At 54.1% G+C, this 57,671-nt stretch carries 46 protein-coding genes and 1 pseudogene (2 of these 47 cut by a window edge); 28 read left to right on the top strand and 19 right to left on the bottom strand.

From position 1 onward, the window contains the following. A protein-coding gene (gene xylF / locus HB631_RS06220) for a D-xylose ABC transporter substrate-binding protein (RefSeq protein WP_213990291.1) crosses the window boundary here: on the bottom strand, positions 1–44 show its start. 952 nt of this gene lie to the left of the window's left edge; the window shows 44 of its 996 coding nt (coding positions 1–44); its start codon is at positions 42–44; the stop codon falls past the left edge of the window. A 489-nt stretch (positions 45–533) separates the two neighbouring features. Between xylF and xylA the strand changes: the two genes are divergently transcribed. The 3 genes from xylA (at position 534) to HB631_RS06205 (ending at position 5,216) form a co-directional block, all read left to right on the top strand. Next, a complete protein-coding gene (xylA, locus tag HB631_RS06215) occupies positions 534–1,853 on the top strand; it encodes a xylose isomerase (protein WP_213990290.1) in 1,320 nt (439 codons plus the stop codon). Positions 1,854–2,317: 464 nt separating this feature from the next. Then, positions 2,318–3,775, top strand: coding sequence for a xylulokinase (gene xylB, locus HB631_RS06210; RefSeq protein WP_213990289.1), 1,458 nt, complete (start codon positions 2,318–2,320; stop codon positions 3,773–3,775). A gap of 1,243 nt (positions 3,776–5,018) precedes the next feature. Then, entirely contained in the window at positions 5,019–5,216 is a 198-nt protein-coding gene (locus HB631_RS06205; protein WP_213990281.1) for a hypothetical protein, read from the top strand. 233 nt (positions 5,217–5,449) lie between these two features. Here HB631_RS06205 and HB631_RS06200 read toward each other — a convergent pair whose 3' ends face one another. The 4 genes from HB631_RS06200 to HB631_RS06185 form a co-directional block, all read right to left on the bottom strand. Beyond that, a complete protein-coding gene (locus tag HB631_RS06200) occupies positions 5,450–6,877 on the bottom strand; it encodes a carbohydrate porin (RefSeq protein WP_213990288.1) in 1,428 nt (475 codons plus the stop codon). An 82-nt stretch (positions 6,878–6,959) separates the two neighbouring features. After that, positions 6,960–8,261, bottom strand: a complete 1,302-nt coding sequence (gene dctA, locus HB631_RS06195; protein ID WP_213990287.1) for a C4-dicarboxylate transporter DctA — start codon at positions 8,259–8,261, stop codon at positions 6,960–6,962. Between the two features lie 39 nt (positions 8,262–8,300). Next, positions 8,301–9,212, bottom strand: a complete 912-nt coding sequence (locus tag HB631_RS06190; protein WP_213990286.1) for a hypothetical protein — start codon at positions 9,210–9,212, stop codon at positions 8,301–8,303. Then, the gene (locus tag HB631_RS06185; RefSeq protein ID WP_213990285.1) at positions 9,212–10,069 is read right to left on the bottom strand and encodes an amidohydrolase family protein; all 858 of its coding nucleotides are present in this window, start codon (positions 10,067–10,069) and stop codon (positions 9,212–9,214) included. Before HB631_RS06185 ends, HB631_RS06190 begins: the two co-directional genes overlap by 1 nt. Positions 10,070–10,231: 162 nt before the next feature. On the opposite strand from HB631_RS06185, the gene HB631_RS06180 reads away from it, so the two are divergent. The 6 genes and pseudogenes from HB631_RS06180 to HB631_RS06150 all read left to right on the top strand — a co-directional run bounded on the left by HB631_RS06180 (position 10,232) and on the right by HB631_RS06150 (position 16,167). Beyond that, the gene (locus HB631_RS06180; protein ID WP_213990284.1) at positions 10,232–11,449 is read left to right on the top strand and encodes a LysR family transcriptional regulator; all 1,218 of its coding nucleotides are present in this window, start codon (positions 10,232–10,234) and stop codon (positions 11,447–11,449) included. Positions 11,450–12,169: 720 nt separating this feature from the next. Beyond that, positions 12,170–12,367, top strand: a complete 198-nt coding sequence (locus tag HB631_RS06170) for a hypothetical protein (RefSeq protein WP_213990281.1) — start codon at positions 12,170–12,172, stop codon at positions 12,365–12,367. Positions 12,368–12,694: 327 nt separating this feature from the next. After that, on the top strand, positions 12,695–13,384 hold the full coding sequence (locus tag HB631_RS06165; RefSeq protein WP_213990282.1) for a hypothetical protein: 690 nt from the start codon (positions 12,695–12,697) through the stop codon (positions 13,382–13,384). Positions 13,385–13,655: 271 nt separating this feature from the next. Then, positions 13,656–14,633 (top strand): annotated as a pseudogene (locus tag HB631_RS06160) (type I restriction endonuclease subunit R); the annotation flags it as partial. An 816-nt stretch (positions 14,634–15,449) separates the two neighbouring features. Continuing rightward, on the top strand, positions 15,450–15,647 hold the full coding sequence (locus tag HB631_RS06155; RefSeq protein WP_213990281.1) for a hypothetical protein: 198 nt from the start codon (positions 15,450–15,452) through the stop codon (positions 15,645–15,647). Between the two features lie 202 nt (positions 15,648–15,849). Further along, positions 15,850–16,167: a helix-turn-helix transcriptional regulator gene (locus tag HB631_RS06150; protein WP_213990280.1), complete on the top strand. Its 318-nt coding sequence runs from the start codon at positions 15,850–15,852 to the stop codon at positions 16,165–16,167. Between the two features lie 21 nt (positions 16,168–16,188). On the opposite strand, the gene HB631_RS06145 is transcribed toward HB631_RS06150, so the two are convergent. Both HB631_RS06145 and HB631_RS06140 read right to left on the bottom strand, forming a co-directional pair. Beyond that, positions 16,189–16,455 (bottom strand): type II toxin-antitoxin system YafQ family toxin, encoded by a 267-nt coding sequence (locus HB631_RS06145; RefSeq protein ID WP_213990279.1) that lies wholly within the window; start codon positions 16,453–16,455, stop codon positions 16,189–16,191. 7 nt (positions 16,456–16,462) lie between these two features. Continuing rightward, on the bottom strand, positions 16,463–16,720 hold the full coding sequence (locus HB631_RS06140) for a type II toxin-antitoxin system RelB/DinJ family antitoxin (protein WP_213990278.1): 258 nt from the start codon (positions 16,718–16,720) through the stop codon (positions 16,463–16,465). 344 nt (positions 16,721–17,064) lie between these two features. Between HB631_RS06140 and xylR the strand changes: the two genes are divergently transcribed. Then, a complete protein-coding gene (gene xylR / locus HB631_RS06135) occupies positions 17,065–18,243 on the top strand; it encodes a D-xylose utilization transcriptional activator XylR (RefSeq protein WP_213990277.1) in 1,179 nt (392 codons plus the stop codon). 134 nt (positions 18,244–18,377) lie between these two features. Here xylR and HB631_RS06130 read toward each other — a convergent pair whose 3' ends face one another. Continuing rightward, on the bottom strand, positions 18,378–18,755 hold the full coding sequence (locus HB631_RS06130; protein ID WP_255556858.1) for a helix-turn-helix domain-containing protein: 378 nt from the start codon (positions 18,753–18,755) through the stop codon (positions 18,378–18,380). A 125-nt stretch (positions 18,756–18,880) separates the two neighbouring features. On the opposite strand from HB631_RS06130, the gene HB631_RS06125 reads away from it, so the two are divergent. Beyond that, positions 18,881–19,750, top strand: coding sequence for an SDR family oxidoreductase (locus tag HB631_RS06125; RefSeq protein WP_213990275.1), 870 nt, complete (start codon positions 18,881–18,883; stop codon positions 19,748–19,750). A gap of 119 nt (positions 19,751–19,869) precedes the next feature. Here the strand turns inward: HB631_RS06125 and HB631_RS06120 are convergent, their stop codons facing one another. The 4 genes from HB631_RS06120 to HB631_RS06105 form a co-directional block, all read right to left on the bottom strand. Continuing rightward, positions 19,870–20,301 (bottom strand): CopD family protein, encoded by a 432-nt coding sequence (locus HB631_RS06120; RefSeq protein ID WP_203520839.1) that lies wholly within the window; start codon positions 20,299–20,301, stop codon positions 19,870–19,872. Beyond that, the gene (locus HB631_RS06115; protein ID WP_213990274.1) at positions 20,298–20,666 is read right to left on the bottom strand and encodes a DUF3817 domain-containing protein; all 369 of its coding nucleotides are present in this window, start codon (positions 20,664–20,666) and stop codon (positions 20,298–20,300) included. The genes HB631_RS06120 and HB631_RS06115 overlap by 4 nt, the downstream gene beginning before the upstream one ends. A 221-nt stretch (positions 20,667–20,887) precedes the next feature. Continuing rightward, complete coding sequence (locus HB631_RS06110) at positions 20,888–22,123, bottom strand: FAD-dependent monooxygenase (RefSeq protein ID WP_213990273.1); 1,236 nt, start codon at positions 22,121–22,123, stop codon at positions 20,888–20,890. Positions 22,124–22,355: 232 nt separating this feature from the next. Then, positions 22,356–23,003, bottom strand: a complete 648-nt coding sequence (locus HB631_RS06105) for an L-fuculose-phosphate aldolase (RefSeq protein ID WP_213990272.1) — start codon at positions 23,001–23,003, stop codon at positions 22,356–22,358. Positions 23,004–23,537: 534 nt separating this feature from the next. Between HB631_RS06105 and HB631_RS06100 the strand changes: the two genes are divergently transcribed. The 9 genes from HB631_RS06100 (at position 23,538) to yicI (ending at position 35,844) form a co-directional block, all read left to right on the top strand. Next, the gene (locus HB631_RS06100; protein WP_213990271.1) at positions 23,538–25,037 is read left to right on the top strand and encodes a sugar ABC transporter ATP-binding protein; all 1,500 of its coding nucleotides are present in this window, start codon (positions 23,538–23,540) and stop codon (positions 25,035–25,037) included. Between the two features lie 3 nt (positions 25,038–25,040). Continuing rightward, positions 25,041–26,021 (top strand): ABC transporter permease, encoded by a 981-nt coding sequence (locus HB631_RS06095; RefSeq protein WP_213990270.1) that lies wholly within the window; start codon positions 25,041–25,043, stop codon positions 26,019–26,021. Positions 26,022–26,109: 88 nt separating this feature from the next. Then, positions 26,110–27,033, top strand: coding sequence for an ABC transporter substrate-binding protein (locus tag HB631_RS06090; RefSeq protein WP_213990546.1), 924 nt, complete (start codon positions 26,110–26,112; stop codon positions 27,031–27,033). 89 nt (positions 27,034–27,122) lie between these two features. Continuing rightward, the gene (locus HB631_RS06085) at positions 27,123–28,922 is read left to right on the top strand and encodes an L-fucose isomerase (RefSeq protein WP_213990269.1); all 1,800 of its coding nucleotides are present in this window, start codon (positions 27,123–27,125) and stop codon (positions 28,920–28,922) included. Between the two features lie 260 nt (positions 28,923–29,182). Further along, positions 29,183–30,631 (top strand): L-fuculokinase, encoded by a 1,449-nt coding sequence (gene fucK, locus HB631_RS06080; RefSeq protein WP_213990268.1) that lies wholly within the window; start codon positions 29,183–29,185, stop codon positions 30,629–30,631. Positions 30,632–30,644: 13 nt separating this feature from the next. Next, the gene (fucU, locus tag HB631_RS06075) at positions 30,645–31,073 is read left to right on the top strand and encodes an L-fucose mutarotase (protein ID WP_213990266.1); all 429 of its coding nucleotides are present in this window, start codon (positions 30,645–30,647) and stop codon (positions 31,071–31,073) included. A 67-nt stretch (positions 31,074–31,140) separates the two neighbouring features. Continuing rightward, complete coding sequence (fucR, locus tag HB631_RS06070; RefSeq protein ID WP_213990265.1) at positions 31,141–31,890, top strand: L-fucose operon activator; 750 nt, start codon at positions 31,141–31,143, stop codon at positions 31,888–31,890. A 207-nt stretch (positions 31,891–32,097) separates the two neighbouring features. Next, positions 32,098–33,450: a glycoside-pentoside-hexuronide (GPH):cation symporter gene (locus HB631_RS06065; protein ID WP_213990545.1), complete on the top strand. Its 1,353-nt coding sequence runs from the start codon at positions 32,098–32,100 to the stop codon at positions 33,448–33,450. Positions 33,451–33,516: 66 nt separating this feature from the next. Continuing rightward, the gene (gene yicI / locus HB631_RS06060) at positions 33,517–35,844 is read left to right on the top strand and encodes an alpha-xylosidase (protein WP_213990264.1); all 2,328 of its coding nucleotides are present in this window, start codon (positions 33,517–33,519) and stop codon (positions 35,842–35,844) included. Between the two features lie 260 nt (positions 35,845–36,104). Here yicI and HB631_RS06055 read toward each other — a convergent pair whose 3' ends face one another. Beyond that, positions 36,105–36,938, bottom strand: a complete 834-nt coding sequence (locus tag HB631_RS06055; protein ID WP_213990263.1) for a sugar phosphate isomerase/epimerase family protein — start codon at positions 36,936–36,938, stop codon at positions 36,105–36,107. A gap of 83 nt (positions 36,939–37,021) precedes the next feature. After that, the gene (locus HB631_RS06050; RefSeq protein WP_213990261.1) at positions 37,022–37,810 is read right to left on the bottom strand and encodes a 3-ketoacyl-ACP reductase; all 789 of its coding nucleotides are present in this window, start codon (positions 37,808–37,810) and stop codon (positions 37,022–37,024) included. Positions 37,811–38,099: 289 nt separating this feature from the next. Here HB631_RS06050 and HB631_RS26935 point away from each other — a divergent pair, with 289 nt between their 5' ends. Continuing rightward, positions 38,100–38,234 (top strand): hypothetical protein, encoded by a 135-nt coding sequence (locus HB631_RS26935; protein WP_255556839.1) that lies wholly within the window; start codon positions 38,100–38,102, stop codon positions 38,232–38,234. Positions 38,235–38,318: 84 nt separating this feature from the next. After that, on the top strand, positions 38,319–38,975 hold the full coding sequence (locus HB631_RS06045; protein ID WP_213990260.1) for a TetR/AcrR family transcriptional regulator: 657 nt from the start codon (positions 38,319–38,321) through the stop codon (positions 38,973–38,975). A gap of 178 nt (positions 38,976–39,153) precedes the next feature. Here HB631_RS06045 and HB631_RS06040 read toward each other — a convergent pair whose 3' ends face one another. Beyond that, on the bottom strand, positions 39,154–39,858 hold the full coding sequence (locus HB631_RS06040) for a hypothetical protein (RefSeq protein ID WP_213990259.1): 705 nt from the start codon (positions 39,856–39,858) through the stop codon (positions 39,154–39,156). Between the two features lie 426 nt (positions 39,859–40,284). Between HB631_RS06040 and HB631_RS06035 the strand changes: the two genes are divergently transcribed. Genes HB631_RS06035 through HB631_RS06015 form a run of 5 tightly spaced genes read left to right on the top strand, consistent with a single transcriptional unit; the run spans position 40,285 to position 45,553 of the window. Further along, positions 40,285–40,776: a MarR family winged helix-turn-helix transcriptional regulator gene (locus HB631_RS06035; protein ID WP_213990258.1), complete on the top strand. Its 492-nt coding sequence runs from the start codon at positions 40,285–40,287 to the stop codon at positions 40,774–40,776. Next, positions 40,777–42,879, top strand: coding sequence for an FUSC family protein (locus HB631_RS06030; protein ID WP_213990257.1), 2,103 nt, complete (start codon positions 40,777–40,779; stop codon positions 42,877–42,879). It abuts the gene before it with no gap. Continuing rightward, positions 42,876–43,085, top strand: coding sequence for a DUF1656 domain-containing protein (locus tag HB631_RS06025; RefSeq protein ID WP_213990256.1), 210 nt, complete (start codon positions 42,876–42,878; stop codon positions 43,083–43,085). Before HB631_RS06030 ends, HB631_RS06025 begins: the two co-directional genes overlap by 4 nt. Before the next feature lie 6 nt (positions 43,086–43,091). After that, positions 43,092–44,021 (top strand): HlyD family secretion protein, encoded by a 930-nt coding sequence (locus HB631_RS06020; protein ID WP_213990255.1) that lies wholly within the window; start codon positions 43,092–43,094, stop codon positions 44,019–44,021. Between the two features lie 2 nt (positions 44,022–44,023). Beyond that, positions 44,024–45,553, top strand: coding sequence for a TolC family protein (locus HB631_RS06015; protein WP_213990254.1), 1,530 nt, complete (start codon positions 44,024–44,026; stop codon positions 45,551–45,553). Between the two features lie 18 nt (positions 45,554–45,571). Here HB631_RS06015 and HB631_RS06010 read toward each other — a convergent pair whose 3' ends face one another. The 3 genes from HB631_RS06010 to HB631_RS06000 form a co-directional block, all read right to left on the bottom strand. Next, positions 45,572–49,957, bottom strand: a complete 4,386-nt coding sequence (locus HB631_RS06010; RefSeq protein ID WP_213990252.1) for a hypothetical protein — start codon at positions 49,955–49,957, stop codon at positions 45,572–45,574. Between the two features lie 300 nt (positions 49,958–50,257). Next, complete coding sequence (locus HB631_RS06005; RefSeq protein ID WP_213990251.1) at positions 50,258–51,322, bottom strand: NAD(P)-dependent alcohol dehydrogenase; 1,065 nt, start codon at positions 51,320–51,322, stop codon at positions 50,258–50,260. A gap of 80 nt (positions 51,323–51,402) precedes the next feature. Then, entirely contained in the window at positions 51,403–55,776 is a 4,374-nt protein-coding gene (locus tag HB631_RS06000) for a hypothetical protein (RefSeq protein ID WP_213990250.1), read from the bottom strand. 551 nt (positions 55,777–56,327) lie between these two features. Here HB631_RS06000 and HB631_RS05995 point away from each other — a divergent pair. Continuing rightward, entirely contained in the window at positions 56,328–56,825 is a 498-nt protein-coding gene (locus HB631_RS05995; RefSeq protein WP_213990249.1) for a DCC1-like thiol-disulfide oxidoreductase family protein, read from the top strand. An 8-nt stretch (positions 56,826–56,833) separates the two neighbouring features. On the opposite strand, the gene HB631_RS05990 is transcribed toward HB631_RS05995, so the two are convergent. Further along, positions 56,834–57,671, bottom strand: the 3' portion of a protein-coding gene (locus tag HB631_RS05990; protein WP_213990248.1) for an MBL fold metallo-hydrolase. 131 nt of this gene lie beyond the right edge of the window; 838 of the gene's 969 nt are visible here — the last part of the coding sequence; its start codon lies beyond the right edge, outside the window; the stop codon is at positions 56,834–56,836.

Below are 57,671 nucleotides of genomic sequence, written 5' to 3'. Positions count from 1 at the left end.
ACCAGCGCCGCACAGGCAGAAAGCAAGAGGGTCTTCAGTTTCATCTTTCATTCCTTATGTTGCTTTTTTAAGAACATAACCAGCAAGGGGAACTCGCTGTTTTATAAGATAAGATTCAAATCCTTACCAAGTGACGGCAACGTATTGCCGCTAAAAATATCCGATAGTAAACCTGTTTAGTATTAGTGGGGAAAAAAGTATGCGGCAATTGCAAATTTTCACAACGCCATTACGATATTTAACTGAAATGTGGTTTCTGTGAGCTGTAGCTTATTTTCTACCGTTACGAACTCTATTCGTTTAATTTTTTAACATTATTACATTCGCACTCATTTTATCCGCCATTCTGTGTGATCCCACGCACAATAAATAATTTCATGAATCCATATGTGAAATAACGTAATTGATCGTACCCGACGTTATAACCAGAATCAATTGCACTGAGTCCCTTAACCCGTCGGCATTATTGCCGGTCGTTTGGTTAAATCCTGTCCGCTTCAGAACGGACCCTGTATTTTCTAGGAGCCATGATTATGTCTCAATTCTTTGACAAAATTGAAAAAATCCGTTTTGAAGGGCCTAAGAGCACGCAGCCTCTGGCTTTCCACCATTACAACCCGGATGAAATCGTATTAGGCAAACGCATGGAGGACCACTTGCGTTTCGCCGTGTGCTACTGGCACACCTTCTGTTGGCCCGGTGTGGATATGTTCGGCTCCAGCGCGTTCCAACGCCCGTGGCAACAGCCGGGAGACGCCCTGGGACAGGCGCGCTTGAAGGCGGACGTGGCCTTTGAATTTTTCAGCAAGCTGGGGGCACCTTATTACTGCTTTCACGATATGGATGTGATCCCGGAGAGCAATACGGTAAAAGCCTATGTCGATAACATGGCCGTCATGACCGAAGTATTGGCGCAGCACCAGCAGCAGACCGGCATAAAGCTGCTGTGGGGTACGGCAAACTGCTTCAGCCATCCCCGCTACGGCGCCGGCGCGGCCACCAGCCCGGACCCGGAAGTGTTCGCCTGGGCCGCCACGCAGGTTAACAGCGCTATGGCGGCCACCCAGACCCTTGGCGGCGAAAATTATGTTTTATGGGGCGGCCGTGAAGGCTATGAAACCCTGTTGAACACCGATCTGCGGCAGGAACGGGAACAAATCGGCCGTTTTATGCAGATGGTGGTGGAGCATAAACATAAAATCGGCTTCCAGGGCACGTTGCTCATAGAACCCAAACCCCAGGAACCCACCAAGCATCAGTATGATTATGATGTCGCCACGGTGTATGGATTCCTCAAGCAATTCGGCCTGGAAAAGGAGATCCGGGTCAATGTGGAGGCCAACCACGCCACCCTGGCGGGACATACTTTCCATCATGAAATCGCCACCGCCATCGCGCTGGGAATATTCGGTTCGGTGGACGCCAACCGCGGCGATCCGCAATCCGGCTGGGATACCGACCAATTCCCCAACAGCGTGGAAGAAAACGCATTGGTGATGTATGAGATCCTGAAAGCCGGCGGATTTACCACCGGCGGCCTGAACTTCGATGCCAAGGTCCGCCGGCAGAGCACCGATAAATACGACCTTTTCCACGGCCATATCGGCGGTATGGATACCATGGCGCTGGCGTTAAAAGTGGCGGCGAAACTCATTGAGGACGGGCGGCTGGATCAACTGGTGAAAGCGCGCTACGCCGGCTGGAACGGCGACCTTGGACAGCGCGTGCTGCAAGGCAACCTTTCCCTGGCCGACGTGGCGGCCTACGCCGAACAGCACGCCCTGGCGCCGGAACACCACAGCGGCCAGCAGGAACTGTTCGAAAATATCGTTAATCAGGTGCTATACAGTTAAAGGAGCACGGTCCGCAGGCCAGGCCCGCCGGACCGATCCTGCAACGAGCGTGTTAAAGGGAGACCGTGCCAATGGGGTCGAAGCGGGCGTGGTTTTTTCGCCCGCCGGAGCGCCCCATGGCACGGTAGGCCCGCTTTCACCCAGGCGCGAACCGAGCATGTTAAAGGGATTCCGTGCCGATGGGGTCGAAGCGGGCGTGGTTTTTCCGCCCGCCGGAGTGCCCCACAGCACGGTAGGCCCGCTTTCACCGAGGCGCGAACCGAGCATGTTAAAGGGATTCCGTGCCAATGGGGTCGAAGCGGGCGTGGTTTTTCCGCCCGCCGGAGCGCCCCATGGCACGGTAGGCCCGCGATCACCGAGCGTGCAACAGACGTGTTAAAGGCGTATCGCTGCGGGCAGGTTGCCGCGCCGGTTTTCCCAAGCGGCGACAGCCGCGCTACTTAATTATAATTAAGGGATACCTCATGTATATCGGCATTGATCTAGGTACCTCAGGCGTCAAAGCCATTCTCCTCGACGAACAGCAACACATCCTGGGCAGCCATACGGAAAGCCTGACGGTCTCCCGTCCTCACCCGTTATGGTCGGAGCAGGATCCGGAACACTGGTGGCAGGCCGCCGACCGGGCCATGCTGGCATTGGGGGCCAAACATGATCTCGGTTCGGTGCGCGCCCTGGGCCTGACCGGACAAATGCATGGCGCCACGCTACTGGATAATAAACAACAGGTGCTGCGTCCCGCCATTCTCTGGAACGACGGCCGCAGCTTTGCCCAATGCCGGACGCTGGAAACCGCGGTGCCCCACTCCCGGCAGATTACCGGCAACCTGATGATGCCCGGCTTCACCGCCCCCAAACTCCGCTGGGTGGCCGAGCATGAACCGGAGATATTTAGCCGGGTGGATAAAGTTCTGCTGCCAAAGGACTATCTGCGCTGGCGCATGACCGGCGATTTCGCCACCGACATGTCCGACGCGGCGGGCACAATGTGGCTGGACGTGGGCCGCCGCGACTGGAGCGACGCGCTGCTGGAAGCTTGTAACCTGAACCGGGGGCATATGCCGCAATTATATGAAGGCAACCAGGTCACCGGCGCCCTGCTGCCGGCCCTGGCATCCCGCTGGGGAGTGCCGCAGATACCGGTGGTTGCCGGCGGAGGCGATAATGCCGCCGGCGCCATCGGCGTCGGGCTGTATCGCCAGGGACAGGCCATGCTCTCACTCGGGACCTCCGGCGTCTATTTCGCCGTCAGCGACGGTTTTCTCAGCAATCCGGAAAAAGCGGTGCACAGCTTTTGCCACGCGCTGCCCAATACCTGGCATTTGATGTCGGTGATGCTCAGCGCCGCCTCCTGCCTGGACTGGGCGGCAAAAGCCACCGGTCTGGGCAGCGTCCCGGCTTTGCTCGACGCCGCCGCCGGCAGTCGCGCCGATATCTCGCCGGCGTTTTTCCTGCCCTATCTGTCCGGGGAAAGAACCCCCCATAACAACCCCAACGCCACCGGCGTCTTCTGGGGACTGACCCACGATCACGGCCCGGCGGAGCTGGCGCGGGCGGTGGTGGAAGGGGTCAGCTTCGGTTTGGCGGACGGAATGGATGTATTGCATGAAACCGGACTGCGGCCGGACAGCATTACCCTGATCGGCGGCGGAGCGCGCAGCGCTTACTGGCGACAGCTGCTGGCGGATATCAGCGGACAAACGCTGGATTACCGCACCGGAGGCGACGTGGGTCCGGCGCTGGGGGCGGCCCGGCTGGCGCAGCTCAGCTGCCATCCCCATACGCCCTGGTCGGAAATGCTGCCGCCTTTGCCGCTGGAAGCGAGCTACATACCGGATAAAAGCCGTCATGAGGCCTATCTAGAACAACGGCGCACCTTCCAGCAGATCTACCGGCAACTGACACCCTTGACTGGTGTGTAGAGGGCTTTTTTGACCTTTAAGCCGCCCCTTGACCACCACGAACCGGGGACAGCGCCCGTCAAGGCGCTACGCGCCATGCCCGGCGCACCACGGAAAAGCCCGCAACTGCGGGCTCGCATCGTTGGGAAATGGTGACTGCCGAGAAAAATGCATACACCATCGTAAATCCTCTTGACTCATACGGTTGACTCTTAGGGAACTATTAGTTTTTAGGAAGTAATCCTTCGTTTCAAGGATGGCGATTTCCGCGGCAGCCCTTACGCTTTTATTACTGAACATTATATAGTTAGTCTTATTCCTTTTTTCGTATTGTAATATCGACATGCCAACGGAAGCCAGTTCAATATTAAAAAATTCTAGTGCATTGCATTGATATTATACTGATGGTATTTATAAATAAATCAATGACAATGAAAGCTCTTTCAGATTCAGACACTAATATCTTTACAAGTGCAATTATAGCTATTATATATAATTTGATTGAGAGTTTCTTTATTGGGTAGGATCAGAACAGACCGAAGCTTGGGATTGGCGGCTAGACGATTAATGACCATGCGTAACAAACGACGCATAACGTCCGTCCACAACTAGCTTAGGATGGAATTTCGGGTACAAATTCACAAGCGATTTATTTTTTATTCAGTTATTGATTGTTATAGTCAAGTCGGGCGTTATTTTTTATCACTTGCCAAATAATACAATCATTTCATTAATTTCGATCGAAATTAAAATTTACTTAAATTTACTCATGCCAACATTGCTGATAATTAATACAGTTAAAAAAAACCATCCGCAAGATAATGCAACATCTTCATATAATTTATTTGCACTAAACTGATTATATAACCTATTGATTATATTAACTTAGCAAGTATTTTTATGTTATTTACTCCTTGCCATCTTCAAAATAATTCCGTTATTATAGCCCGGCATTATTTTTTTAATGCAGGGACTTCCACTCCCTGGTTTGCTTACGGCGGCATAATATACGTATTGTATTATGTCGTCTTCTCAGTAATCATTGTACCGCGAGCAAAACTCGCGCGTTATATCAATGGTGGCTCAGGTCGGGCAGCTTAAGGGCTGGCCGAGAAATAGTAAGCACCGGTTGTGGAAACCCGTTCTGGGCCACCGCCATTGATAGTTTTTTGTGCGGTGGTACTCGCAACCGAGGTCACCGTATCTGTTTTTTTGTCTGTTATAAAACATCTGCGCTGCACCTCACCTTTATCAGGTGATTACCATGGAAAACCTTATTGACCCCGCCAACCTGTGTTTTGACGACGTGCAGTGCCAATGCCGGGCGCTCGCCTTTGCCGCCTATAAAATCGAAGATGAAGATGTGAGAGAGCTGCTGTTATATACCCTTATGGAAAAACAGCAGCAGCTGGATATGCTTATGCCGGCTACCACACCCATAAAGATCGACGAAACGCATTAACGCAGTAACTTTTTTATGCCCTTGCAGACCTATAACGAGAGGGGAGGAGTACAGCCCCCGGGTAAATAATTAACGGTATAACGGGCAGTTTGAAGCGCGTCTATCAATGCGATAAAAATCCCGGTGAAATGGAATATAAGGCAATGGTCTCTGACTGAACCTTTCAGCTTTTATGAACCGCCCCGGTTCTCCGGGGCGGTTCAGTCAGAGGGGAGAGCAGAGCTGTCTCATGCTCAGTCGCCGCCGCTCGGCGAACTGAGGCCGAACATGCCGCCAAAGCTTATTTGCAGGCTGAGCCCATAGACCAGCATGTTCTTGGGTAGGATTGGGGTTTTCGGCAGCCCGGAGTTATCCGGGTTGATGATGTACTGGATGTTCGGCATGATGGTTACGCCAGGACTGACATGCCAGCCGTAGTTGACTTCCAAGGAATACTCATGAGGGTTGTTGCTGCCTTGGCCCCCGGCCTTTTCCCGGGCATCACGCAGGTATGCAATTTCCTTGTCGGTGAGATTGAACATTGACGCGGAGAAGCCGATGGTGTCCTGCGGCCGCGATTCCATTGGCCCGGTCAGCACTACGCCGCTCAGGAACTGCTGCTTCATGATTTCCTCATCTTCCAGTTGCTGGACCACCCCACCGAATACCCTGAGGTTGCGCTTCGAGTTTGCACCGGGCCGCCAGACCACCTTGTCGCCAAGCAGATAAACGCCCTTGCGTTCCTCGTTCGCCTCGCCGGCGGTGCCACCGAAAGTCCCCAGCGAACGGCCGGCGGTGTTGTAGTAAGGGTCGGTATGTGGCGCGGTGCTGACGTAGCCGCCGACCATGAGATCGAAGTTTGGCTCCGTCCAGCCCCACTCCAGCGGCACGGTCACGCCGGTGGCCTGTGCGGTGGAAAAGTCCAGGCCGTTACTGGCAGCGGTGCTGGGGTTGACCTCGTACACGCCGGTTTCAACATAGGTATGAGGGGTCGTGCGGTAGCGCATGTTGACAGCCCAGGTGGCCGAAGGCAGCAGGCTGTAACCAGATTCGGAATTGATCATGCGCGGCACGCCGCAGTAGTCGCCCGTTTGAAACTGACAGTTGGTGGGCAGCTTGGCGTAATAAGCGGTGGTACCCAGTCGACCGACGAGCACATCCAGTCGGTCATCCAGCAGTTTTTGCTCGAAGGCGAACAACCCCAGATGCCAGTCGGGATATTCGTTTTTGTAGATGTACTGCTGTTTGGAGAAGGTGCCGGTGACGTCATGACTGAGGCCGGAGCCATAGTCTTTGTAGACGGTAAAATGGAAACTGCTGCCGTGGGTGTCAATCAGCTTGTCGAGATTGAGATCGGCACCGATGTTGAATTGGCCGACGTTGGAGTGGCCCTGCCCGACTCCGCCGCGGGTGTTGCGGGCATACTGATTGATCAGGTTGGCCTGCAGCAATACGCCCTGACTGGCCAGCTTTTGTAACGCGTTGGCGGAGTCGGCGGTACCGGGCTTCTGGCTGGCGGTTGGCGTGGCAGCCGGTCCCTCCTGGGTGTCGTCCGGTATTTGCGGTGTATCGGCCAGCGTGTCAGGGAGGGGGGCGGATGGCGCAACCGTTGCGGCCAGGCTCGTGTCTTGAATCAAAAAGCTGAGAACGCTTGCTGCCAGAATATTTGTTGTTATTTTCATGGTGCGTACCCTCGCCGGCATTGCGCGCAGGTTACCCTTGCGCGTGGCAATCCGGTTGATGCTGTTGTGACAAAGCGGGGGGTCAAACTTCGCGGTAACCCGCGTCCAGTTCGTTTTTCAGTTGCCTGCGGTCGATGGCGTTTTCCCATTTGCCCACCACTAGGGTCGCCACGCAGTTACCGGTGATATTGGTAAAGACAAACGCCGAGGCGAGGATGCGATGGACGCCGAGGATCAAGGCAATACTGCCGACCGGGATTGACTTGGTGGCGGCCAGGGTCATGGTCAGAACCGCAATGGCCGAACCCGCCACGCCGGCGCCGCCTTTGGAGGTGACCAGCAACACGAACAGCAGCGACAGCTGTTGTTCCCAACCCAGCGCGGTGCCGGTGGCCTGGGCCAGGAACACCGTGACGGCGGCGAAATACAGGCAGGTCCCGTCGTGGTTGAAGCTGTAGCCGGTGGGTAGCACCAGCCCGACCACCGACTCTTCGATACCGAGTCGCTTGAGCTTGCCGATCAACTGTGGGAACACGCTTTCCGCAGAGTTGGTGCCAATCACCAGGATCAACTCTTCACGGATATAACGCATCAGCTTGAGCAGGTTGAAACCGGCGTACCAGGCGACCGGCACCAGCGCGATGAGGAAGAAGATCGCGCAGGTCAGGTAGAACTCGCTCACCAACGCCGCCAGGGGCACCAGAGACTTGAGACCGAATCTGGCGACCGTAAAGGCAATGGCGCCGAAAGCCGCGATGGGGGACAGTTTCATCGCCAGGCGGATCACCCAGAACAGGGACTGAGACACGGTATCGACTATATTCAGCACCGGTTGCGCCTTATCCCCCATAGAGGCCAGGCCACAGGCGAACAGTACCGAGAACACCAGAATCTGCAGGATTTCGCCCTGGGCGAACGCACCGATGGCGCTCTGCGGTACCAGGTTGAGCATGAACTCGCCCAAACCCATGCGCGAAGCCGGTTGCGCCGCTTCACCGGCGGTTTGCAACAGCGCGGGATTGATGTTCATCCCGACGCCGGGCTTAAGAATATTGATGGTTACCAGACCGATCACCAGAGCGACGCTGGTGACCACCTCGAAATAGACGATGGCCTTGATCGCGATACGACCGACCTTGCCCAGATCGCGGACGCTGGCGATACCGTGGGTGACCGTGCAGAAGATAATTAGCCCGACCACCATCTGGATCAGACGGATGAACACATCGCCCAGTGGCTTGAGCGTCCGGCCGATGTCGGGCGCCAGGGCACCTACCGCAATGCCAAGGACCATGCCTGCCAGCACCTGAAAAGTCAGGTCTTCGTAGAAGCGGCGCGTACGTTGGGTGCCCACGACAGCGGTGGGAGGAATGTTACGAGTCATAGTGGACTCCACAATAATAGGTGAGATGGCGGGAGCTGCTTAATCGGCGTCGCTACCCAGCAGCTTGCGCGCTGGGGCGAACACTTCTTCCAGGCTCAAACGTCGGGGTAACAACCCTTGTGCCATACACGCATCAATAGTGAAGTCGAGAGCACCGGCCAGGCTAACGAAGCCGAACATGGTCGGCCAGCAGGATGTGCCGGCTTCGGACACGGCGGAAGTAATGCGCCGGTCGGCTTCGCGCAACAGCGCAAAGGCATGTCGAATGGCATCGGGCTGCCGCGCGCAAGCATCGGCACTTGCCACCACCAGGTGGTTGATCGGCATGAAACGATGCTTGTGCCACCAGGCCAGATCCCGCTCGCCCGCATTTTTGATGACTGAAATGTATTCTTCACCCGTGGGCAAGTCATTGCCCAGGATCGCCGCGTCCACGTCGCCGTCGCGCAGCATCTGCAACGTGCCCTTCGTGCCGGGAATCTGTTCGACAAATCTGGGGTTCTGATACTGCTCAACGTGCGCCGGGTCGTGAGTTATCCACTGCACTTTGGTGATGTCCAGTCCAAAATCCTCGGCCAGGTGCGCCCGAACCCACATGCCGGTGGTCTGGGTATAAGCACGCACGCCAATGCGCTTACCGACCAAATCAGGCTCGGCGGGTACGCCGTTGGGACCGTAACCAATCAGGCAGCCGCGCTGAAAGCGAGAGGCGATCACCGCAGGTAACAGCACCACCGGACGGTCATAGGCAATGGCTTGCAACGCGGTGACCACGGCCAGTTCGCACAAATCGTAGGCCTGATCACGGACCATGGGCGCGAAGGCCTTGTGCACCACACCAACGTTCTGGAAGTCCAGGTGTACGGCGGGATCAATCAGTTCGCCGGAATGCAGTGCCGCCGTATGCGGATAGTGGCCGAGTACGGTACGTAAAGTTGTCGCGGTATTCATCAGCGTGCCTCCGTCGAGGCGAACGGATACAGGCGCCGGGCGCTGCCGCTGGCGATGGCTTGTTGATTTTGCACCGACAATCCGCCCAGTACCTCGCGGGCAGTGTCAGCCAACTCGGCCAGAGTGCCGGCCGCCGCGGGGAAGTTTGAACCCCAGACAATATGGTCGGCGCCAAACGCGGCGATGATCGTGCGCAAGAAGTCGATCGGGGTCGACTTGCCTTCTACGGCGGCGGCCAGGGTGCGGTTGGTCAGTTTCAGATAGACACCCGGAAAAGCCGCCAGTGCGAGCAAGGCGTCAGCCGCCTGATATGGAACGCCGGCGGACAGCACCGGACGTGCGCAATGGTCGAGCAGCACAATCGCCTTGGGGAAGCGTTCAAGCAGACTGCGCAGGGCCGGAATGCCTTCCATGGTCATTTGAAGACACACCGGAATGGCATGCGCCTCGGCCCAGGCCCAGGCTGGATAAGAATCGACGTGGCCCAGCCAGTCGCCCTGGCCGGGCATGGTGCTGCCGGTGGTGAACAACCGGAAGCCCGACAGCCCCTGTTCCTGCCAGTAAATAATGTTATCCACCGCATCGGCGGCGAGTGCATCCAGTGAATACACGCCAACCAGGCGGTCACGGTGTGCCCGCACGGTGTCGGCGACATACCGGTTGTCGTGACCGTAGACGGTAGAGGCTTGGACTACCACGGCCTGTTCGATGTCGGCAGCGTCCATCGCGCGCAACAGGCTGTCGGCATCCACCGGACGAGCCTGCGACCATTGAGACTGATGCCCGCCGATGGGGTCTGTCGGATAACGCTTGTTGTCGGGAGAAATCACATGGGTATGGGTATCAAGCAGCTTCATAGATGCCTCGTTTTTGTAGGATGACAGAGATATCCGGATTAACTATTGATGGAATTATTTTATTTTCACTAGCACTTCGGATATTCCCGACTATATATGGATGTATATGAGAGAGAAAATTCGAATTACGCTCCGGCTATTGGATTTGGGTAACGAACAAAAATGAATCAAGCTTACTCACTCAACCTGCGACACCTCGGCGCCCTGCTTGAGGTGGCGGTTACCGGTAATATCAGCGGCGCGGCGAGGACGGTCAATTTATCGCAACCGGCATTGGCACAGGCCATCAGCAAGATTGAGCAGACGCTCGACGTAAGCCTGTTCGAGCGCCGTCCGGGTGGAGTGGCCATGACTGATGCTGGCACACGTTTCATCGTCCGTACCGAGCGGGCCCTCGCCTACCTGACCAGCGGCGTGCGGCAAATCCGTCGCGGCTCCGGCAAACCGGTGTTAATGAAGTTGGAGCAGAGGGTGACCATGAGCCAACTGCGCGCGCTGGTGTCGGTAGTCGGCGCCGGCAGTTATGCTGTCGCGGCGAGACAACTGGACATCTCCCAACCTTCGCTGCACCGGGCGATGCGTGAATTGCAGGAACTCGTTGAAATTCCCTTACTGGAGCGCACGGGCAGAGCGATCCGACCTACGATGCCGGCTGGTCAGTTGGTGCACTTCGTGTGCCTGATGCTGGCGGAATTGCGAGCCGGTATTGACGAAATCGCCACTCGCAACCAGGGCCTGAGCGGCACGCTGCGCATCGGTGTGTTGCCCGTGGCTCGCTCCTACTTCCTGTCCAGGGTCTTGGCCGGATTCTGTACTCAGTGGCCGGCCGCCTCCGTGGAGATTATCGAAGGTCCCCATGCCGAATTACTGAGCCACCTGCGTCAGGGGGATGTGGACTTGCTGATCGGTTCGCAACGCGAGCAGGTCCCGACCCATGACGTGAGCCAGGAAGCGTTGTTTGATGACGAACTGGTGATCGTCGGCCGCACCGGACATCCGCTGCATGGCAAATTATATCTGACCACGGCCGACCTGTTGGATCACCATTGGGTGATGCCGGCGCCAGGCACGCCGTTGCGGGTGAACTGGGAACGCATGTTCGCAGCGCGCGGACAAGCCCCACCGATCCTGCGGGTGCAATGCGGGTCTGTGACCATTAAACGCGGCATGATGCTGGAAGGCGACTGGCTGACGCTGATGTCGCGGGATCAATTCCGTCTGGAAAGCCAGGCTGGACAGCTGGTGGAAATCGGATCGCCCGGCGCGGACTTCTGGCGGACTATCGCCCTGACGCGTCGGAACGATTGGCGCCCTACTTTACTGCAGGCCACCTTTATCGAACTGTTGAGATCGGTGGCGGCACAGATGCCGCGCCCTTAGGTGGGTGTGATTCACAGATATTCAATTGATGCTCTTGGCAATCACTCTGATACTGATAAGTCATTATATCTTGACCATTACGCCCGTCAGTCACCCGGGGATTATGATTATGTTTCACTCAATTATTGATTGTCATAGTCAAGTCGGGCGTTATTTTTTAATCACTAGCCAAATAATATAATCACTTCACTCATTTCAATTAAAACGAATATTTACTTAAATTTACTCATGCCATCATTGCCGATAATTAATACAGATAAAAATAACTCTCTGCGAAATAATACAACATCCACCTATAACTTCTTCTCACAAAAAATATTATATAACCCATTGATTATATTAACTTAGCAAGTATTTTTTGTTATTTATCCCTTGCCATCGTTAAAATAATTTCGTTATTATAGCCCGGCATTAGTTATTTAATGCAGGGACTTGCACTCCCTAGTATCAACGGCGACATAATATGCATATTGTATTATGTCGTCTTCTCAGTAATCATTGTACCGCGGGCTAAACTCGCGCGTAATATCAATGGTGGCTCAGGTCGGGCAGCTTAAGGGCTGGCCGAGAATAGTTGATACCGGTTGTGCAAACCCGTTCTGGGCCACCGCCATTGATAGTTTTTTATGCGGTGGAACTCGCAACCGAGGTCACCGTATATGTTTTTTTTGCTTGTTATAAAACATCTGCGCTGCACCTCACCTTTATCAGGTGATTACCATGGAAAACCTTATTGACCCCGCCAACTTGTGCTTTGACGACGTGCAGTGCCAATGCCGGGCGCTGGCCTTTGCCGCCTATAAAATCGAAGATGAAGATGTGAGAGAGCTGCTGTTATATACCCTTATGGAAAAACAGCAGCAGCTGGATATGCTTATGCCGGCTACCACACCCATAAAGATCGACGAAACGCATTAACGCAGCCCCTTTTTATGCCCTTGCAGACCTATAACGAGAGGGGAGGAGTACAGCCCCCGGGTCATTAATCAACAGTAAAACGGGCAGTTTGAAACGCGTCTATCAATGCGATAAAGATTTCGATTAAACGGAATATATTGAATAATAAGCTAGATCAAAATCAGACATTTAAAAAAATCTTTACCTTGCTCTTTCACCCATCGACAGCTTCTTCAAGCGTTGCTCCCACAGCAACAACGGGGATAAAAAATTCAATTGGCGTTAACAATTTGCACATCTTTTCGATTTATCTCATGATAAATGCCATGAAATCGAAAAGGAGGTTTTATGACGTCGGCCATTCAAAAACGAAACATTAACGATCGTTCCTCCGATAAACAAATTTATCATGATAGCGTCACACCAGCAGCACGCCTGCAAAATTTTATTCAGGAGCTGGCAGACGATGTGCGTTCTGGCAATACCCACATCAGTCAGGCCAGCATGGCTCATACTGATGCTGCCTTTGCCCTTGATGTCATTATTGAATACATGAAAAACCGTGCGGTCAGCAGTATGACCACAGAAAAGACCCGACAACTGCGCCGGTTGCACAGTAAAGCCCTCTTTCTTCAGACGCTGGAGAAAGACGGCGGCGTGTATAATTCAGCTCAGGCCGCGGAGATCCTGGGCAAAACCAAAACCACTATCAGAAACTGGAAGGATGCTGGCCAACTGCTCGCCCTGGAGATTGACGGTGAGTTTTACTACCCGGTGTTCCAGTTCACCGATGCAGAAACTATATCAGATAAAGGCGTGCTCAAAGGCATCCCTGAACTGCTCAAAAACCTAAAGGGATTCAGTGACCGGATGCAGTATTCCTTTTTTATGGAGGAGCGCAATACCGTGCTGAATGGCCTGCTCCCGGCAGGTCGGGTTTTCACCATTGCGGAAATACTGAAAAACAAACCGGATCAGGAGTTAATGGCGGAGCTCCATCGACTCGCGCGCGTCTACGGCACACAAGGGGCCGCGTAATGATAAGTGCTACCCTGTCGGCAACACTGATTTAAGTTCGAAAGTGAGGCATATTCATTTGTCGTTGACACAAAGAGAAGTTACGCAAATGGTTGAGCAACCTTGAGTGTGTATTTTTTCCAGCCGCCTTTTGCCCAATACCTGGGGGATTCTGAAGTTTACTACTGCCGATGATGCGCATTGATGTGGAGGATTGACAGAGCATTTCTTGGTCCCCGCCGTTGCTTGCGTGAGAAGGGCATCATCTGATGTCATCCAGCAGCAGTCGATGACGTTAGATGCGATTACGCTGTATGGGGACAAAAATACGAAAAATGTCGTGCTTGAGAAGAGTTATGAGGAGTACATGGCAGGCTTTACCGATATTGTCACCGGTGAAGCGAAACGCGGTTTTATGGATGTGGTGGCCGCGTTAGAACAACACTTCCCTGACCCCACAAAAATTGAGACAGAAAAAGAGAAAAAGAACTTCATTAAACTGTTTGGCGAATACCTTCGTGCCGAAAACATCCTGCAAAACTATGATGAATTTGCCACCCTGAAATCCTTGCAAAAAATCGACCTCAGCGACCCGGCGGCAACAGAAGCGTTTAAGGCAAAGCATTATCTTGATGATGAAAAGCTGGCTGAATTGCAGAAAGTCCGGCTACCGCCTGAGCGAGTTGTTCAGGATTATCGTTCAACCTATAACGATATTCGTGACTGGCAGCGCAAAGAGAAGTCCGCGAACGACAAAGAGAAATCAACCGTTGACTGGAGTGACGTTGTTTTTGAAGTGGACCTGCTGAAATCCCAGGAGATTACCCTGGATTACATTCTGGGCCTGATTTTTGAGCATAACAAAAAGAACCTGAGCAAAACGACGTTGATAGACGAGGTGCGGCGGCTTATCCGCTCAAGTCTTGGCAACCGTGCCAGAGAAAGCCTTATTGTCGATTTCATCCAGCAAACCAATCTGGATGACATGCCTGATAAGGCCGGAATCATTGATGCATTCTTTATTTTTGCTCAGCGTGAACAGCATCGGGAAGTAGAAGAACTGATACGCAGCGAAAATCTGAATGAAGCCGCCGCCAAACGTTATATCCGCGCTTCACTGAAACGCGAATACGCCAGTGAAAACGGTACTGAGCTTAACGAAACATTACCGAAGCTAAGTCCTTTGAATCCTCAGTACAAAACCAAGAAACAGACCGTTTTTCAGAAAATTGTGTCGTTTATTGATAAGTTCAAAGGCGTCGGGGGGTAGATTTAGTTGCATTTGGGTGGGGAGTCCATCGTTATTGATGGCTTCCCTACGGCAGCGCATTTCATTGCTGAAGCAAGTATTCATGGGACCTCTAACTAAAGCAGGATTAAGGTGATTTTTAGCTGAAGAGGGTCAAGCCATCTGCGAACAGGTTATAAAGTAAAATGCGAAAGGGTGATCACTTGAATGCAAACGCCACCCTTAGACGAATTATTATTACAGATAGTTCATGATACTTATCATCAAGTTTTTACAATCAATTCTAAAATAAGATAACCCTATCACTAATATCAATTAACATGATTATTTACTTAAATTTACGCGCAGCAAAATCGCTGATAAAAAATACAGTTAAAATCAATCTTCACAAACTCATTCAATGCTTACTTATAGATCATAATAACTAAAAAAATATATAACCTATTGAAAATATTAACTTAGAAACTAATATTTCTATAATTTACCTCTTGTCATTTTAAAAATATTTCCGTTATTATGGCCCGGCATTAGTTTTCTAATGCAGGGACCCTCACTCCCTTGCTACACACGGCGACATAATATGCATATTGTATTATGTCGTCTCCTAAGTAATCATTGTACCGCGAGCAAAACTCGCGTGTAATATCAATGGTGGCTCAGATCGGGCAGCTTTAGAGCTGGCCGAGGAGTAGTGTGTAGCGGTTGTGAGATCCCGATTTGGGCCACCGCCATTGATAGTTTTTTGTGCGGTGGCGCTCGCAACCGAGGTCACCGTATCTGTTTTTTTGCCTGTTATAAAACATCTGCGCTGCACCTCACCTTTATCAGGTGATTACCATGGAAAACCTTATCGACCCCGCCAACTTGTGTTTTGACGACGTGCAGTGCCAATGCCGGGCGCTGGCCTTTGCCGCCTATAAAATCGAAGATGAAGATGTGAGAGAGCTGCTGTTATATACCCTTATGGAAAAACAGCAGCAGCTGGATATGCTGATGCCGGCTACCACACCCATAAAGATCGACGAAACGCATTAACGCAGTAACTTTTTTATGCTCTTGCAGACCTATAACGAGAGGGGAGGAGTACAGCCCCCGGTCAAATCGTCATCTGAATATTTTTATACAAATAGCAAGCACTGGCCTTCATAAGTATATTTAACACTTTTTGTTGTACAGCAATCTTGACATGATATCTAAAATATTAGATAATTAATTTTACTTATAGTAGGAGATATATATGGCTTTAAAATTCTACGAAAGTCCGTTCCATGTGACACATGAGGCTGAAACCGCCAGTAAAATGGCAATGAAAATGGATTTATCGATCATGATCACTAATTTAATCAAAGAGAAAGGGTGGACGCAAAAAAAAGCGGCTGAAAAACTCGGCATCAACCAATCCCGTGTGTCAGAGCTGAAGAATGCCAAGATTGAGCTTTTCACTATCGATGCCATGTTCGATATGTTAGACGCTCTGGGTTTCAGGACTAAGATGTCAATGCCGAGCATGCATCAAGCTTCAATCACAATCACTGAAACCGAAAGAGCGGCTTAACGTTTTTTTGCGGCGTTCTTTCTAAAATAAATCAGAATGACTTCCCACGCGGTATAACTTTAACTCAGTGCTTGTACGTTGATATATTAATAATAAATCAGGCGCTCCGTGGCATTCTAAATAACCGATATAATTGCCAATTAGAGCATGCTCTTTATAATTTTTTGGTAATGGCTTACCTGTCTGTAACAAAGCGATGGTGGTTAAAATGATGGTCTGTGCTTTTTTATTCTTATCGTAACGTTTAGCGTCTTTCTTAAACCGGCTCTGATAAACAATAGTCAGCATAAGAGCTTCACCAGCCTAGGTCGCGTTTAAGGTCGTCGACCGTATCAACACGCGTTACCTCAATACCCGTTTCCAAGTCACGAATAGCCTGAAGAGTCTCCTTATTCGGTTGAAACAGGTCAGCCGGAAGTTCGTGACTGACGGCTAGATGGTTAACGACCATGCGTATCACAGTCGACAAATCCAGACCTAATGCCTTGGCGTTGGCCATAGCGGCCGCTTTGGATTCGGGTGAAACCCGGGCGCGAACAATAGAATCAACCATAGGACCTCCTTTGATAGGTCTTTTAATTGTAGCTACAGTGTAGCCACATTTCAAGAAAAACAACGCCGGATGGGAAGTTACTAACTCATGCCTACAACCCACAAATAGACAGGATGAAATTCCCCCTCTCATCCTTACATAAGATTTTTTTCGGCAGCACCCAGATATTAGAATCACATCATTGATTCAAATTCAAATACATTGGGTGGAGCACAGTCCCCTGCACAGGTTTTTCCGGCGATTTTTTATCGCGAATTTGCTAGCTGGCGCACACGCTGTCAATACTTTCCCGGCGTTACTGGGTATATGCTGGCTACCGGACGATTTTTGCGAGAACACCCTGTATGTTCGAAAAACGTTATCGCATCACATTGTTATTTAACGCCAATAAAGTATACGACCGCCAAGTGGTGGAAGGCGTGGGGGAATATTTGCAGGCATCCCAATGCGACTGGGATATTTTTATCGAGGACGATTTCCGCTGGCGGATTAATCGTATCGAGGAGTGGCTCGGGGACGGTATTATCGCCGATTACGACGACCGCGAAATCGAGCAGTTGCTGAGCGGCGTCAACGTGCCCATTGTCGGGGTCGGCGGTTCTTACCAGGATAACGAAGACTACCCGGCGGTGCATTACATCGCCACGGATAATCATGCGCTGGTGGCCAGCGCCTTCATGCACCTGAAGGAAAAAGGCCTCAACCGCTTCGCCTTTTACGGCCTGCCCCCCAGCAGCGGCAAACGCTGGTCCCAGGAACGGGAGCAGGCCTTCCGCCAGCTTACCGCCGACGAATATTATCAGCCGATAGTTTACCAGGGGGTGGAGACCACGCCGGACAACTGGCAATACGCCCAGAACCGGCTGGCGGACTGGCTGCAATCCCTGCCGTCCCACACCGGCATCATCGCGGTCACCGATGCCCGCGCCCGTCATTTGCTACAGGTGTGCGAGCACCTGAATATCGCCATTCCGGAAAAGCTGTGCATTATCGGCATTGATAACGAGGAGCTCGCCCGCTGCCTGTCGCGGGTACCGTTATCTTCGGTGGCCCAGGGCACCCGCCAAATGGGCTATCAGGCCGCCAAGCTGCTGCATCAGTTGTTGAATCATTCACGTTTGCCGTTGCAGCGGATACTGGTGCCGCCGCTTAAGGTGGTGGAACGCCGCTCCACGGATTTTCGCTCCCTGCGCGATCCGGCGGTGATCCAGGCCATGCACTATATCCGCTATCATGCCTGCAAGGGCATCAAGGTGGAGCAAGTGCTTGACGTGGTGGGCATGTCCCGTTCAAACCTGGAAAAACGCTTCAAGGATGAGACCGGCAAAACCATTCATAACGTTATCCATGAAGAGAAGCTGGAGAGCGCCCGCAATTTGCTGATTTCCTCCTCGTTAACCATCAACGAAGTCTCGCAGATGTGCGGCTATCCCTCGCTACAATATTTTTATTCGGTGTTCAAAAAGGGATTTGAAATCACACCCAAAGAGTATCGGGAGAACCATATGGAACTCCAATTTTAACCGAAGCTTGCACCCGGCGAATTAAAGGGAGACCGTGTTTGCTGAGGCCGGGTCGAAGCGGGCGTGGTTTTTCCGCCCGACGGAGCGCCCCACAGCGCGGTAAGCCCGCGATCGCCGAGCGTGCAACAGGCTTGTTAAAGGGCGCCGGCCTCTTGCACCAACGGGCTCCGGGCAGCCCGTGCCCGCATAATCCGCGGCATATTGATTTCAATCCAATCCGCCAGCGCCTCGACTTTTTCTCCCACCTCTTCCCCCAACAGACTCAGTCTATACTCTACATGGGGAGGCATCACCGGGAATGATGTCCTCACCACCAGCCCGTCGTCCTCCAGCCATTGCAACGTCTGTGCGAGCATTTTCTCGCTGACCCCGCCCACTTTGCGGCGCAACTCGCTGAAACGATGGGTGCCCTGCGCCAGCGCAATCAGCACCAGCACTCCCCAACGACTGGTCATATGCTTCAGGATTTCACGGGAGGGGCAATTTACATCCAGCAGTTCCCCGCGCTGCATCTTGCTGGCCAGGGAACAGTCCGGCGCCAACTTGTCCGTCATAATACTTACCTTTTTGTTAGTACTTACTAAAAGTAAGTATACAAGTTAAAGTGGCATAACTAAAACCATACAGGAGAAAAATCATGATCGTTATTACTGGCGCCACCGGCCAATTGGGCCGTCTGGTTATTAATGAATTATTAAAAACCCAGCCGGCCGCCGAGCTTATTGCCGCTGTACGTTCTCCTGAGAAGGCACAGGACCTTGCCGCCTTGGGCATTAACGTCCGCCAGGCCGACTACGACCAGCCCGCTACGCTGGATAAGGCCTTCAAGGGCGCGGACAAAGTGCTGTTGATCTCTTCCAGCGACGTCGGCAAGCGCGTACCGCAGCACCGCGCCGTGATAGAAGCCGCCAAGCGGGCTGACGTGAGTCTGCTGGCCTACACCAGTTTATTGCATGCCGATACCAGTCCGTTAACCATCCTTGGGGAAGAGCATCGCGCCACCGAAGCACTGCTGCGGGATTCCGGCCTGCCGGTAGCGCTATTACGCAACGGCTGGTATAACGAGAACTACGCCATGGGCATCCCGGCGGCCATCGCCAATAACGCCCTGGCAGGCTGTGCCGGGGACGGACTGATCTCTTCCGCCGCCCGCGCCGATTATGCCGCCGCCGCAGCGGCCGTGCTCACGGGGACCGATCATGCCGGCAAGATTTATGAACTGGCGGGAGACGATGCGTATACGCTGACGGACCTGGCGGCGGACATCACTCGCCAGTCCGGCACCGCGGTCAATTATGTCGACCTGACGCAGGCGGGATATCAAGAGTTGCTGAAACAGGCCGGCCTGCCGGAACCGGTGGCCGCCATGTTGGCGGATTCCGCCGCCGGAACGGCCAAGGGCGGATTGTTCGACAGCGGCCGCCAGCTAAGCCGGCTTATCGGCCGGCCCACCACGCCGATGGCGGAAACCGTGGCGGCGACGCTAAAACAGGCCACGGCAGCTTAACCGGACCGAGGATTTTAACCGGTCCTCGAGGGTTCAATACGGCCCTGAGACTTCAGCGGGGCCTCGATAGAGTGAGCCGGCACGTTAATGCCGACCGGACAATGTCGATCCACGGGGTCTTAAAACGGCTTAAGCTGGATCAGCAGTACGATGATCACCAGCGCCGCCAGGGTAAAACCGGCGGCATGGCGTAGAATGGCGGGTGCCTGTAGCTGCGATTCCCCCAGGCTGCGCCGAAAGGAACCCGATTGAATACCGTGCAAAGCCGACAGCGCCAGCACAAACACCCCTTTAAGCAGCAATGAATATGACGGCGGCCAATTGCCCATCATCAGTAAGGCCAGGCCGGACAGCCAGCTTAACAGCATGGCGGGCATGGTCACCGTCTGATTCCAGCGCTGAATGGCGGTAAAGATACGCAAGGAAGGGGAAAGCTCCAAGGGGGGGATTTTTTTCCAGCTATTCATGGCCAGAGCCAAGATGAGCATGCCGCCAATCCACAGTGTAAAGGCGACAAGATGCAGCGAAAGAAGCAGTAAATAGGTTGTCATGAATTCTTTTCCTTAGCCGAAGTATCAAGGGTATCCGATCCGGCTGACCGCCTGGTGATCATACCCAGATTGAAAAAAGTGCCGAAGGGGATAAACGCCAGTAATAACAACCGCGCCACCTGTCCCTTGCGCCACATGCCGCCGGAGGCGGTATTTATCACCATCCAGGCGTAAAACAAAAAGGCCAGACCATGCACCGGACCCATCATCGTGACTACCTGCGGATAGCCGCCAAGGTGTTTCAGCGGTACCGCGATACAGGTCAGGATAACCAGCGTGCAGCCCTCCACCAGCGAAGCCAGATGTAATTTTTTTAGCAATGAACGTTCCGGACCCTTCAGCTCCGTCTGCGTTTTTAATGTCATGACCGCGATGACCTATGGCCGCGTTGACGGCGAAATAGAGTGTTTCGTCCTCGTGCCGCAACGGCTGCGACTGACGCCGTTGCGTTATGAAGGGCCTTGCCGACCGGAGTGACGGTTTGGGCGGGGCTGTTTGCAGTGCTGATTGCCGCCGAATACCTCTCCAGTCAGTATGGGCATTCTAACGGCCCGCCCGCCGGGCGGCAAGGACGTCTCGGTGAGCCTTAAAGAAATGGGGCGGCAACCGCCGACGCGACCTGCCGTTCGGCCGGTCTGAACGCCGTGGCGTCGTAAGAAAATACCCAATGAGCATCCTGTCCGGCGGTCTGGGGATTAAGCATGACTTTCAGTTTATAGCTGAAATCCCGCTTGAACTGCTGCCAGGGGGAGGTCAGATGAAAGCGCTTACCCTTGGCCCGCGCCGATAGCTGAACCCGGCCGGTGCGGGGCAGCCGCTCCGCTTCGTACCGCCGCAAAGCCTCGACCATATCGATGCCCGGCACCGCCAGCAGGCTGGCCAGGATATAGCCGTCTTCCAAGGCCATGGCCGCGCCCTGGGCCAAAAACGGCAGCATGGGATGCGCCGCATCCCCCAGCAGCGTGATATGCCCTTTCGACCATTGACCCATGGGATCGCGATCAAACAGGCCCCACTTGAAAACATTCTCCGCGGAAGAGAGCTCCCGGATCACGTCGGGATGCCAGCCGGCAAAGGCATGCAACAACTCCTCCCGGCTGCTGGGCACGTGCCATGACTCCGCCATCCAGTGCGGTGTTTCACTCACCGCGACAATATTCTGCGCGGTGCCGCCGCTGATGGCATAGGTCACCACGTGGCCGTTGGGTCCCTGCCAGACCGCGGTGACCGGGGTGATAAATTCCGGATGAAGCGCCGCGGGTATGACCGCGCGCCAGCAAATATTACCGGTGAATAACGGCGCTTCGGCGCCGAACAGGCTATCGCGCACCACGGAATGCACTCCGTCGGCGCCCACGATCACATCAGCCTCGAAGTCTTCACAATCGGAAAAACGCGCCACCGCCGTTTTGCCGTGATTGGTCACCGAAATACAGTGGGCATTCATGGTCACCTGGCGCGGGTTGATGAGATTCACCAGCATCGCCAACAGGTCGGCCCGGTGCAGATGATAACAATCGGTGCCGAACAGCCGCCGGCAGTTATCCGCCAGCGGGGTGCGGAAATTCTCCCGCCCGGTTCGCCAGTGGCGCCCGATAACGGCTTCAGGCACATATCCCAGCCGCCGCAGGGTATCCCGCAATCCCAACGCGTGTAAAATCTTCACCGCATTAGGAGACATTTGTACCCCTGCGCCTACTTCTTTAAATGCCGCGGTACGTTCAAACAGATGCGCTTCCATGCCCCGTTGCCGCAATGATGCAATCAATGCAGCGCCACCGATACCTCCACCGATGACTCCAACACGAAGCTTACGATTCATTCAGATGACCCTTCTGGAATAAACGCTTGAAGTATATGCTTCACACCCTTTGTCGAACCCTATCCTGCTGCGGCTGGTCCGCCCTGATAGGTCAGGCGCCGGCGAAAGGCCTCTCGCCGCGGCATTTAGCGTACTATTGTCAGTCTTGTTCAGCGCCACAGCCGAAGCAATGGCTTAAGGGTCATAGACATATTGCTTATTATTTCATCAATAAGGTCTATATTGAGCGGGATTAATGTTCCACCCGCAAACCGTAGGTTTTGAATTTTTCCACCACTCGGGCGATTTCATCCGACGGCAATACCGGCACCGGCTGGACGATAGGCAGCAATTTCAGGTACAGCGCCGCCAGGACTTCCACCTCATGGGCCAGCCATAACGCCTTGGAGAGATTCTCTTCGGCGGCTATCAGCCCATGATGCTGCAATAACGTCGCCTTGCGGTATCGCATGGCGACGGCCACATGTTCCGACAGTTCCCGGCTGCCGAAAGTGGCGTAAGGCGCACAGGGAATATCCTCCCCGCCGGCGGCGGCAATCATGTAGTGGATGGCCGGAATCGGCCGATTTAATATGGAGACCCCAGTACAGTTCAGGGCATGGTTATGGATCACCGCGTTGGCGTCCGGACGGGTATGGTATACCGCCAGATGAAAACGCCATTCACTGGACGGGATTTTGTCCGTCTCGCCCTGTCCTTCGCCGTCGACAAACACAATTTGCTGCTCGTCGAGATGGTCGTAAGGGACACCGGAGGGGGTGATCAGCATGCCGTCCCGAAAACGGACGCTGACGTTACCGGCGGTACCCTGGTTAAGTCCGAGACGAGTCATTTCCAGGCAGGTATCGATAATCTCTCGCGCTAAAGGTGTTCTTTCCATTTTGAATCCTCTCTATACAGTCCCAGGGCAATTAACCCTGACCGCTATAATTAACCGAGAGGATTTACGCGAAATCCAGCTGCAATAAAAATGTGATCAATCCAGCATTAATAATTCCAGCAGCCTTTATCAGGCCATTCACGTTTATAAAATAATGCCCGCTTTTTGAATAACCAGCAGATACGGACATTTAACGACAATGAACTTTCTCCGCTATTGTTAAATCCTGAGAATAAAGCGACTTATTTTAGTGATTAAACTCACATTTTATTTACATAATGCCGGTTATGGGGCAGACAGCATATGTTTTTTAAATTGACCGTTTAGACTTTTCTCCAGCGAATTAACATATTCATTCCGATCACCATCACAATATTTGATTAAAGGCTTTGTGTCTTAACAACGCATTTCATAAATTGCTAACTCGAGTTAGCCAAAAGAGGCAACATTACAAAGCAACAGGCTTCCAGCCCTGCTATCCAGATCATCGCCTTAAAGATTAGTCGGCTAATCAGAGTGTTATCCGGAGGCTACATGCCCGAAACAGTATTGCAGATGAATCATATCACCAAGCGATTTCCCGGTGTCTTGGCCTTGGATAACGTCAGTTTTGATTTGCATCGGGGTGAAGTGCATGCATTGCTCGGCGAAAACGGCGCCGGTAAATCAACGCTAATGAAAGTCCTGTCGGGAGTCTATACCTGTGACGAAGGACAAATATATCTTGATGATCAACCAGTAAATATACCCAGTCCCATCGCCGCTTCCGCCCTGGGCATTGCCATTATTCATCAGGAATTTAATCTATTCCCGGATTTAACCGTTGAACAAAATATCTTTATCGGGCGGGAACATCATAAAAATATCAAATGGATTCTTGATGAAACATCACAGCGCGAGGCGGTGGAGAAACTTCTCGCCATGCTGAACCTCCGCATTGCACCCACCCGGCTGATATCCGCGTTAACCGTAGCGCAGCAGCAGATGGTGGAAATTGCTAAAGCGCTGTCGGTAAACGCCAAGATCCTGATTATGGACGAACCCACCGCCGCGCTGACGGAAAGTGAAATCGACAGCCTGTTTAATGTTATCCGCCTGCTCAAAACGCAGGGGGTCTCCATCGTTTATATTTCCCACCGGTTGGAGGAGCTGGCGCTCATCGCCGATCGGGCCACGGTAATGCGCGATGGAAAATACATCGCCACCGTGGATTACACTACGGTGCGCATTGCCCAGTTGATCACCATGATGGTGGGCCGGGAACTGGGGGATATCTACCCGGTCAGGGCCGCCGTCCCCGGGGAAGAGACGGTGCTTAGCGTTAAGAACCTGTGCCGCAAAGGGGTATTGGACAATGTCAGCTTTGAGCTGCGGCGGGGAGAAATTCTCGGGTTCGCCGGCCTGATGGGCGCCGGACGCACCGAGGTGGCCCGCGCCTTGTTCGGCGCTGACGCCATCGACAGCGGCGACATTATGCTGTTCGGCCGCAAGGTGAAGGTGGACAGCGTTTACCGCGCCATTACCCTGGGCATCGGCTATCTTACCGAGGACCGGAAAAAAGACGGTCTCGCCCTGGGTTTATCGGTGGGCACCAATATCATGTTGAGCAGCTACCGGCAATACGCCAATGCCTGGGGAGTAATAAACGAGAAACGCTGCCGGGAAACCAGCGAGGATCTTCGCCGCCGATTGCGGATCAAAACGCCGGACCTGGCCCAATTGGCGGTTAATTTAAGCGGAGGTAATCAGCAAAAAATCATTATTGCCAAATGGCTATGCAAAAACTCTGAAATCTTAATTTTTGATGAGCCGACGCGGGGTATTGATGTCGGGGCAAAACTCGAAATATACGAACTTATGAATCGACTCACCGCCGAAGGTAAATCCATCATCATGATTTCATCTGAATTACCGGAAATCCTCGGTATGTGCGACAGAATATTGGTCATGCGTCAAGGGCGTATTACTGCCGAATTGCAATCATCGCAAGCGGATCAGGAAAATATAATGAAATTTGCGACGTTAGAGGGTTAAAACATGATTGGCATAACCAAATATTTACAGATTGGCGCAAATAAAAAATTAAGCAATAAGGCGTTGCTGATGCGTTTCGCGCCCCTGCTGAGTTTGATACTGCTTATGTTATTTTTCAGCCTGAGTTCGCCCTATTTCCTGAACACCGACAACCTGATGACCATTGCGCTGCAAACCTCGGTTATCGGCATACTGGCCATTGGCGTGACCTATGTGATTATTACAGCGGGCATCGACCTCTCCCTGGGTTCGGTGGTGGCTTTTTCCGGCGTATTGGTGGGGCTGGCGGCCTCCTTTGGCCTGCCCATCTCCGTCTGTGTGCTGGCCGGCGTGCTGGGAGGCTGGATTTGCGGTTATATCAACGGTTTTCTGGTGACCAAGGGCACCATTCCGCCGTTTATCGCCACCCTCGGGCTGATGATGTCGGTTCGCGGCGTCAATCTGGTGCTCACCGACGGTCGCGCCCTCTACTTTCTGCAATATCCCGGCTTTCAAATGCTGGCGCAGGGCAAACTGTTCAATTTCCTGCCTTATCCGGTGATCTACCTGATAGCGCTGGCCGCCGGCTCCGCCTATATCCTCAATAAAACCGTGATTGGCCGTTATATCTATGCCATCGGCAGCAATGAGGAAGCCGCACACCTGTCGGGCATCAAGGTCAAACGGGTCAAAGTATTCGTTTATGTATTTTGCGGCGTCTTGACCGGCATTGCCGGCGTGGTATTGGCGTCGCGGCTCAACTCCGCCCAGCCGACGGCCGGGATGGGTTATGAACTCCAGGCCATCGCCGCGGTGGTTATCGGCGGCACCAGCCTGATGGGCGGCATCGGCACCATCGGCGGCACGGTTATCGGGGCGTTCATCATGAGCGTGCTGAACAACGGGTTGAATTTAATCGGCGTATCGCAATTCTGGCAAATGGTGGCGATGGGCATTGTGGTGGTTGCGGCGGTTTATCTCGACACGATACGTAAAAGAATTTAATTCCACGACGTCATTCTTACCTGAACTGTATAAATATAACTTTTATGAGGTTGTCACGATGAAATTAAATACGTTTTGCGGCCTGGCAATGATGGCAATATTCGGCATAGGCCAGGCCTATTCCGCTGACCAGATGTATATCCCGGTGGTCAGCAAAGGCTATCAGCAAGAATTCTGGCAGACGGTGAAACTGGGTACGGATGCGGCGGCAAAGGACTTATCGGTGAGAACCAGTTTTGTCGGCCCGTCCGATGAAACCCAAATCGCCGAACAGATCCAATTAATGGAAGATACCATCACCCGCCATCCCAACGGGATATTGCTGTCGTCCCTGGATGCCAACGCCCTGATTCCCTTGGTGGAGAAAGCCAACAGCCAGCATATCACCGTGGCGACTTTCGACTCGGGGGTGAATTCCGATATTCCGGTCAGTTTTGTCGCCACCAGCAACATAAAAGCGGGAGCGGCGGCGGCGGACGCGCTGGCCAAGGAGCTGGGCGGTAAAGGCAAGGTCGGCATCGTCGCCCATGTGGCCGGCACCACGTCGGCCATTGAGCGTACGGAAGGTTTCAGCAAAGCCATTAAGGCAAAATACCCGAACATTACGTTGCTGCCGGTGCAGTACAGCGACGGCGACCCGCAGAAGGCGATGGATAAAACCATCGATATGACCCGGGCCAATCCCGATTTGGCGGGAATCTACGCCACCAACGAAGGCTCAACCCTGGGGGTGGCCAATGCCATTAAAACCCTGGGGCTGTCCGGCAAAATTAAAGTCATCGGGTTCGACAGCACCGAAGCCATCATCAATTATCTCAAAATCGGCGCTATCCAGGGTTTCATTGTCCAGGATGCTTACCAGATCGGCTACCAGGGGCTCACCACACTGGTGAAATCCATTCGCGGGCAGCAGGTGCCGAAATCCGTTGATATCCCGGTGAAATTCGTCACCCAAAGCAACCTGAACGATCCGGCGATTCAGAAATTGCTCTACCCGTTTGGCAAAAAGTAGCGATCTGAATCAATAAAGGACGGCGCCGCACCGTTCGCAAAAGCCTGGCCGGCGCCGCCGATGCTGTTTAGAACAGAAAAGGAATCCCTATGAGCAGTCAACCTGTTTCCACTCACCACGCGTCTTTAACGCCCAAGGTGGGTATCCGTCCGGTTATCGACGGACGCCGGCTGGGTATCCGCGAATCCCTGGAAGAACAAACCATGAACATGGCCCGCGCCACCGCGGCCTTTTTGACCGACAACCTGCGTTATCCCAATGGTGAAGCCGTGCAGTGCGTGATAGCCGACACCTGTATCGCCGGCATGGCGGAATCCGCCGCCTGCGAACAGAAATTCAGCACGGAGAATATCGGCCTGACCATCACCGTCACTCCCTGCTGGTGTTACGGCAGCGAAACCATCGACATGGATCCGTTCCGCCCGAAGGCCATTTGGGGGTTTAACGGCACCGAGCGCCCCGGCGCAGTATACCTTGCCGCCGCCCTGGCGGGCCATAATCAAAAAGGACTGCCGGCCTTCGCCATCTACGGCCACGATGTACAGGACGCCGGCGACAGCCATATTCCCGCCGACGTGCGGGAAAAATTGCTGCGCTTCGCCCGGGCCGGCATCGCGGTGGCGACCCTGAAAGGAAAAAGCTACCTGTCCATCGGCGGCGTCGCCATGGGCATTGCCGGATCCATTGTCGATCATGACTTTTTTGAGTCGTGGCTGGGCATGAAGGTCCAGGCGGTGGATATGACCGAGCTGCGCCGCCGGATGGATCAGCAGATTTATGACACCGACGAACTGGAGCTGGCCCTGTCCTGGGCGGATAAATATTTCCGATTCGGGAACGATAGAAACGCGCAGCAGTACCGCCAGACCGAGGAACAAAGCCGTGCAATACTGCGGGAAAGCCTGTTGATGGCAATTTGCATCCGCGACATGATGCAGGGCAGCGCCAAAGTGGCCGAACGGGGCTTTGTGGAAGAATCCCTGGGTTACAATGCCATTGCCGCCGGTTTCCAGGGACAGCGCCACTGGACCGATCAATACCCGAACGGCGATACCGCCGAGGCGTTGCTCAACAGTTCCTTCGACTGGAACGGCGTGCGGGAAGCCATGGTGGTGGCGACGGAAAACGACAGTCTGAACGCGGTGGCCATGCTGTTCGGCCACACCCTGACCGGCACCGCGCAGATTTTTGCCGATGTGCGCACCTATTGGTCCCCCGATGCGGTAAAACGCGTCACGCAACATCAGTTGGAAGGCCACGGGGCCAACGGCATTATCCACCTGAGCAATTCCGGCTCGGCGGCGCTGGACGGCACCTGTCGCCAGAACGACGCCGAAGGCAAACCAACCCTGAAACCGCATTGGGAGATCGGCGAACAGGAGGCGCTGGACTGCCTGGCGGCCACCCAATGGTGCCCGGCCATTCATGAGTATTTCCGCGGCGGCGGCTATTCGTCCTGCTTCCTGAGCCGGGGCGGCGTACCGTTCACCATGACGCGAGTCAATATCATCCGCGGCATCGGCCCGGTACTGCAGATCGCCGAAGGCTGGAGCGTCGACCTGCCGGCGGCGGTGCACGACACCTTGATTCAGCGTACCGATCCCACCTGGCCCACCACCTGGTTTGCCCCGCGCCTCACCGGCAATGGCCCCTTCCGCGACGTCTATTCGGTAATGGCCAACTGGGGCGCCAACCACGGCGTCCTCACCGTCGGCCATGTGGGAGCGGACTTTATCACCCTGGCGGCCATGCTGCGGATCCCGGTATGTATGCACAATGTGCCGGAGGAGCAGATTTACCGCCCCACCGCCTGGGCCGCTCACGGCATGGACCCGGAAGGACAGGATTACCGCGCCTGTGAAAACTACGGCGCGCTGTATAAAAAATAGCCGCGCCGGCAATTCGTCAGACTGCTGACAAACGGACTCGGAGTTAAAAAGGCGGGACAGGCTGCCAGAGGAGTAAACCGTCCGCGCCAGGGACGGCGCGGATCGAGCCTACAGGGACGTATTCACGGCAGGTTTGCTGTATAGCTACGATCTGGCAGTCTGTCCCGACCGGGCACTTTGTCAACAAGCACGCGAATTGCCGCCTGACGGCGGCAATTCGTCCGAACTGTCACAAAATCTATCCGGAGGCTTAAGCCGCCATGAGCCAAGATGTTGTCATCGTACTGGATTGCGGCGCCACCAATCTCAGGGCCGTCGCCCTTTCTCCCGAGGGACGGGTGGTGGCGAAGGCGGTGATTCCCAACGCCAGCCGGCCCGGCGGCGAAAACCCGCTCTGGCAGGTATGGTCCCTGGACGGGATGATGGACGGCCTCGGCCAGTGCTGCCGCAGCTTATCCGCCGAGCTCTCCTCATGCCGCATTCACGCCCTGACCGTCACTACCTTCGGGGTTGACGGCGCCCTGGTGGATTCAGCAGGGAAGCTGCTTTATCCGATCATAAGCTGGAAATGTCCGCGTACCGCCGCCGTCATGGCCGATATCGGCCGCTATATCTCCCCGGCGGAGCTGCAGGGCATCTCCGGCGTCGGCCAATTCAGCTTCAATACCCTCTATAAGCTGGTGTGGCTGCGGGAAAACCAGCCCCGCCTGCTGAAGCAGGCCCGGGCCTGGCTGTTTATTTCCTCACTGATAAATCACCGGCTGACCGGCGCGTTCACCACCGATCGCACCATGGCCGGCACCAGTCAACTGCTGGATGTGCAGCGTGGAGCGTTCAGCGAGCGGATCTTGCAGAGCGTCGGGCTTGATAACCGGCTTTTCCCGGCTATTATCGACGCCGGCGAGGTGATTGGGCCATTGCTGCCCGCCATTGCCGAACGGCTGGGGCTGCCCGCGGGACTGCCGGTTGTCTGTGCCGGCCACGATACCCAGTTTGCCTTGTTCGGTTCCGGCGCCGCCCTCGATCAACCGGTCCTCTCTTCCGGCACCTGGGAAATCCTGATGGTACGCAGTCAGCGGGTGAATACCGGCATGCTGCCGGCAATTGCCGGATCCACCTGCGAACTGGACAGCTGCGCCGGTTTGTTTAATCCCGGATTGCAATGGCTGGCGTCCGGCGTGCTGGAATGGGTCCGCCAGCTGTGCTGGGGCGGCAGTTCTCCCGACGCGGTCTACCGGGAAATGATCGAAGAAGCCCGGGCAATCCCGCCGGGCGCCGACGGCGTGCGTGCGCACGGCAGCCTGGTGGACGCCGGGGCCGGCTGGCAGGGCCTGTCGCTGTCGGTCCGGCGCGGTCATATCTACCGCGCCGCGCTAGAAGCGCTGTCCGCCACCCTGCGGGATAATCTCGGATTGCTTGAACACATCGGCCATTTCACCAGCCACGAACTGACGCTGGTGGGGGGCGGCAGCCGCAACGATTTATGGAATCAGATCAAGGCGGATCTGCTGAATTTGCCCATCAAGGCGCTGAATGAGCCCGAAACCACCGTGCTCGGCGCGTCGATGTTCGCCTGGAGCGGTATCGGCTACTACGCTACGCCGGAAGCGGCCCGCCAACAGGTGACCTATCAATACCAATGGTTCAGGCCGGGGGACGACGCCGTCCGTTATCAACGGCTGCTGCCCCCCGCCGGCCTTCCCCTTTAAACGGAGCCTCGCTATGCTGAAAAATATTTCCCCGCTTATTTCTCCCGCGCTGCTGAAAATTCTCGCCGAGATGGGCCATGGCGACGAAATTATCCTGGCGGACGCGTTTTTCCCGGCCCACTCCCTCGGGCCGCAGGTGGTGCGCGCCGACGGACTGTCGGTGGCCGCGCTGCTGGCGGCTATCATCCCGTTATTTGAATTGGACAGCTACGCCCCGCCGCTGGTGATGATGGCCCCCGGCGCCGGCGATAAGCTGGATCCCGAGGTGGAGACCCGCTATTTACGGGCCCTGTTCGGTGACGGCGAACATCCGCCGGTGACGCGTATCGATCGTTACGGGTTTTACCATCGCGCCCGGGGCGCCTCTGCCATTGTCCTCACCGGTGAAACGGCGAAATACGGCAATATCTTGCTAAAAAAGGGGGTGACGCCCATATTTTGACCGGCCCATGCCGTATCGTATGCCCACGGTCAGTACAGATATCCGGACCCTGGGCATCGGAGGGCATATGAAATCAACGCGGCAGCAAGATATTCTGGCGTTAATCTCTCAACAGGAGATCCTGAAGGTGGACGAACTGGCGGCCTGGTTCCAGGTCAGCAAAGAGACCATCCGCCGCGATTTCAATAGCTTGCAGGACCGCGGCTTGATTATCCGTCAACATGGCCGGGCGAAAAGCATCAAACGGGGCGCGCCGGACAGCGGCGACTCGTTTAATGACCGGATCAAAAGCCACCTCTATAGCAAAGCCGATATCGCCGAACAGGCCCTGACCTGGATCGACGAGGACATGGTGATTGCCCTGGACGCCAGCACCACCTGCTGGTATCTGGCGAAAAAATTGCCGGACATCCCCTTGACGGTGTTTACCAACAGCGTCAGGGTTTGCCATGAACTGGAAAAAAAATCCCGTATTACCCTGGTAAGTTCCGGCGGCACACTGCAGCGTAAATATGCCTGCTATATGAATGCCTCACTTTTTTCACTGCTGAAACACCTGGACATCGACCTGTTTATCTTTTCCTGCGAAGGCATTGATAACGATGGCATGATGTGGGATTCCAACGCCATCAACGCCGAATTCAAAACCATAATGCTCCACAAAGCCACCCAATCCCTGCTGCTGATGGACAAAAGCAAGCTCGGGCGTAAAAGCACGGTGAAAATCGGCCCGCTGACCCAGGTGGAACGGATCATATCCGACGCGGGGGATTCCCGAATCGTGCCGGTGCTGGCGCATAAGCTGTTACAGGGTTAGCGGCAACGCCGTCATGGCGACAAACAAATAAGCTAACAAGATCACATAAAACAACAAACATAATTACATTATGAAATAACGTAATGGTAAGGGAATTCGTAACTTATTAATTTAACAGCCATCCATACCCTGAATATGACGGGTATAAGCTTTTTGTCTTTCCAACCACGACAGTCGTTGAGGATAAAAACAATGGCAGATTCCATCATTTCTCATTCAATACTCTCTGTTAAAGAAAAGATCGGTTATGGGCTGGGGGATGCCGCCAGCCATATCGTATTTGATAACGTCATGCTCTATCTGATGTTCTTTTATACCGATATTTTCGGCATCCCGGCGGGGTTCGCCGGCACGATGTTCTTGTTCGCCCGGGCGCTGGACGCCGTTTCCGACCCGCTCATGGGGTTGGCGGCCGACCGCACCCGCACCCGATGGGGCAAATTCCGCCCTTATGTGTTGTTCGGGGCGATACCCTTCGGCATTATTTGCGTCATTACCTACAGCACCCCCGATCTCGGCCTGACCGGTAAAATGATCTATGCCTCCGTGACCTATACCCTGTTGACCCTGCTATACACGGTGGTGAATATTCCTTATTGCGCCCTGGGAGGTGTCATCACCAACGATCCGACCCAGCGTATCTCGCTGCAGTCCTATCGTTTCGTACTGGCCACCGCCGGCGGCATGCTGAGCACGGTACTGATGATGCCGTTGGTGAAACTGGTGGGCGGCACGAACCAGGCCCGGGGATTCCAGGGCGGTATCGCCATTCTTTCGCTAGTGGCGATTATCATGCTGGCGTTGTGTTTCGCCACCACCCGGGAGCGAATCAGCGATCGCACCGCCCCGCAGGGCACCATGCGCGAAGACCTGCGGGATATCATTCATAACGACCAATGGCGTATCGTCGGCATTCTGACCATCCTCAATATCCTGGCGGTATCGGTACGCGGCGGCGCCATGATGTATTACGTCACCTATATCCTCGGCCATCCGGCGATTTTCGCCCTGTTCCTCGGCACTTATTCGGTGGGTAACCTCATCGGCAGCGCCCTGGCGAAACCGGTCACCGACCGGTTTTGCAAAGTGGCGGTATTCTGGTGGACCAACGCCGCGCTGGCGGTGTTGAGCTTCGCCATGTTCATGGTGCCGATGGGGGCGAATATCATCATGTTCGGCTTTATTTTTATCATCGGCGTGCTGCACCAGATGGTCACGCCTATCCAGTGGGTCATGATGTCGGATACCGTGGATTACGGCGAATGGACCAACGGCAAACGGCTGACCGGCATCAGCTTCGCCGGTACGCTGTTTGTCCTCAAACTGGGGCTGGCCCTGGGCGGCGCCATAATAGGCTGGGTGCTGGCCGGCGCGGGTTATCAAGCGGGGGGAGCCACTCAGAACAGTGGGACGCTTGCGAGCGTGATTGCCCTGTTCACCCTGGCGCCGGGTATCTGTTACCTGCTGAGCGCTATTGTGGCCCAGCGTTTTTATACCCTGCGCACCCCGATGATGAACCGCATTTTAGGCGAGTTATCCCAGGGCATAGCACGCAAATAACCGCAGCGGCCGCGTTGAAACAGACTTAACCAGGTCGAATCATTCATTACGTTTTGAGGCGATAAGATGAAAATAAGCGACGGCAACTGGCTGATACAGCCCGATTTGCAGCTGACCCATCCACTGCAGGTCTTCGAGGTCCGGCGGGAAGGCCGGGATCTGGTGGTGTTCGCCGCCCCCCGCGACGTCAGCTCCCGGGGAGATCAATTGGACATTCCTCTGCTTACCCTGCGTTTTTTCTCGCCGCAGACCGGCGTTATCGGCGTACGCATTGAACATTTCCAGGGACTTTCTCCGCAAACACCCTGTTATCCGTTGAACCACGATCCCGCCACCGTCACCCGCATTGAGGATAATGATGACTATGCGACCTTGAGCAGCGGCGGCCTGTCGGTACGGGTGAGCAAAGGAGAAACCTGGGCCCTGGACTTTCTCCATGACGGCCGGCGCATCACCGGCAGCGGCGCCCGGTCCGGCGGCTATGTCCGGAACGAGCATCTGGATAAAAGTTATGTCTTTGAACGCCTGGATTTAGCCGTGGGAGAAACGGTATACGGCCTCGGTGAACGCTTCGCGGCGCTGGTGAAAAACGGCCAGACCATTGAGACCTGGAACCGGGACGGCGGTACCAGCACCGAACAGTCCTATAAAAATATTCCGTTTTATCTTACTAACCGCGGTTACGGCGTGCTGGTGAACCATCCGGAGTGCGTCTCTTTCGAAGTGGCTTCGGAAAAAGTGTCCAAAGTACAGTTCAGCGTCGAGGGAGAATATCTTGAATACTTCGTCATAGACGGCCCGCTGCCCAAACAGGTGCTGGACGGCTACACCCGCCTCACCGGCCGTCCCGCCCTGCCGCCGGCCTGGTCCTTCGGCTTATGGCTGACCACCTCATTTACCACCGATTATGACGAAAAAACGGTGAATGGTTTTATCGACGGCATGGCGCAACGGCGCTTGCCGCTGCATGTGTTCCATTTTGACTGTTTCTGGATGAAGGCCTTCCAATGGTGCGATTTTACCTGGGATGCGGAGGTCTTTCCCGATCCGGAGGGCATGCTGCAACGGCTCAAAGGGCGGGGACTCAAGATCTGTTTATGGATCAATCCCTATATCGGCCAGAAATCGCCGCTGTTCAAACAGGGCATGGAGCAGGGCTATCTGCTTAAACGCCCCGACGGGCGGGTCTGGCAATGGGATCGCTGGCAGCCGGGCCAGGGCATCGTGGATTTTACCAATCCGGCGGCCTGCGCCTGGTATACCGGCCACTTGCGGCGTCTGCTTGAGATGGGGGTCGATTGTTTCAAGACCGACTTCGGCGAGCGCATCCCCACCGATGTGGTCTGGTTTAACGGCGCCGACCCGCGGAAAATGCATAATCATTACGCCTATCTGTACAATAAGGCGGTTTTTCAGCTCTTACAGGAAATACGCGGACGGGAGGATGCGGTGCTGTTTGCCCGTTCCGCTTCGGTGGGGGCGCAGCAATTCCCGGTGCACTGGGGCGGCGACTGTTACGCCAACTATGAATCCATGGCGGAAAGCCTGCGCGGCGGCCTCTCCCTTGGCATGTCCGGCTTTGGTTTCTGGAGCCATGATATCGGCGGGTTTGAAAATACCGCCCCGGCCCACGTCTATAAACGCTGGTGCGCCTTCGGCTTGCTGTCCAGTCACAGCCGGCTGCACGGCAGCAAATCCTACCGCGTCCCCTGGGCCTATGATGAGGAAGCCTGTGACGTGCTGCGGCATTTTACCCAGTGGAAATGCCGCCTGATGCCCTACCTTTACCAGGCGGCGGTCCAGGCCGCCGGCGCCGGTACGCCGATGATGCGCGCCATGATGCTGGAATTCCCCGACGATCCCGGCTGCGATTATCTCGATCGCCAATATATGCTGGGGGATGCACTGCTGGTGGCGCCAGTGTTCAGCGAACAGGGTGAGGTTGACGTTTACCTGCCGCCGGGCCGTTGGACCCATCTGTTCAGCAATGCCGAAGCCACCGGCGGCTGGCGTAAAGAGCGCCATGATTTTCTCAGCCTGCCGCTCTATGTGCGGGAGAATACCCTGCTGCCGCTGGGTCAAAACGATCAAAGGCCGGATTATGACTATACCGTTGAGCCGGCTTTCCAGCTGTTTGCCCTGGCGGAAGGCCGGCAGGCGGAGTGCCGGCTTCCTTCCGCCACGGGTAAAACCCGGTTCACCCTGACGGCCGAACGCCGCGGGCAGGACATTTATCTGCGGGCCGAAGGGGAAGCCCGCCATTGGACCCTGTGCCTGCGCAATATTCACCGCATCGCATCGGCAATCGGCGGCCAGGGGGCGGACGGCGACCTCGGCATCATCATCACCCCGGACCACGGCGCCGAAGCGCTGACGATCCGGTTGGCGGACTGAGCATGAGCCAGAGGCCGAAAAACTGAAGGCACAGGGCACCTGTGCCGGACCTTGTTGACAAAGTGGTCCGGTCGGGACAGGCTGCCAGATCGTAAACACGCCGTGAATACGTCCCTGTAGACTCGATCCGCGCCGTCCCTGGCGCGGACGGTTTACTCCTCTGGCAGCCTGTCCCGCCTTTTTGATTCCGAGTACGTTTGTCAGCAGTCTGAGGCACAGGGCACCTGTGCCGCTTATCGGCCGCCATGGTTCGAGTCCCGTCAGCAGTGCCGGCGGTGTCGTTCTTTACAGGTTTCCAGCGCCTCGTCCGGGTCCCGCCGCCACCAGTTTTTTTCGGAAAATATTTCCACCTCATGAAAACCCCGGTAGCCCTGGGCTTCCACCGCCCGGCGCATTCGGCGAATATCGATGACGCCGTCCCCCATCATGCCGCGATCCTCCAGCATATCCCGGGTCGGCACCAGCCAATCGCAGATATGAAAGGCCAGCAAGCGCTTTTTACCGGCCCGTTCAATCTGCGCAAACAGTTTCGGGTCCCACCAGGTATGATAAACATCCACCGCCAGACCGAGCCCCTCGTCTCCCAGTTCGTCGCACAGGTCATTGGCTTGTTCCAGGGTGTTGACGCAGGCCCGATCGGCGGCATACATGGGATGCAAGGGCTCGATGGCCAGAGGCATGCCCGCCGGCCGGGCGTACTCCAGCAGTTCCGCCAGTCCGTCCCTCACCTGCAAACGGGCGCCGGGAAGATCCCGTGAGGAACCCGGCAAGCCTCCCACCACCAACACCAGACAGGCGGCATTCAGTTCCAAGGCCTCGTCCACCGCCCGCCGGTTATCATCCAACGTCAGCCGGCGCTCTTCGGCGGTGCTGCCGGGGAACATGCCGCCGCGACAATAGCCGGTCACCTGCAGTTGCCGGGCGCGGATTTGCCGGGCGGCCTCCTTTATTCCCAAGGCCTGGGTTTGATCCCGCCAGGGGGAGATGCCGCGAATGCCGTGCCGGGCGCAGCCGTCGATAATCTGATCCAGGCGCCACTGCCGGCGCAGGGTGGCGGTATTGATGGAGAGCAATTGGCCGTCCGGCTCATTCATGGGATATATCCTTGTTTAACGTTCAACGTCATCGTGAACGATGGCGGCGTGTGCTGGTGGCGCACCGGGGCATTCGCTGCGGGCTAGAAATGCGGTTTGCCCAGGCCGCCGTCCACATCAATGACCTGGCCGACGGTAAACGGCAGCTGCCCGGCGGCGATGGACTGGATGACCCGCGCGATATCCTCAGGTTGTCCCCAGCGCCGCATCGGCACCAGTCCTTCGGCAATTAATTGATCGTACTTGGGTTTCACCCCCTGGGTCATGTCGGTGTCGATAATGCCCGGGCGGATTTCATAAACGCCGATACCCTCATCCGCCAGGCGCAGCGCGAACAGTTGCGTTACCATGCCGGCCGCTGCCTTGGAGACGCAATACTCCCCCCGGGAGACGGACAGGACATGGGCGCTACAGGAGGTGATATTGATAATACAGCGATAGGCCGCGTTCAGCTCGCCCTGGGAGAGCATCTGCCTGGCGGCCTTTTGGCACAGAAAAAACATGGCCCGGCTGTTGATGTTCTGGCAATGATCATAACTTTCCAAGGTGACATCCAGCAAATCCCCGCGCCGCAGCGCGGCGGTACCGGCGTTATTTACCAGGCAATCCAGGCGGCCCCAGCGAGAGACAATGGCGTCAATCATGGCCTGCTGACTGTTCAGGTCGGCGACATCGCCGGCGCAGGCCATGGCCTCGATACCGTACTGTTGCAGTTCGGCCACCAGCGCCTGCTGGCGGCTGCGTCCCTCCTGATTATCGCGACCGTTTATCGCCACGTTAAAACCCGCCTGCGCCAGGGCGACGGCACAGCTTTTTCCTATCCCCCGGGTGGAACCGGTGATAAAGGCGACCGGTGGGCCGGCATGGTTCATCTTTAGCCTCCGTAAACGGTTAACGTCCCTTCAGCTTCGTTGCCTAAGGGCCAACTGTGGTTATTCACCCGACTTGACGCCGGACGAACGGTCAAACACATTACATGTACTGCCTAATCAATCGGATGGCAGCCTTATAAATCAACTGGACAGCCTAATCAACCGAATGGTTGATTATCCAAGTATAGCGTCGTGCCGACCTTAAAAAGATGATCTGCTTCGCATAATCAACCGGACGGTTGACTAACAATAAGACAGGGGCGCACTATCTGCGGCAACGGAAACACCTATGGCCGCCGATATCCTGGCGACAACGGAGATCCTTATCACCTCCGGTATCCTTGCGACAACGGAGATCATTATCGCCTCCTGTATCCTGGCGGCGGCTTTCATTGTACGAATGCCCGGGATAGGTTCCGGATAACCGGCGGCAAGGGGTATATGCCGGGGTCGGGCGGATTCGGCATCTCAGCGACACATTCAATCTTTCATTAGCGGAGGAAATGGCATGGCAGGTGATACCAGCAGCATACGCAAACGCGATCCCGCCCTGACCCAAAGCCGTATCCTGGCGGCGGCCCGCAAGGAGTTTGCCGATAAGGGTTTCGACGGCGCCCGGGTGGAAAAAATCGCCGCCGGCGCACAGGTCAATAAGCAGTTGCTCTATCACTATTTTGAAAATAAAGACCAGCTGTTTACGCGGGTGCTGGAAGACGCCTACCGCGAAATCCGGCAACAGGAAGCCGCCCTGGCCTTGGAACATTTGCCGGCGGATGAAGCGGTTATGGCGCTGGTGGAATTTACCTGGCGTTATTACCTGGCCCATCCGGAATTTATCCGTCTGTTGAACAGCGAAAACCAGCTACAGGCCCGTCATCTCAAAGATTCCGCCAACGTGACGCGAATCAATGCCAGCTGGCTGGAAATCTCCCGGTCCATCCTGGCGCGCGGCCGTCGTGAAGGAACCCTTAGGGCGGATATTGACCCCATGCAATTGAATATCACCATATCGGCGCTGGGTTTCTTCTATCTGATCAACAGCGCCACCCTGTCCATGGTCTATCAGCGGGACCTGACCGGCGGGCAGGCCCTGGAAGAACGCCTGGCGGTGATGAAGGATACTATCCGCTGCTGGCTGAGACCGGCCAAGCAGGCCCAGTCTTGATATTCCATTGAACGGGTGCCCGGCCCGGTTATTTGGACGAATGTCGCCGGCCGCGTCTATGACATCCGCCCCAAAGACCAGGTTTTATAACCGCACTATTTCATCAACAGGCATTTCACCAACAGGAATGCCACCACGGGAGACAATAGCCGGCCGTTGAAAATGAGACGGTAATAATTTACTCGAATGCGAACTCGTTCTTATCAAGTGAAGCAAATAAGTAAGTCGCATGACTGTAGCGAATAGATTCTCCCAACGAAGCCAGGCTGATATCATTATCCTCAAGGGCGAAATCACCTTGGATGAGCCTGGAATCCAGTACCGGCGAACCGAGAGACACCAAGACCATCCCACCCGCATGGCAATCCTGCCAAAGCGAAGGCCTGCTTGGGACTCTTGGCATTAAATAATCCATATTGGACGTAAAGGTCTCAACCCGCGCGCGCTGTCTCTTTGCAAAATCATCCACTACTTCAAGCCCCTGTTGTCCGTCATGATAAGAGGCGTCAATGAATCGCCAATGCAGGTTGGTGAAGCCGGCGTTGGTTAAACCCTTATGAATATAATATTCGGTTAATAAACCGCTGGAGCCAAGGGATACCAGGATCAAGGGTTGTTGCTTTGACAGCGTCATGCCGGCAAGCTTTTCGATAAGCTGGTTGATAAATAAGATCCGCGTTTCCGGTAACGTCTCGTGCGTATTTTCCGGCCATGTCATGCGGCCCAACTCGCGTTTCTTTTCGCCATTAAACTGTACCGTGTAAGTTTCTCTAAATAACATATCTATAGTCAAATAATCGTCTAACGATTGCTCCTTTCCCCGGCTCATTTGCGAATCAATAGCCAACATGGCGTTTTCGTTTGAAAGGATAACATTTGGCATTTGGCGCTGACTCCTCGAAAAATAACATATAATTCCATTTTTATAAGTTATTAACTCAATCTAATAACTTGCTTTTATATTATATTTTATCCTACGACATGTCTAATCAATGAGTTACATATTCTGTCCATTTTCACCGGCAAACTTGCAGTGAAATTAATTAACTTTTAAATATTAATTATGCATTATTAACAAATTATCAAAACCGGAAAAATAAAAGATAATCCTTATACGCTAATCAATGCGACAATGAGTATTATTTTATTTTCGTAGCGGAAATTAAATATAGCCCTGGGTATTCTTTTTTCCGCCAGGCATTCTGCTTTTATCAGCGAACCGCCAGGAGATTCGCCTCTGTAGGTATTGACTCCCGGCGCCCATCACCATATAGTTAGCAAACTACCTAATTACATACTACGCATAACCATGACCATGCCAAAAAATCGCGAACAGGCATTAATGGCGCTTACCGTCGCGCTGGGATTATTGCAGCGGGCGTATCGGGCCAAGGCCGACAAAGTGGTGGCGCCGCTGGGCCTGTCAACCGCCATGGCGTGGCCGCTGGTATTGATTGGCCGTCATCCTGAAGGCATCCGGCCCGGCGGCCTGTCGGAGGAGCTGGGTATCGAAGGACCCTCGCTGGTGCGCTCGCTGAATCAACTGGTGGATGCCGAACTGGTCCTGCGCCAGGAGGATCCGGTGGACAAACGCGCCAAGATCCTTTGTCTGACACAAGCGGGCAACGCCATCCGGACCCGGATTGAAGACATGCTCAATGCGCTGCGCGCCGAATTGTTCGACGGCTTATCCGACCAGGACGTGCAGGCCTGTTTGCGTACGTTTTGCCTGCTGGAACGACGATTGGGTATTAGTGGGTCTTCATCCATTAATGCCGAGAAACCGAAAGAAACGCTCTGAATGACGATGACCATGCCGACGATTAAGCTGTTCTCTCGCGCCGAGATCATCTATTCACTCAAAAGCTTCACCGCGGCTATGCTGGCATTATATCTGGCCAGCCGCGCCGGGCTGCCCAACAGCTTCTGGTCATTATTGACGGTGTATGTCGTGAGCCAGCCGCTGGCGGGCATGGTCCGCTCCAAAGCGGTCTATCGCCTGTGCGGCACCTTTATAGGCAGCACCGCCACGGTGTTTCTGATCCCCACCCTATCCAATGCTCCGGTACTGTTATCCCTGGCGATGGCCCTGTGGGTCAGCCTGTGCCTGTTTGTTTCCCTGATGGACAGGACTCCCCGCTCCTATACGTTTATGCTGGCCGGTTATACCGCGGCGTTGATCGGTTTTCCCACGGTACAAACACCGGACCTGATTTTTAACACCGCCGTGACCCGGGTGGAGGAAATCAGCCTGGGCATTTTATGCGCTACCCTGTTACACAGCGTGGTGCTGCCTGCCGGTTTAACCAACAGCGTGATGGGCCTGCTGGATAAAACCCTGACGGATACCCGGCGCTGGCTGAAGGATATCTTCTCCGTTGAGGCGCCGGTTGCGAAAGAAGAAGAAGACGCAATTTCCGCTTCCCGCCTGCGGCTGTCCGTGGATATCACCCAACTGCGCCTGCTGGCCACCCATATCCCCTACGATACCGGCAACCTCACCTGGACCGCGGGGGCGGTTCGCGCAATGCAGGATCGGGTGGCGGAACTGATCCCCACGCTTTCCGCGGTGGAAGACCGCCTAAAGGCGCTTTACCAGGCCGAAGAGGGCTACAGCCCGGACGTCGTGACGGTGATTAACCGCATCAGCCGGTGGCTGACGGAGCATGACCCGCTGGCCGCCGGCACGGAACCGGTCGTACCCGTCACTCCGGCGGAGTTTAACGATCAGCGCCTGCAATTAAGGGAGGCCGTGCATCTCCTGGAGTCCGGCGGTAAGCAGACCCCATGGTCGCGGGCGCTGCGAATTTCCCTGGCAAGCTACCTGGAAGAGCTGGTGGCGAAATGGCAGGCCTGCATGATATTGCGCCAGGATATTACCCTGGGGATGCTGCATGGAACGATGCCCCGCCGCCGTATGGCCGCCATCGGTAACCGGGTGCTGCATCGCGATCTCGGCATGGCGCTGTTATCGTCCCTGGCGGCGTTTATCGCTATCGGTTTCTGCTGCCTGTTCTGGATTATGCTCGGCTGGGATTCCGGGGCTACCGCCGCCATGATGGCGGCGGTTTTTTGCAGCTTCTTCGCGGTAATGGATGATCCGGTCCCCGCCATTAACAATTTCCTGAAATACACCTTTTGGTCCGCGCCGATCTCGGCCATCTATATCCTGGTGCTGCTGCCCATGGTGCAGGATTTCGGCATGCTGGTATTGATCTGCGCTCCGCTGTTCATTGTCCTGGGCTGCTATAGCGCCCGCCCGGCCCTGCTGATGGTCGCGCTGCCGCTGCTTTTCGGCGTGGCGGGTACGCTGTCGTCCCATGATACCGACCACGCGGATGTGATTACCTTTATCAACAGCACCACGGCGCAACTGTTCGGTACCTTCGTCGCGGCGCGGGTGACCCAATTATTCCGTTCGGTGGGCGCCGACTGGAGCGCCAGGCGCATCCGTAAGGCCATCCGTCGGGATCTGGTGGTCATGTCCAGCGGAACCCGCACGCAACAACTGCAAATTTTTGCCGTCCGCATGGTGGACCGTATCGGCTTGCTGGTGACCCGTATCGCTCAGGGAGAGGCGGTCCACCATAATATTATCGCCCGCGAAACCCTGCGGGACCTGCGCCTGGGCACCAATGTCATCGCCTTGCAACAGGCGCGAAGAGCATTTCCCACCATCGGTTTTCCCGCTTTGCTGGCGCAATTGGCCGCCCTGTTTCGCGCCGCCGAAAATCAGCCCGCCGGGACACTGCTCACCACAATAGACGGCGCCTTGACGGAGATACTCAATATGCCGGATAAATCGGCGCACTGGCGCACCGCCATCACCGCGCTGGTAGGTTTGCGCCATAACCTGTTTCCCGACGCCTCCGTCATACTGCTCGCCACGGGAGAAACGGCATGATTGGCGAAGCCAGTTTTTACGGCCTCTATATCCCCTGGCTGATGCTGCTGTCGCTGGCCACGCTGGCGGTGTTCTGGCTGGTGCGGCGCCTGTTGTTTATCGCCGGTTTCTATCGCTGGGTCTGGCATCCGGCGCTGTTTGATATCGCCGTCTATTTTCTTCTGCTTTACGGGATTACCCATGTCACCTACTTTGTTCAGCGATAATTTGCGATGAAATCTGAAATACTGACCTTGCGCGTGCGCCAATTCATCCGCGTACTCATCACCCTGCTGGTCACCCTGGCGGCCATCTGGGCGGCATTGCGGCTTTGGGATCATTATGAGCTGGCGCCCTGGACCCGGGATGGACGGGTGCGGGCCAATGTGGTGGTCATCGCGCCGGATGTGTCCGGTCTGGTGACCGATGTGGCGATACAAGATAACCAGCGGGTGACCGCCGGTTCGCTGCTGTTCGAGGTGGATCGCAGCCGTTACGAACTGGCGGTTCGTCAGGCCCAGGTGGCCCTCGACTCGCAGCGCATCGCCATCGCCCAGGCACAGCGCGAAGATAAACGCAACGCCCAGTTGGGCACGCTGGTGCCCCTGGAGGAGCGCGAGCGGACACAAACTCGCCTGGAACAGGCGCAAAACGCCCTGGCCCAGGCCGAGGTGGCGTTGGACAGCGCTAAGTTAAACCTGCAACGCGCCCAGGTCAGGTCGCCGGTGGACGGTATTGTCACCAACCTCGATCTGCGGCAGGGAAGCTACGCCACCACCGGCAAACCGGTACTGGCCCTGGTGGATGTCGGGTCGATTTACGTGGAAGGCTATTTTGAAGAAACCAAACTGCCGCGCATCCATATCGGCGACCCGGTGCGGGTCATTCCCATGGGCGGCCACGGCCCCTTCACCGGCACCGTGCAAAGCATCGCGGCAGGCATCGCCGAACGCGACCGGCTCACCGGAGACGACCTGCTGCCCAGCGTCAACCCTACCTTCAACTGGGTACGCCTGGCGCAGCGGGTGCCGGTAAGGGTTAAAATCAATGCCTCGGATATCGCCCGCCAGCGGCTGGTGGCGGGTCAAACCGTCACCGTGGAAGTCACCTCCCCTGACGCCGGCGGCGTCGGCGGCCTGACGTTTATCCGGCAGGGACAATAAACATGGCGGATGTCGCTATCAAGCCTTCGGCCCGCCGGCGGAGCGCGCTATTGATCAAAGCCCTGATACCGCTGGCGCTGGCGGGATTGTCCGCCTGCGCCATGTTCCCGGCGGGACCGGACTACCGTCCGCCGGCATCGCCCATGCTTCATCGCGCCGGTAGCCAGCCCTTGCTGCGGGCAGGAGACACATCGCAATCGACCCTGGCCGATGCGCAACCGCTGCCGGATCACTGGTGGCGGCTGTACCGTGATGACCGGCTGGATGGCCTGGTGCGACAGGCGCTGACGCACAATACCGATCTGCGCATCGCCCGGGCCGACCTGGAACGCGAGCTGGCGCTGTTAAAAGAAGCCGGCAGCGCCCGCTACCCTACCCTGTCGGCCAATGCCGAACCCAGCTTCGGCCACCCTTCCGGCGTCTCGCTGTTAGCGCCGGACTATGTCCCCCCCAATACCTGGAATTACGACAGCGGCCTGAATCTCTCCTACCAGGTGGATTTATTCGGACAAATACAACGGGCCATCGAGGCGGCCGGTGCCGACAGCCAGGCGGCGCAGGCCGCCCTGGACCTGGTAAAAATAAATGTGGCCGCCAATACCGCCCGCGCTTACGCCGAGGCGTGCGCCACCGGTTTGCAGCTCCAGACCGCCGGGCGTTCCATTGACCTGCAACAGCAGTCAGTGACCTTGACCGACCGTCTGCTCCAGGCGGGGCGCACCGGTCAACTGGATTTCCTGCGGGCTAAGGCTCAATTACAACAGCTTCAGGCGACGGTACCGCCGCTACAGGCCAGGCAGCAAAATGCGCTGTACCGGCTGGCGACGCTTACCGGCGTCCTGCCGCAGGATTTCCCACGGGATGTGGCGGACTGCGTTTCGCCGCCGCAGTTGACGCGGCTCATCCCGGTGGGCGACGGCACGGCCCTATTGCGCCGCCGGCCGGATATCCGCCAGAACGAGCGCCGGCTGGCCGCGGCCACCGCCCGGGTCGGCGTGACGATGGCCGATCTTTACCCGAAAATCACCCTGGGACTCTCCGGCAGCTCCGCCGGCTATATGAGCGACCTCGGACGAGGGGACACCTACGGCTGGAGCCTCGGCCCGCTGATTTCCTGGACAGTGCCCAATACCGGCGCGGTTCAGGCGCGCATCGCCCAGGCGCAGGCCGGTGTGCGGGGGGATCTGGCGCGTTTCGACGGTTCGGTCCTGACGGCGGTGGGTGAAGTGGAAACCGCGCTGAATAATTATGCCCGCGAGCTGGACCGGCATCAGGCCCTGCTGGCGGCCGCGGACGAAACCCGGCAGGTAGCGGAAAAAACCCGCATGCTCTATGCCAGCGGCAAGATCGGCTATCTGGATGTTCTGGATGCGGAGCGGGGTTTGGCCGCCAGCGACGCCGCCCTGGCTCAGTCATCAGGCCAACTGGCGGACGATCAGGTGCTGCTGTTCCTGGCGCTGGGGGGCGGATGGCAAGATACTCCGGCCGCCGGCGCGCCAACATCCGCCAAGAGTGAAAAAAAGGGTTCCTGAGCGCCCCCAACCCTGTGCCTACCCGTTTTGTATAAATCTCACCGACGGGGGCAGCTTGTCAGGCCTGCCCGGCACACGTGTATAACTGACATCAATTTCTTGCAGCTCCGAGGGAAATGTTTGCGGCAATCGAGAGAGTCTATTATGAGTGATGTGGAGGACTTGTAAGGACGTGGGCAACGTATCATCGGTTAGCTCGGTAATTTTATTATAATTGACCGACAGTGATGTTATTCCTGGCGGTAACGTCTTGGGCAGCGATGAGATTTGATTATTGTTCGCCCACAAAATTTTCAAATTCAACGGCAAATTCTGCGGTAGAGCACTTAACATATTTGCAGAAACCTGCAGCTGATCCAAATTTGGCGGAAAAACAATTGATAAAAAGGTAAGGGAATTATGTGAGACTAATAACTTTTTTAATTTGGGTGGAAGTAACTGGGGGAGTATATCCAAAAGATTATGGCAGGCATTCAAATAAACTAAATCTTTAGACAGAACCCCCGGCAAAAAACGTAGTTTATTATAAGAGACATCTATATGTTTAATTCCTGACGGCATTTCAGACGACAGGCGCATCAGCCCATTATGGCGAACGTCCAAATTTTCCAAATTTCTCGGCAGCAAGTCCGGCAAAAGTACCAATTTATTATTGTTGGCGATAAGGCACGACAGTCCCTCTGGTAGAGGTATAGGCAATCGATGTAAATGATTAGCGCTCACATCCAGATAAATCAACGATTGGGGTAAGCGAGGCAACGACGTCAACTTGTTCCAGCTCAAATCCAGATGGGTAAGCACCGAGGATTTAAGTTCGGGCACACTGGGCAAAACGTTATGGGATGCATCCAGTGCTACCAAGGTTTCGGGAAGAGAGTCTGGCAGAGCATCCAGAGAATTTTTCCCAATGTGAAGCCATTCCAATCCCCTTGGCAAAGGCGTATTCAAAACCTTAATACCGTTAAAGCTGAGATCAAGATGGAGAACATCATCAGGCAGAAAAGGGGGGGCATCTTTCAAATTGAATCCTGCCAGAGAAAGATAATGGTTACCTTGATCAACATAAGCGTTTAGAATTTCACATGCGAACCACCGCCTGCTCTGTGGAGGGGACTCAAGCAGCCATTTTTTCCATCCGTCAGAATACTGCTCAAGCAACACAGCCAATCTTTCCTCGGCCTGGATCCTTACACTGGATAAACCGGCATAGGTGTTAGCGTACCGGCTGGAAACGAGCGACAAATGCTGTAATGGGCGGACGCCAAGGTGTCGGATGATTTCCGTTCTCGCAACCTGTGACCGGGTCAGCAAATAATTTACGTCGTTCACCTCTGCCCGCGCCAGCAAAGCTTGCGCTCTCGCGGTCAACACGTTCGATGACGACACATAAGACGACCAGGCGCTTTCGCTCAGACCGAACTGTTCAAGAAATATCTTTTTTCGCACTGGATTAGTTTGCCTGGTATTGTCCAGCCAACGCAGCAGATGATCCGCCGTCACCGGAGAGGCGTGTTGAACGGCCGGTGGCAAATTGCCGCTGCCCGCGGCCAGGTCTTTGGCGTATTTCGCGGCCCCGCGGCCGCTAAATCCCGTTACTAAAATATTTTTCAGATGCTGCGCCATCGGTTTGGGTACGGCATGCAAGATACCCGTGGCGGAAAGGGTATATTTCTTACCGAATGCGTCCCCGGTAAGAGGGTCTATCTGTACGTAAACCGGTTGTCGATTAAACCTGTCACCCGCCAATTTCCTGACTGGTATATCTTTATCAAGGCCCGGCAGACGACCGGTTTTGATTTTATTGATGGAAGCCGGAACGTCCTGCAGCGATAATACCGTATCCAGGGAGGGCAAGACTTTTTCCCACGCTGGCAGCGTCCGTTTTATTATATGGGCCGCCGCCGCAATGCGGCGGAAGGCGCCAATGCCCACCATGCCCATTAATTCCATACCGGGATCAACGCTTCTGAGCGCGGCCAAGCCCATCTGAATCAATGCCTTTCGATTCAGTTCCTCCGCTGCGGGCAATATGCCGTGACGGGTAAATTGGAGGGTGCCTTGGCGTATAGCGACTTTCAGCATTTCACGGGCGGCAAGGGAACTCATGGTTGCCCGTAGCGCCATCATCCCTCCCCTTACCCCCTGTTGACCGAACCGAGCAGCCAGTCCCGCGCCCTGCCCCGCAAGCGGCAACAAAACAAACATGTCTATCGTGCAGGACAGTGAGGCTTCCCTCTTTTCATCTTTAATGTCGTTAATACAATTGTAAAAGGGAATCAACGAGAGCAGAAACCGTTTCGTTTTCTCGGCGCCGGTCTCTTCATATCCCAACTCATGAAGATTATTGAGGAATTTTTTTCGGTGTTTTTTAATGAGCTGTCCTACCAGCTGTTCTAGAGGTTCATGGGTATTTTTTAATAATTGAGCGTTATAGATATCATCGTATACCTTTAACTTATAATCGCTATCCCTATAAAGTTTCTCTCGATCGGCCATTAATGCACGATATAAATTTTCTTGGTAATCCACCCGCAGTAAGCTGTATTTATCATCAATAAGTTCCAAAGCATAAATTCTTTTTTTCTCTTTATTGAGGGCAATAAATAAATCCACTGTAGAAGCTAACTGAACGGTATAAGCGTGCCGGGGTATTGCCCGAGCAAACATCTGATTGCGGATAGTAGAAAATGCCGAAAATACAGCAGAGGTTGTATAAATTTCCGCTCCCCGCAAAAAAAAAATTTCATCCGCTGCCGATTTTTCAAAGGCTAATGCAACCATCAGCGTATCCACCGCGGCATATTTTGTCGCTATATTTTCATTTTGCTGATTGAAAAGCTGATTGGCATCGTCGGTTAAGGGATTTTCAAGATGGCCCTTAGAAAGGCAAAACGGGACTGAGGTCAACTTATCCGCGGTGACAACCTGAGTCTTCTTCATTAACTCTTCTTTCAATTGTGTGCGGGTACGGTAATTCTCCCATGCCAGGGTAAATTGATGGTATGGATTTTCTTCTATTTTTTGCAGATCGACAGCCGCAAAAAAGGCTTCCAGCGCCAGCTTATTGCCCTCATCGGTACGGAAAATCTCCTTAAAGGAAATACCCGTGCCGCGTTCAGCATGATGCTTGACATAGAAAAGTTTGGCAGGGAGTTCAAATATTTTAATCAGCTCTGGATCGGCTACACCTTCGCGCAACATGCCCTCGAAAGAAGAGCCGATTTGCACCAATTCATCAACAGAGAATTGCCGGCTATCTTTTTTGGCATTATTGACAATCATCAGGCCGGCATGAAGTAGTCCCCAATCGGCAGTACCAATGTAAATATTATTTTCATTAACCGTGGCATGGTCCATCTCCAAATAGGGCAATTTATCCAAAATAATCTCATGGTATATATAATTTCGAGTCACTTCATTTAAAAATGTGGTATCGTTGGTCTCAGGCGAACGCTGCAGAGAGTGGATGGCGATATTATTTAAGACGGCATTATAAAGAGTGTCCACAGGCAATCTCAGCGGTTGCCCGCCATGGCATTTATTCTCCGTTATTGATTGAGAGATAATCCGACCGATAAACTCATCTGGGCTAATTTCAAAAACCTGCGCACTCAGCCAATTTCTGACGATGCGAAATTGCAGCCATTCTGCCAAGGCCTCCTTGTCATGGGCTCCATATTCGCCAGTATGCTTGATGAGCTCACGAGAAATTTTCTCCAGCCCGTCAGGGAAGCGAATGATATGTTCGATCGCCCCCTCAATCACCGCATTCATATTACTATCATCAAAAGGTTTTCCGCCGGCATGTTTCGCCAAAAAATGTTTAACGTTTTCAGTTTGCGGATCTGCCGGGCTTTTTTGGTATAATTCATCCTTTACTGCTGAACGTGTGGGCGGGCTTGTTGTCAGGCTTGTGGTAAAAACGGGAGCGGTGACGTCGCTGTCCAAATCTCCCTTGGCCGGCGGTCTTATCGTCGTTGTCGGCTCCTGTAATCGTGTAATCATATGGCCGCCCTGGAGTCCATGCATGCTTGTGCCGGGGTTAAAAAGACGCTCGGCTTGTAGCGGCAGTGAATGATTTAATCCATGGATAACGCCGTTCTCAGGATAAACTACCCTGAGCGCATCCCCCGGCGTTTTGGTAAAATCAACCGGGCTACGTCGCCCCCGTGACTGAGTGGTATGATGTGCAATATGCCCGCCACTGATTGCCAATGAAATATTCGAGACCATAAGTATTGATTGCAGCATCACTTCCGCCCTTGCCCTTTGCTTCGCATCGCCCGGATATTTCGCCAGATCATTAAGCAATATTTGCTGCGCTTTTGGCGTGAGCATTTTTTTGCTATTATTAACTTGGTAATTACCGATATTGTTTCTATAAACTTGTTGAGATATTGGCATTAAAAACCCCTGGCAATGATAACTTAACCCAAAGAGGTTTCATTATAACGGGAGAGAAAAAAATAATTCCAGAGATAAAATTAAAAATAAAAAAACTGCTGATTATCGAAGTTTTGATTTAAAAAAAGCATATAAGCTTTATAAGTAATATACCATAATGTATTAAATATATTTAAAAAACTCTATTCTTCATTATTCTGTTAAATATTTATTAGACCCACAACGTCCAAAAAAAGGCGTCCGGGCGGCATACTCCCGGACACGTTGATTAAGGCGCATTGAGCAAAAGTAACCGCTGTTTTATGCCGCTTCTTTTTTCAGCGAAGCCATATCAATCACAAACCGGTATTTCACATCACTCTTCAGCATCCGTTCATAAGCCTGATTGATATACTGGATATCAATGACTTCCACATCACAGGTAATGCCTTTTTCGGCGCAGAAATCCAGCATTTCCTGGGTCTCGGGCAGACCGCCGATAAGCGACCCGGCCACTGACTTGCGCCCCATGATAAGCGGCACGGTACTGACCGCGGGATTCAGCGCCCCCACCAGCCCTACCAACACCAGTGTGCCGTCAAGATTCAGTGTCGACAGATAGGGATTCACATCATGCTCGTAGGGCACGGTATCGATAATCAAATCGAAATGATCCGCCACAGACTCCATCTGCCCCGGCTCGGTGGACAACACTACCCCATCGGCACCCAGGCGCCGCGCTTCCTTCTCTTTACCCAGCGACCGGGTGAACAGGGTCACCTCCGCCCCCATACCCTTGGCCAGCTTAAGCGCCATATGGCCTAAACCGCCGAGGCCCACCACCGCCACCTTACTGCCCGGCTGAACATTCCAGTGCCGCAACGGCGAGTAGGTGGTGATGCCGGCACACAGCAGGGGCGCCGCTGATTTGGCATCCAGACCGTCCGGGATCCGCAAAACAAAATCTTGCGACACGACGATTTTTTCCGAATAGCCACCGTAGGTGGGCGTACCGTCATGGCGATCCTTATCGTTATAAGTTTGAGTCGCCACTTCCTTGCAATACTGCTCCAGCCCCTCCTCACAGGAACTGCAGTGCCGGCAGGAATCCACCAGGCACCCTACCCCCACCGTGTCGCCGACCTTGAATTTTTTCACCCCGGCGCCGACGCTCACTACTTTGCCGATGATCTCGTGCCCCGGCACCAGGGGGAAGACGCTAAAACCCCAGTCATTGCGGGCCTGATGAAGATCGGAATGACAAACACCGCAATAGAGGATATCAATAACGACATCATCCTGCCGGGGATCGCGCCGGATGATGGTGTGTGCCGCCAGCGCGGAAGTCGCGGTTTCAGCCGCGTAACCTAAAATTTTGAAGGACATGTTCTTTTCCTGTTTTAAGGCTTAACAAAGCTCATCAGCTTGCCGCTGAAAGGCGGAAATTGCCATATAAAGAATATAAATCATAGCCCATTTTGGCTTTTCTTTTGGATGAAGTTAACGTGGGCCGGCAGGTCGGCGGGCCGGCCCGGTACATTGGTATAACTGACATCGATTTCCTTGAGCGTGGCGGGTAATCTTGCCGGCAGCCTGGCGATAGGATTATGATTGATATGAAGAATTTGTAAGGCATCCGGCAAATTATCGGGCAATTTGTAAACATGATTATTAGTGATTTGCAATGACCTTAATCCGCTGGGCAGCGTCGGATAGACCACTAAAATAAGGTTGTTATTTAGCGTTAGGTCTTTTAACCCGGGCGGTAGATTCTGCGGTATCGTTGTCAATAAATTTCTTGAAGCACATATCTTCCTTAATTTTGGCGGTAAAAGGGGCGGCAAAAATGATAATATATTTTTTGATACAAACAACTGCTCTAAATTAGGTGGAAGCATAGCAGGCAAATCCATCAAACGGTTTGCGGTGGCATCAATGGTTCTTAATGTTACCGGCAAGAAAGCTGGCAAATTCATCAGTTGATTTTTGGCAATGTCCAAAAATTTCAATTCAATCGGCAGCATGTCCGGCAGGCTCTGCAACGCGTTATTATGAACCTCCAGCCATATCAGCTTTGCCGGAAGATCCGGCAGGACCGTTATCTGGTTGTTATTTGCCGCGAAACGCGTGAGCGCTTTCGGCAGAGGTACTGGCAACAAATGTAAATTATTGTTGCTGACATCCAAGAACACCAAGGTATCGGGTAAAAAGGGCAAAAAAGTCAGCAGATTATGACTCAAATCGAGAAATGTCAGCGACTGAGATAGTCTCGGCGGCAAAAAGGATAAAAGATTATGGCTGGCATCCAGCATATTTAACGCTGCAGGAAGGGGGTCCGGTAACCGGTCCAAAAAGTTGATGCTGACATCCAGGCTCCCTAAATTCTCCGGCAACCTCGGCGTCACGTGAGCCAGTTGGTTGCCGCTGAGATCGAGGTGGAGAATATCATCGGGCAAAAGAGCGGGCAAATCGGTCAATCTTAGGCTTCTGAGGATAAGTTGACGGTTATTACGTTCGAAATAGAGATTAAGCCTTTCCCATGCCAGCCACCGTTTTTCCCTTGGAAAGTATTGAGCCAGCCAATCGCCCCAGACACGGATAAAATTTTGTTGCAACAGTGCCAATCTTTCTCTTGCAAACGCTCTTAAACTGACGGCCCTCAGATGTTCATTTTCATATGAGGGAAAAGCCCGCAGTAAATTTCGCAGGGGGGCAATGTCCAGATGTTGAATGATTTGCCGCTGCAGTTCCGGCGATAACCTAAACAAATTGTTAAATTCATTCATTCCCGCCCGTGCCAGTAAAGCTTGGGCTGCTGCGGTCAATGCTCCCGACGGCTCGACATAAACCGACCAGGTGGTGTCGCTTAAGCCCCAATGACATATGAATTCCTCACTTGCCAGCGGATTGATGTTTTGTGAATTTTCTATCCATCGCAGCAAATGATCCACGGTAACCGGAGGAGTGAGTGGCAAAGGCGGTCGCCCTCTGCCGCGCCGAACGGCCAACCGGGCGGCGGACCGGGCAGCCCCGCGGCCGCTTAATCCCACCTCAAGGATATTTTTCAGGCGCTGTGCCATCGCTTTGGGCACCGCATGCAAAATCCCCGTGGACGAAAGGGTATATTTATTGCCAAAGACATACCCGGTGGCGGGATCAACTTGTACATAAACGGGCTGCCGATGATACTTTTCTCCATACAGCTTTCTTACCGGCAGATCTTTATCTCGCCCCGGCAGACGGCCGGTTGTAATATATTCAGCGGAAATCCGCGGGTCCCGATGGGATAATATCGCCTCCAAACCAGGTAAAACCTTTTTCCAGGCCGGCATGACCTCTTTAAGCAGGTTGCCCGCCGCTACTACCCGGCGAAGGGCATGTCCGCCGAGAATACCCGCTATTTCCAGGCCGGGATCAAACGTTCTTAATGCCGTCAAACCCAATTGAATAAAAGCCTTTTGATGCAATTCTCCGGCCGCCGGCAATATCCCGTGACGGACATACTCTTTGCCTCCCTGGCGTAGCGCGGTCCTCAGGGTTTCGCGGGCCGCGAGGGAGCCGATGGCGGACCGGTATGCCAAGATCCCCCCCTTGAAACCATGTTGGGCGAAACGGGAAGCCAACCCCAGGCCCTGACCCGCCAGCGGAAGCAACAGCATCATGTCCAAGGCACAGGAGAGGGGCGCGTCGCTTTTTTTATTGATGATACCGCTGATGCAATCATGCAACGGAATGAGCGATAGGAGAAATCTTTGCGCCTTTTCTCCGGACGTTTCTTCATAACCCTGCTCATGCAGCTGATTCAGGAAAATGCCGCGGTGTTTTTGAATAAGTCGGCCAACCAATTGTTCAAGAGGCTCCTCGGCGCTTTTCAAAAGATTTCTTTTACCTTCAGCATAAATCCTCAATTTATATTCATTATCCCGACGAATCTTTATTCTATCAGCCATTAACGCATAATATAATTCTTCATTATAATCTACGCGGCTCAATACGTACTTTTCGCCATGATTTTGCAAGGCGAATATTCTTTTATGCCCGTCCCGGAAGGCGGCAAATAAATCAACATTAGCCGATAACGAAACGGTATAAGAGTGACGGGGTAATATCCGTGCCACCATTTGCCCGCGAATGTTATCAAACGCGGAGAAGACGGCTGAAGCCGTATAAATCGCCGCCGCCCGTAGAAAATCGATCTCCTCCGGGTCCAGCCGTTCAAAGGCCAACGCGACGATAAACGTATCCACTACCGCATATTTTGCCGCAATATCTTCATTTTGCTCTTTGAAAAGCCGGTCGGCATCGGCGGGTTCAAGGTCGGCGGGGCTGGCCGCGTCCAGGCAATACGGACCGGCGGCTTTATCATTCAAGGCAGTCTGGCTAATGCCCGCGGCGGCGACCGGCGTCTTTGTCATTTCCCTTAGCTGGGTGCGGGTACGGTAATTCCTGAGGGTCTGCGTAAACAGGTTGTAGGGATTTTCTTCCGCCTTTTGCCGGTCGCTTGCTGAGAAGAAGGCTTCAAGGGCATTTTTATCTCCTTCCTCGGAGCGGAAAATCGTTTCAATTTCGATATTGTTTTCTCGCTCCGCCTGTTGTTTGATGTACAACAGCTTGGCGGGAAGATGGAATATTCCGACAAGCTCCGGATCTATGATCTCTTCCGACAACATATCCTCTAAAGAGCTTCCCAGTTGGATCAATTCATTCAACGCGAATTGGCTAATGTCTTTTCCCGTTCGTTTGGCGATGATCAGGCCGGCATGCAAATATCCCCAGTCCACTGTGCCCACATAAATGTTATGATTATCGATATTCTCAAGGCTTAACGACAAAAAGGGCAATTCCTCGAAGAGGACTTCATGAGACAAATAGTTTCGGGCGGAGTCGTCGAAAGAAAAAACCTTTTCGCCGCTCGCCGCTCCATCCGGTTTTTGTATACCGATCTTGCTTACAATATATGAATAAAGGACCTCATTGGGCAGTTTTAACGGCTGCCGGTCACTGCATGCATTTTCCCGGACCGCCTGAACAATAACCCGCCCGATAAATTCACCCAGGCTTTTTTCAAATACTACCGCACTGAGCCAGCTTCTCACCACACTGTATTGCTGCTCGTCGCTTAAGGTCTCGCGGCTCTGGGCCCCGTACTCGCCGGAATGTTTCAGAATCACGCGGGAGATATCGGCTAATCCATTAGGGCAATGGATAATAAAGTGGATTGTTTTATCAATTATGGCTGCAATATTGTTTTCATTATCCTTGCCGTAATGCCTTGTCAAAAATAGATTGATATTATCTGTTTGTAGGCTCACCGGATCTCTTTCCCGATGTTTCCTTTTACTTTTATTCAATCCCACGGCATCAGACGCCGAAACGTCACTACCCGGGACCATAATAACCGGCGGTGTCGTCCCGGCATCCGGCTTGGGGGATGATGCTGTGTTATGGCGGTAATTTTGGCCTTTTTTTTTGCCGCGCTTGTACTGACACCCATGCTGTAATAATAGTGAAGTATTTCTCCCTAGGGAAATTCCGCCTTCGCCATAGGCTGCCGCCATTGGAAAGTAGGGCGTTTCGCTCAGGCCGGCCAGGCTACGGGGCACCCGCGCCTTGTCCGTTTGCGCCCGTATATACATTTCGCCGGTCGCCAATGAAATATTGGAAATCGACAATAGGGCTTGCAGCGCCAACATCGCCCTCAGGTTTTTCGTCGCGTCGCCAGGATAATTTGCCAGTTCACGCAGCAAAGCCTGCTGCGCTGCTTGGCTGGTAATGTTTTTATTACTATTAATATGGTAATTACCGATATGTCTTCTGTACAGCTGTTGAGATATTGGCATAGGTTACTCCGGTCAAGAATATATAGACTCATTAAATATAATTTCTATAGGATATGAGCGTTCGAAACAATTCAAAACAACCGATTCTACACAAAAAAAAATTTTTGATTAGCCAATGCCATGGTATATTTTTAAAACTATTTATTTACCTACTGTAACTTAAAACAGCCAGATCGCAGAACATCCTTTTTATGAAACAGTCAGAAATCCGCCATTGGCTAATCACTGACTTGTCACGCCGGGGTTGAAGGGAACCCCGTTATTTTATTTCAGCCGGCCCTATTTATGCCCGGCGGCAAGGCCGCAATCCTAACTCACTGTGGGCTACGGGACGTATATATCCGTTAATTAATAACTCATTACTATTCAATAGCATCAAGAAAATTTTACAGAACGGTTCCGGCCGGCTATTAACAATGTGACCCCGATCCCTATAATTTCGTTGGGATGGATTATGCTGAAAATACTTTATTTTCAGAAAAATACTTTCACTTGGCACTTCGGGTGATTTTATTGGCGACAGGTAAATATATCTTAGCAAGGGGAGTTATATGCAAAACGTCAAACGTAAAACTACCGTGCCGCCGCTTTATCTGATCCGTAACGAACGCCTGACGCCGCCGCCGCACCTGCTGGCGGGTGAACGGGTGGTGTTATTCGATGGCGAATGTGTCTTGTGCCGGCGCTTGGTGCAAACGCTGATTCGCGCCGACTGGAAAAAAAAGATCCATCTCGCGACGGTGCAATCAAGGCCTGGAAAGGATCTTTTGCGCTGGGCGGGATTGTCCGATGAAAACTTCAACACCATCGCCTACATTGCCGACGGCCAGGTTTCCATTCGCTCAGACGCATTTTTCCAGGCGTTGATCCAGCTTGGCTGGCCCTGGCGCACACTGCGTATTCTGCGGTTTTTACCCCGGAAACCTCGGGACGGGCTATATAATTATGTTGCCCGTAACCGCTACCGTTGGTTTGGTAAACTTCCTGGCGGCACCCTGCCGCCGGATGACGGACAGGGCAGGCGCTATCTGGACGGCGGCCGAGGGTAACTCACCTTTCAGCGCACCTCGCCGAAGCCCACCGGCGTCCAGCGATAGCCTTGGGCCCCGTCGGCGCGCAAGTAGCCGATGCCGGGAAAGGTGATATGCGCGCCGGCAATCAGCGTTTTTTGCCGCACCACCTGCTTTAGCAGGGCCTGACGGGTTTTAATCGCCAGAGCGCTATCGGAATCAAAGCCGATGCCCAGTTCGGGGTGGGCAAATTGTAGCGCCGAGTAGTGAACGATATCTCCCCAGAACAAAATGCGCTGCCCGTTGCGCTCCAGCAGAAATCCGCTGTGGCCGGGGGTATGGCCCGGCAGTGCTACGGGCCTCAGGCCGGGCAGCAGTTCGGTATCATCGCTGAAGCTGTGCAGCCTTCCCGCTGTTTCATAGGGCGCCAGGATATCCCTGACGCGCTGAAAGGCAGCCTGTTGTCCTGTTGGCGCCCCATCGAGATTGGCTTGAGAAAGCCAGTAGTCCACTTCCGGTTTCGACGCCCACACAGCGGCATTGGGGAACGCCGGCTGGCCGCTGTCGGTCACCAGCCCGCCGATATGATCCCGGTGCATATGGGTCAGCAAAATCATATCCACCTGCTCCGGCCGGTAGCCGGCGGCTTTCAGATTAGCCATGACCTGGCCGAACCCCGGCCCCAGCAGCTTGCCGCCGCCGCTGTCGATAAGGATCAGGTGGTCGCCGGTATTGATGAGAAAGCTGTTTATCGAGCCGTTGACCACTTTGGGCGCGTCGCCATCCACCGCGGCAACATCCCGTTGCAGCGTTTCGGGGGCCGCGTTTTTGAATAATGTCAGGGGAAAGGTTGCACTGCCGTCATACAGGGCGGTGACCTGGGCG

The sequence above is a fragment of the Sodalis sp. dw_96 genome (genome assembly GCF_018449575.1).
Taxonomy (GTDB): domain Bacteria; phylum Pseudomonadota; class Gammaproteobacteria; order Enterobacterales; family Enterobacteriaceae; genus Acerihabitans.
Note: the sequence above shows the minus strand (reverse complement) of the source record. Positions and strands in the feature narration are given on the sequence as shown.

Excerpts from the sequence above, each read along its gene's own strand:
- HB631_RS06015 (WP_213990254.1), top strand. The coding sequence starts at position 44,024 with ATGGCGGATGTCGCTATCAAGCCTTCGGCCCGCCGGCGGAGCGCGCTA.
- HB631_RS06105 (WP_213990272.1), bottom strand. The coding sequence starts at position 23,003 with ATGGAAAGAACACCTTTAGCGCGAGAGATTATCGATACCTGCCTGGAA.
- HB631_RS06050 (WP_213990261.1), bottom strand. The coding sequence starts at position 37,810 with ATGAACCATGCCGGCCCACCGGTCGCCTTTATCACCGGTTCCACCCGG.
- HB631_RS06055 (WP_213990263.1), bottom strand. The coding sequence starts at position 36,938 with ATGAATGAGCCGGACGGCCAATTGCTCTCCATCAATACCGCCACCCTG.
- HB631_RS06035 (WP_213990258.1), top strand. The coding sequence starts at position 40,285 with ATGACCATGCCAAAAAATCGCGAACAGGCATTAATGGCGCTTACCGTC.
- HB631_RS06030 (WP_213990257.1), top strand. The coding sequence starts at position 40,777 with ATGACGATGACCATGCCGACGATTAAGCTGTTCTCTCGCGCCGAGATC.
- xylR (WP_213990277.1), top strand. The coding sequence starts at position 17,065 with ATGTTCGAAAAACGTTATCGCATCACATTGTTATTTAACGCCAATAAA.
- HB631_RS06180 (WP_213990284.1), top strand. The coding sequence starts at position 10,232 with ATGAATCAAGCTTACTCACTCAACCTGCGACACCTCGGCGCCCTGCTT.
- HB631_RS06145 (WP_213990279.1), bottom strand. The coding sequence starts at position 16,455 with ATGCTGACTATTGTTTATCAGAGCCGGTTTAAGAAAGACGCTAAACGT.
- HB631_RS06150 (WP_213990280.1), top strand. The coding sequence starts at position 15,850 with ATGGCTTTAAAATTCTACGAAAGTCCGTTCCATGTGACACATGAGGCT.
- HB631_RS06090 (WP_213990546.1), top strand. The coding sequence starts at position 26,110 with ATGATGGCAATATTCGGCATAGGCCAGGCCTATTCCGCTGACCAGATG.
- HB631_RS06005 (WP_213990251.1), bottom strand. The coding sequence starts at position 51,322 with ATGTCCTTCAAAATTTTAGGTTACGCGGCTGAAACCGCGACTTCCGCG.
- dctA (WP_213990287.1), bottom strand. The coding sequence starts at position 8,261 with ATGACTCGTAACATTCCTCCCACCGCTGTCGTGGGCACCCAACGTACG.
- HB631_RS06130 (WP_255556858.1), bottom strand. The coding sequence starts at position 18,755 with ATGCAGCGCGGGGAACTGCTGGATGTAAATTGCCCCTCCCGTGAAATC.
- HB631_RS06025 (WP_213990256.1), top strand. The coding sequence starts at position 42,876 with ATGATTGGCGAAGCCAGTTTTTACGGCCTCTATATCCCCTGGCTGATG.
- yicI (WP_213990264.1), top strand. The coding sequence starts at position 33,517 with ATGAAAATAAGCGACGGCAACTGGCTGATACAGCCCGATTTGCAGCTG.
- HB631_RS06115 (WP_213990274.1), bottom strand. The coding sequence starts at position 20,666 with ATGACATTAAAAACGCAGACGGAGCTGAAGGGTCCGGAACGTTCATTG.
- HB631_RS26935 (WP_255556839.1), top strand. The coding sequence starts at position 38,100 with ATGGCCGCCGATATCCTGGCGACAACGGAGATCCTTATCACCTCCGGT.
- HB631_RS06120 (WP_203520839.1), bottom strand. The coding sequence starts at position 20,301 with ATGACAACCTATTTACTGCTTCTTTCGCTGCATCTTGTCGCCTTTACA.
- xylB (WP_213990289.1), top strand. The coding sequence starts at position 2,318 with ATGTATATCGGCATTGATCTAGGTACCTCAGGCGTCAAAGCCATTCTC.
- HB631_RS06045 (WP_213990260.1), top strand. The coding sequence starts at position 38,319 with ATGGCAGGTGATACCAGCAGCATACGCAAACGCGATCCCGCCCTGACC.
- HB631_RS05995 (WP_213990249.1), top strand. The coding sequence starts at position 56,328 with ATGCAAAACGTCAAACGTAAAACTACCGTGCCGCCGCTTTATCTGATC.
- HB631_RS06020 (WP_213990255.1), top strand. The coding sequence starts at position 43,092 with ATGAAATCTGAAATACTGACCTTGCGCGTGCGCCAATTCATCCGCGTA.
- HB631_RS06010 (WP_213990252.1), bottom strand. The coding sequence starts at position 49,957 with ATGCCAATATCTCAACAAGTTTATAGAAACAATATCGGTAATTACCAA.
- HB631_RS06185 (WP_213990285.1), bottom strand. The coding sequence starts at position 10,069 with ATGAAGCTGCTTGATACCCATACCCATGTGATTTCTCCCGACAACAAG.
- HB631_RS06200 (WP_213990288.1), bottom strand. The coding sequence starts at position 6,877 with ATGAAAATAACAACAAATATTCTGGCAGCAAGCGTTCTCAGCTTTTTG.
- xylA (WP_213990290.1), top strand. The coding sequence starts at position 534 with ATGTCTCAATTCTTTGACAAAATTGAAAAAATCCGTTTTGAAGGGCCT.
- HB631_RS06085 (WP_213990269.1), top strand. The coding sequence starts at position 27,123 with ATGAGCAGTCAACCTGTTTCCACTCACCACGCGTCTTTAACGCCCAAG.
- fucR (WP_213990265.1), top strand. The coding sequence starts at position 31,141 with ATGAAATCAACGCGGCAGCAAGATATTCTGGCGTTAATCTCTCAACAG.
- HB631_RS06040 (WP_213990259.1), bottom strand. The coding sequence starts at position 39,858 with ATGCCAAATGTTATCCTTTCAAACGAAAACGCCATGTTGGCTATTGAT.
- HB631_RS06170 (WP_213990281.1), top strand. The coding sequence starts at position 12,170 with ATGGAAAACCTTATTGACCCCGCCAACTTGTGCTTTGACGACGTGCAG.
- HB631_RS06095 (WP_213990270.1), top strand. The coding sequence starts at position 25,041 with ATGATTGGCATAACCAAATATTTACAGATTGGCGCAAATAAAAAATTA.
- HB631_RS06000 (WP_213990250.1), bottom strand. The coding sequence starts at position 55,776 with ATGCCAATATCTCAACAGCTGTACAGAAGACATATCGGTAATTACCAT.
- HB631_RS06140 (WP_213990278.1), bottom strand. The coding sequence starts at position 16,720 with ATGGTTGATTCTATTGTTCGCGCCCGGGTTTCACCCGAATCCAAAGCG.
- HB631_RS06100 (WP_213990271.1), top strand. The coding sequence starts at position 23,538 with ATGCCCGAAACAGTATTGCAGATGAATCATATCACCAAGCGATTTCCC.
- HB631_RS06190 (WP_213990286.1), bottom strand. The coding sequence starts at position 9,212 with ATGAATACCGCGACAACTTTACGTACCGTACTCGGCCACTATCCGCAT.
- HB631_RS06165 (WP_213990282.1), top strand. The coding sequence starts at position 12,695 with ATGACGTCGGCCATTCAAAAACGAAACATTAACGATCGTTCCTCCGAT.
- fucU (WP_213990266.1), top strand. The coding sequence starts at position 30,645 with ATGCTGAAAAATATTTCCCCGCTTATTTCTCCCGCGCTGCTGAAAATT.
- HB631_RS06125 (WP_213990275.1), top strand. The coding sequence starts at position 18,881 with ATGATCGTTATTACTGGCGCCACCGGCCAATTGGGCCGTCTGGTTATT.
- HB631_RS06110 (WP_213990273.1), bottom strand. The coding sequence starts at position 22,123 with ATGAATCGTAAGCTTCGTGTTGGAGTCATCGGTGGAGGTATCGGTGGC.
- HB631_RS06205 (WP_213990281.1), top strand. The coding sequence starts at position 5,019 with ATGGAAAACCTTATTGACCCCGCCAACCTGTGTTTTGACGACGTGCAG.
- HB631_RS06155 (WP_213990281.1), top strand. The coding sequence starts at position 15,450 with ATGGAAAACCTTATCGACCCCGCCAACTTGTGTTTTGACGACGTGCAG.
- fucK (WP_213990268.1), top strand. The coding sequence starts at position 29,183 with ATGAGCCAAGATGTTGTCATCGTACTGGATTGCGGCGCCACCAATCTC.